Below are 57,671 nucleotides of genomic sequence, written 5' to 3'. Positions count from 1 at the left end.
CGTCATCGTCCTAAGCGTCGCCGTTTGCGTGGCCAGCTTCATTATCTTCAAACGTAAAAAATGGTTTTAGCCCACATCCCCGTTCAACGAATGGGGCTTTTTTTATTGGAAAATCAACCCAAAGGTTGACGACATATAGGAAAGCTTTGGATATAATTAAAAAAAATGATGGGAGGGTATATGCAGATATGACGCATCGATATAATGGACATAAAACCAAAGGACAATGGTCAGGACCAATCCTGGTCGCTGTGCTGTTGCTTTTTTTGCTGTTGGGAGCCGGTGGATTGACGGTCCATGCCCAGAGCGTGGAAAAGCAGAATTACATGACGGATGACCAATACGCAGCCCTGGGTTTCCAAACACTCAAAGATCCGGCTGCTTTTTCGGAAGAGGATACCAGTAATCCATTATCCGGATACACCGCCAATATCCTGTCCGAGCTTTTAGTGGGCCAGATGAATCGGGATGATAACGGGAAGGACTATGTGGGCAGCTTTCAGATTATGGAAAATGCAAAAACGGCCAGCCCGGATGCCCTGAACCTGAACAACATGGCAAAGACCATCATCGGTAAGATCCAGGGGTATATTGATGCCAATGACGATGATGACATGTACACCCAGTGTAAAAACACCATCGCCCTGCGCCCTGGAAAGCTTTCTGAAACCACCCCGGATACCAAGGATATCATCATCGAAAACACCCTGTACTGTAAAGAGGGGGGCGCTTTTTATGAAGATGACAGCTACCAGGGCATCATGACCTGGACCATGGGTGAGGATCATGACTACACTGCTGGCACCCGGATCACCAAAAAGCTGGACGATGGCCACTGGGTTGGCGAGATTGAGGTCCGCCAGGCCGATGGCCTCACCGCCATGGCTGTGGGGGATTTTGACGGTGATGACTTCAACGAGGTAGCCGTCCACTGTCCGGAAAACGGCGGCGGGATCATCCGTTTTTACCAGCCTGTGTCTGATGGTAAGGGCTATAAGCTTCAGGAGGAAAAGTATACGGTGTCCCTGGGGGACATTGGCAAGCGCTTTAAGGTCAGTGATGACCTCCTGCGTCCAATGGCCCAGCTGACCACCACCCGCATGGCAGGTCGGGATGATTTAGCCATCAGCCTCTCCCTGCCCTACTCCAATACGAATCAATACTGTGACAGCAGCGCCCTGGCCATTTACAGCTTTCAAAACGGGAAGGCGAGCCAGTGCTTCAATAACGACCTGGTGGTGAACAATAACGAATACCGTTTTAAATTCCCCGCCACGGCCAATGCCGACTTAAATGGTGACAGTGTGGACGAGCTGGTGGTGGCCGGGAATAAGAATTATAGTTATAAAAACAAAGATACCAGGGGCAATATCAGCACCACCGAAAACCTGGTCAACGTGGTGCTGTACAACGGCAGCGGTTACGAGCTGGCCTGGAGCACTCCCAAGAACCTCCACGCCAACGAGCTGGTTTATAGTGAGAACGAAATGAATGCCCCGGTCACCATCACCGGCGGCCGCTATAATCCCGAACAGAAGGAGGATACGCTCTTCTGCGAGGGCGTCTATTACACCTTTGCCGGTGGCGCCGGCGAAACCGCCAATGCCATCATCAAGAACGGTACCCTGGCCTGCAATGCTGATGCGGACTTCCAGTTTGCACCGGAAGTTCAGGACATCAAGAACGCCAATGGTGTGGAGTATATCCGAGCCTTTCAGCCCTTTATCGGTCAGGCCGTTACCGCCGGCTTCGTGGAGGACAGCCGGACGACAGAGCAGACCGTTTTCGTCTCCGGTACAGACAGCCGAAATACCTTTGGCAATGCCGACTGGGTGGATATGGATATCGCCTGGATTTACAATGGAGATGGCGGCATCGTCGATGATGTCACCAATGCCTTGTACGTGGACAGCCAAGATGAGGACGATAACGGGACCCTGCTGACCCTCTGCGCCATTAACGTGGACAAAGATACGGTATACACCCAGTACCAGGGGAAAAATGTGGGCTGGTCCAGTCCTTCGGTTCAGAGTATCATGCTGTCCACCCCCTATTGGAGTGAACTGGATTACGGCAATATCGCTTCGGCCCGGGGGAGTACCACCTACGGTCTGACGGTGAGTAACGGGGATAGCCGCAACGATGCTGGGAATATCGGCCTGGGCTTAAGCTACTCCCTGGGTGGTGGCGCCGAGTTCCTTGGCACCGGGGCCAGTATGGGTTTCAGTGTGGATGCTTCGGCGGCTTATACCCGTGCCTTCCAAAGTGGTCAGACCCACAGCGATACCCTGAGCTTTACGGGGTATGGCGGCTCAGATATGCTGGGCCTCACAGTAACACCCGTGGCGATTTATAATTATAAGGTATGGGTACCGGAGCATCCGGCCACCCAGGCCGATGTGGATGCCTACGCTAAAATCCATGAGGGGAGTACGGATGGGGCACCCGCCATGGGAGATACCATCCCCGGTCAGTTCGGAGAAATGGCGGTGTCCGTTCAAATGAATCCCGTGGAGGCCTCGGTACCGGTGGAGTCCTATAACCGCACCATCCGGGAATACAACCAGACGGCAAAGGAAGATGAGAAGATTGATGAGGTGGACATCCGCGGCAGCATCTATCCTGGGATCAAGACCGGAGATCCGACTACCTACGCGTCAGACACCAGTGGCATTACGGCATCAACCGCTAATTCCGATGTTACCGTGGCCCAGAGTACCGCCGGCATCGGCATGAACGGCACGGGCAGCACGACTCTTGGTATGAGCGATACCTATACCGAAAGTACCTCCAATGGCTATACGGTGAATATTAAAGCGGCCCTCACGGAGACCATCAAGGCGGGGCTGAACCTGGTTATTGTCAATATCGGTGAGGAAACCAAGCTGAGCCAGGCCATTTCCGGGGGTTGGTCCCAGACCTGGACCACGACCACCTCCAGATCAGCCAGCTTCAGTGGGACTCTCCCCTCCTTACCCGCCTCGGCGCAGACAGGAACCGGCCCCGACGGCAACCCCACCTCCGCCTATGCCTTCAGCACCACCCTGGCCGAATGGAACACCGTGCTGGGGAATGGGGAAACTTTAGATACAGAAGAAGGGGAAACCATCTATGGCAAGGCCCAGGTATTGGGCTACCTGGTGGATGGCACGGATGGGTCACCCAAGGCCCTGCCCACCGACCTTCATGTGCTGGCCACCACCACCGATTCCGCCGTGCTGGCATGGACACCGCCGGCGGATAATGGACGGCGGCCTGGATCCTATAAGGTCTACTACTCCAAAGATAATGCCAGCTATCAGCCTGTCAAACGCGGGGGCAGTGACCTCATCGTCAAGGGGGATTCGGTTGGCTGTGTGGTGGGTGGATTGCTCAGTGACACCCAGTATTATTTCAGACTGGAGGCCTATGGCGGTCCGGATGCCACCGGGGATAAGAGCGTCCTGGGGCCCTACGCCCAGGGCAAGACCAAGGCAGCCGACACCGCCTTCGCCCCCATCATCGACACCCCACCCGTGGATTTGTATAAAAACATTGGCGACTCGGCAGAATTCAGCATTACAGCCCATGCCCAGAATGAAGGAGACACCTTAAGCTATCAGTGGCAGAAGCTGACCCTCACGAATTACAGCGTGTCCTGGGACGATATCCAGGGGCAGACTGCGGCCACCTTTAACGCCGCGCATTACGCAGCAGAGGGTATCATCAATACGGCCAATGCGGATGAACTGGATGGCTCGGTCTACCGCTGCGTGGTTACTGAAACGGCGGCCAGCGGCAATCAATACGCCAGCCGGACGAGCCGGGCAGCCACCCTTCATATCGGAGAGGGACAGGCGGCAGCCCTGACCCTGGCAGTTCCCGCAGACCAGGCCGCCGTGCTGGATGAAAGCACGGATGGGCAGTCGGTCACGGCCCTTTCGCAGCGGACGCTTAACCTCACCGGCAGTCTGACGGGAATTCCGGCGGCCATACAAAATGGCGAAATGGCGGAGGACCGGGAAATCCTAGTACTTGAAAGCGTCAATCTGGGACAAGCGACGGTCCGGGTTCATCTGGTGAATGATGCCACGAAGGTTCAGACTGAAGTCTACACGGCAACCACGGATGCCCAGGGGAATTATACGGTCCCGATTCCCGATGGGTTGCAAACCGGCCATTACACCCTGGTGTCGACCAACCTCACCGATGGGGAAACGAAAACCACCTGGTCCAGCCCGATTTCTCTGGAAGTGCTGGATGTGAATACCCCCCACAGCATCACTTATGAATTAAACGGGGGGACCAACGCAGCCAGTAATCCCGCGGTGTTCACCCTGGACAGCGGTGTCATCACCCTGGCAGATGCCGGGAAGCTGGGGGCCACCTTCACCGGGTGGTATCGGGATGCGGACCTCACCCAGAAGGTTACGACAATCGACACAGCTGCAGAAACCGGGGACCTCACCCTGTACGCGGGGTGGCAGAACATCGACTACCCCATCACCTATGAGCTGGAGGGCGGTACCAACGCCGAAACGAACCCCAGCACCTACACGGTTGCAGACCGCATCACCTTGGATGCCCCTACCAAGGCGGAGGCCAGCTTCGCGGGCTGGTACAGCGACGCGGCCCGCACCCAGCCCACCACGGGCATCACCCCAGGCACTACGGGGGATATCACCTTCTATGCCAAATGGGAGTCCGTCACGCCGGCGGATCCTCCGGTGGATCCGGATATCAACGGGGCATACCCCATTTCGAATTATGAAGAGCTGGTAGCCGTGGCCCAGGCCATAAATGTTGATCCCATCCATTATGCCAATGCTGATTATTACCTCACCGGGAATATCAACGGCGACGGTAAGGCCTGGACCCTGCCCATAGGCAGTGAAGCGTATCCCTTTACCGGAAGCTTTGATGGTCGGGATTACTATATCCTGAGCCTGGAAATATCTGGACAAGCCGGCGAAAATCAAGGTCTCTTCGATACCATCGGTAGCGAAGGGTTAGTAAAAAACCTCTCCGTCGTCAATCTGGATTGGAATGGCACCGGGGGCATTACCGGTGGATTGGCAGCCGTTAACAAAGGCACTATCACCGGCTGCGGCAGCGGGGTGAACATCACCACCGGCGGCACCTATTTTGAAAATGGTGTGGCCGTCCCTGTATCAGAGCTGAACTCCGATGTCAAGGGAGAGCGCGCCGGGGGACTGGTGGGCATCAACCAAGGCGCCATCCTGGATTGCCGGAGCAATGCCGTGGTCCATGGCGAGACGGCCGGGGGCATCACTGCAGAGAATACGGGCATCATCCGGAATGTGTATAATACCGGTGCGGTCACTGGCAGCAGTATCGCCGGGGGGATCGTCGGCAGCAATAGAAACCTCGCTCAAAATGGCTACAGCAATCAGGATGTCCTGGGCGACGGCGCCATAGGGGCCATCGCCGGAAGCAATGCCGGCACCCTGGGTAAATTCTACTATGTCAATACCATGGCCCAGGCGGTGGGGAGCACTGACGGTGTGGCCACCCAAGGGATCGATGATGAACACATCGCCATGGCGGCAGAAGCCATGCGCAGCCAGACCTTTTGCGATATGTTAAATGCCGACATCCAAGGCCAGGATCAGAGGCAATGGACATCGAAGGCATCTGAAAACGGCGGCTATCCGCGGATCATGAAATCCGTGCTGGTGTCCACAACCCTTGTGGATCCCCTGACGGGTATCCAGGTCACCGGCAGCATCCATCCCGATGCCACTCTGCAAATCCGTCGGGTCGCTGAGGGGGATGCCAGCTATCAGGCCCTTGCAGATGCTGACCGGGATACGGTGGGCCGGAAGGCCTACGCCATGGAGCTTTTATATGCGGATGGGACCCGGGCCTCCTTCGAAGGGAAGCTCACCGTGACCTTCCCGGTGGATTGGCTGGGACAGCATGTTCGCATGCAGGTCGAGCATCTGCGGGATGGACGCTTTGCTAAATATGGGGCCGCCATTGAGGACGGCCGGGTTGCCGTCACTGTAGAAGAGTTGGGGACCTTTGGATTAACACCCCTCTCTGTGGCATCCCCTTCAGCTGGTGGAGCCGCTCCCAATGCGGCTACGGGCATTACGGGACAGCAGTCCTCAACCTCATGGGTCATCACTCTGGTCTTGGGGACCGCTCTCATCCTGGGGGGATACGGCATCCATTTGGAAAGGAAACGACGTGGGAAACGAGACAAATCGAATAACGAATAAGAAGAAAACCATCATCATCGGCTTAAGTCTCCTGGCGATTTTAATCGCCGGGGTGCTGGCCTGGCGGCTGTGGTTCGCCCCGGCAAAAAACGCAGGGGGCAGCTATGTCGACCCCAATGCTTCGGCCTGGGACGATCAGGTCGCCGCACCCACCGCGGTGTCCGGCAGCATTCAGATTCCCGGCTATACCACGGCCACCATGAACCGTGGTGATGGTGAGCTGGCTTTGCGCATCGGGAATCCCGAGGGCAACGCCTGCTACCTCCAGGCCACACTAAAGTTGGAGGATGGCACCGAGCTGTATGAAACCGGGCTGATGGCGCCGGGAACCGGCTATGAAACCGTGCCCATCAGCCAATCCCTGGCACCCGGTGAATACACCGCATTGGTCCATTACCAGGGCTACACCATGGACGATCAGCGAAGTCCCCTCAATGGGGCGGATTCCGCCTTGACGTTAATCGTCAGTGAATAACAGAGGATAAAAAAGAAAAGAGGTTAATACGATGAAGCTAAAAATTATGGTCATGGTGGGCTTGCTCTGCGCCCTGTGCGCCACCCCGGCCCTGGCCCAGGATTTGACGAATTTGACACCCAGTGGCTCAACCGAAGTCACCGGGGTGGTGTCCAATCAAAACCCCGGAGGCGTCAGCTACATCATCGCCATTCCGGATAAGGTGGATTTTGGAACCATCCAGCAGCCGGGGGATAATCAAACGACCCATCATAAGGATGTTACCTTTACCGTATCCGCTACAGAAATCACCAATCTGACACAGGGCCAGGTCGCGGTGCTGATGAAGGATGGCACCGGGGATGGGGTCACGGATTTTAGAATCCACGGGAAGGACACCGTCAACACGGGCAAAAGCCTAAAATACAGCGTGCTGGATAACGCGAAGAATGACATCCAAACCGGAACCGACTATCCCAACGGGAACCTCATCGCAACCTTTAAGGCAACAGGAAACACCGTTAACGGTACCCTGCGCCTGGATCAAAACCAGCTCTTTATGGAAGACCTGACCAAGTGGGCCGGAAACTTCTCAGGTACCATCAATTTTTATAGCACTGTCGTCACTGTGGATGATATCAACTAAAAAACCAATGCTTGGGGTGGTGATGGTGATCCTGCTCTTCTGTATGGGTCTGTGCGCCGTCCGAGTTGAAGCAGAAGGCCGCTCTGAAGGCACTACCCAGGTCCAGGGCCAGGTGATTGAGGTTCCAGCGCCCCCTCCCAGCCCTTCCCCGGCTCCGGGAGGTTCCTCCGCCGTGGATACCGGTCTTCAAGCAATCCCTTCCTTTTGGGCCCACGCCCTTTTGCTGATTAGTGCCCTCGTCCTCCTGCTGTGGTTGGTGCGTCCCGATAAATTGCGGTGAATCCCATTCATCCTCGCCCGGGCCGTCCGGAGCACCTGATTTACCCTTAAAGCCTGGCTTTCGTCAGGTTTTTTTGTATTTCACACCCCAAGCATGTCTTTCACACCATTTCCCTTGAAAACGAAGGCCCTCCATTGGATAATAAAGGTAAATCAGAAGAAACGGGGGAAAAAATGGCAGACCAAATGGAAAATATTTATTGGAAGCAGCCCCTTCATATATTATCCGAATCCACCCAAAAGGTGGTATATCTCTTTGCGAAAATGGGCTGGGGAAAAACGGAAATTGTCAAACAATGGCTGGAGGAGGAAAAACATCCCCACCACTGGATTGACTGTACCCAAAGAACCACATGGGGTAAGCTTAAGGAGTGGCTATCCCTTGAGCCTTCGGACAATTGTCACTTTATCATATTGGATAGCTTTCAGAATATCCGAAATACTGAGCGTCTGACAGAACTCATGGCAGATATCAAGGCATCACCAAAGGCCTATCGCTTCATCATTATGAGCCGGACCATGGTCCCTTCAGTACTGCGTCCGATGATGATCAGACGGGAACTGAAAGTCATGGGGGAATCGGAGCTTTCAATGGATAAGGCGGCAGTCAAGACCTATCTGGCCCAGGACAATATCCAGGCAACCGATGAAGAGGCCGCAGAAATTCGGGCGATTTCCGGTGGATGGCCCATGGCCCTCAATGCTATTATTTTAGAAATCAAGGAAAATGGCGGCACTCCCATCAGGGGATGTCGTTATGTCCAGTCCCGGCGTTATTTGTACGATTTGATTGCCGAGGAAATCTATTTGCCCCTGGGAGGGGATTTGCGCCGGAATCTGATGCTCCTTGGGATGTATGAAACCTTTGATGAAGAAATGGCAGCTGTTCTGATGGACGTGGACAATCCCCGGCCCATCCTCCAGGACATCCTGCAAATTGGAAGCTTTCTGACAGAGTTTGAGCCTGGGAAGTATCATTTCACGCCCTTTATGTATTACTTTTTTATGGATCGCCGGGAACGCTGTGACCAACAACAAATCTATATTGAGGCAAACCGTCGCCTGGGGCACTACTTTGAGGCGAAGGCTGAGTATGTGTCTGCTCTGGAGGCATTCTATACCTACGGATTATATGAAGAGGGGATCCGGGTCCTTAAAACTGTGCTGTCCCGACCACCCGATTCTGATGTCTATTACGAGATGGAGCCTTTTTTAGAGAAAACCCCGGCCCTGTGCGTAGAACGAGACCCTCTGTTGTGCTATAGTATGGCTATGATCCACAGCCTGAACTATCGGGTGGCAGAGTGTAAAGATTGGTATGACCGGCTCCTTGCCCTAGAGGCAGAAGGGGGATGGAGCGCTGAGGAACTTAAGGTCATTCGTATCGCCGTCATTCACGGAAAGATTGCCATTCCCTGTGTGTTAGGGGACCGGAAAGTCATCCGGCCTCTGCTGGAAGGGGCCGCTTTAATACGTAGCGGGGTGAACCTCTTTAACGGATTTACCGTAACGGGAAACCAACCCCGAATCATGGCCGGAAGCCGGGATTTTTGTAATTGGTGTCATCATGCGCGGCTTTTGGAAAAATTTTTAAAACGCCCACTCCAGCAGCTGTTAGGGAAAAAAGCGGTGGGTATTGTGGATATCGGCTTTGGCGAGAAAAGCTACCAGGAGGATGATTTGGATACTTGCCTGATCCATGCCGCCAAAGCCCTGGCAGATTGTGAGGGCGGTGGGACATTGGATACCCTTTTTGTGGCTAAGGCCCTCCTGGCCCAGGGGCTGGTGGCTCGGGGTAAGCTGGGAGAGGCAAAGAGTACCATGCTGGGCTTTCGGGATCGGCTGGTGGAAGAGGGCGGAGAGGCCCTTTTGCGCAATGTAATGGCCTTTCGCATTGGCCAATCCCTGCTGGAAGGTCCGAATCCAGGAGCGATTGAATGGCTGGAGGATGAAGGGATCGACGAAAGCATAGCCTTTCACACCACGGATCGATATGGCTATCTCATTAAAATTCGGGCGCTTTTATGCAGTGGGGGTGTGGAGCGGGCCCTGCCTTTGATCGAGCTGATCCATGCCTATGCCCTGGACTATCAACGGACTTATAATGTCATGGAAACGCTGGTACTAAAGGCCATCTGTCTCCATAAGATGGGGCGGATGACCAATGCCCTGGCAGCCCTGGAGAAGGCCCTGGCTATGGCTAGGAACTATCATTTTATAAGGGTCTTTGCCGATGAAGGTGGGGGAATTCTACCAGTGCTGGAGGCCTTGCCCAAGACCTCCCGGGAGGAAGACTTTGTCAAAAAAGTGACTGAGGCCACCCGGGCTTTTCAGGAGCAATACCCCAAATACTACGGGGTTCAGGGTAAGCTGGATAAGGGCCTGTTAACCAATGCAGAGCAGGTGGTTCTTAGCCAGATTGCCACTGGACGAAGTAATGTAGAAATTGCTGAATTCCTTTCCGTTTCCCTGGCCACCGTTAAAACCCATATCAACCGGATTTATCATAAGCTGGGGGTTAAAAACAGAACCCAGGCTCTCCTTAAGGCGGAACGTTTGGGTATTATTGAAAATGGATGAAAGGCACAAAAGTAATGATGACGATACGAAAAACAGCCCGAGCAGATTTGCCGGAACTGATGGACCTCTTTGCAGAGGCCCGGGTCTTTATGGCAAAGATGGGTAATGCCACCCAATGGGTCGATGGTTATCCCGGCAGGACCCAAATTGAGGAAGATATGGAAAGGGGGCATAGCTATGTCTGTGAAGAACAGGGAGAAATCCTGGGGACCTTCTATTTTCCACCAGGACCCGACCCGACGTATACCCGCATTGACGGCGGGACCTGGCTAAACGATGCGCCCTACCATGTCATTCATCGCATCGCCACCAGAGGAGGGACCACCGGGGTGGCCGGCTTCTGTCTGGAATATTGCAAATCCCTGGATGCGAATATCCGCATTGACACCCATCGGAACAATGTGCCCATGCAGAATTTCCTGAAAAAGCATGGTTTCTGCTATTGTGGGATCATCTATCTGGAAAATGGGGATGAGCGGCTGGCGTATCAGTTAATCTCCACTACCACAATTTCCGGTGCATTAAGAAAACGATAGGGGACCATGGTAACGCCGATGCCCTGGCTGACGTAGAGCTGGACGGTATCGGAGCGGCCTAAATCGGTACTGGTGTAGAGGCCTTTGGTGTATTTTTTACCCTCTTCGGGGTACATCAGACGGGTGAGAAAGGGCAGACTCACCTGACCGCCGTGGGAATGGCCGGAGAGAATTAAGCCCCCACCGGTGGCAGTGATGACATCGGCCATATCAGGCTCATGAATCAGAATCAAGTTGTAATCGCCGTTGTCTAAGCTGTAATCCCCGGCATCTGTATGGCCAAGGAGGGCGTCATCGTAACCCACAATGCGCAGGCCCCGATGGGACAGGAATTCGCTGGTGTTTTCAAGGAGGGTGAATCCTCCGGCGGTCATGATATCGGGGTAGATCCACTCTGCTCCGCCACCGTAATCGTGATTTCCCCATACGGCGTACTTTCCGTCGGTGGCCTGGATACGGGCCAGCTCAGCCGAGAGGGCATCGGTATCCAGGGCGTAGCCATCCCGGGTGTAGTTATCGATGAAGTCCCCTCCAAAGACCACCACATCTGGGTTTTGGGCGTTGATTTGATCTACAATCCGGGTAAGATTTTCCTGGGAATACAGGGTGCCGAAGTGGGTATCTGAGAAATAAACTACCCGGGTAGCGGCCACAGAATCCGGTGCAGTGATGGATTCCCGATGGACGGTGAGCAGGCTGGGCTCGATATAGCGGCTGTACGCCCATAGCGCACAGGGAATGCCAATAAGAATCAGTAATATAATCATCAGTTTTTTTAAGAATCGGAACACTCTTTTACCTCGCTTTGGGTTTATCCTAACATTTGAAGATAAGAATATCTTTAAGAATGGTGATAATTTAATTTTTAAATGGTAAAATATAGATATATTTTATGAAATAGTGAGGAGAACTTTTTATGAATGGATTAGACAACGGTAACGGCAAAAAGCTGTTGTGGTACAACCTCGCCTTCATGGCCTTTACGGCAGTGTGGGGCTTTGGGAATGTCATCAATGGCTTTGCCACCTACGGTGGCGTACGGGCTGTGGTTCCGTGGCTTATCATCTTTATCCTGTATTTTGTGCCCTATTCTCTGATGGTGGGGGAAATGGGATCAGTGTTCCCAGAGGCCGGAGGCGGCGTCAGCTCTTGGATTCTAAAGACGATCGGGCCAACGGCAGCCTTCTACGCAGGCTGGACCTACTGGATTGTCCATATGCCTTATATCTCACAGAAGCCCAATAGCATCCTCATTGCGGCCAGCTGGATTTTCTACCAGGATGCCCGTATCAGCCAGATGAGCACCCTTCTGATCCAGGGTCTTGGTCTGGTCATTTTTGCCATTGCCGTTTATCTGGCCAGCCGGGGAATGTCTTTTTTGAAAAAAATCTCCACGGTGGCCGGGATGGCTGTGTTTATCATGTCCCTTCTGTATATCCTGATGATGTGGACAGCACCAGCCATTACCGGAGCTGCGGTAAATAAAATCGATTGGTCCTTTAGCAATTTTATGCCAGAATTCAACCTGCAATTTTTTACAAGCTTTTCGATTTTAGTGTTCGCCGTAGGAGGATGCGAAAAGATTTCGCCTTATGTTAACCAGATGAAGAGTCCCTCTAAGGACTTTCCCCGGGGGATGATTGCCCTGGCCATTATGGTGGCGGGCTGTGCCATTCTGGGGACCATCGCTATGGGGATGATGTTTGACTCCAATAATATCCCCAAGGATTTGATGACCAACGGAGCCTACTACGCCTTCCAGAAGCTGGGTGGATATTATAACCTGGGCAATAGCCTGATGGTTATTTACGCGGTGGCTAACTTTATCCAGAACGTGGCCGTTATCATTATTTCCATTGACGCTCCCCTGCGGATGCTCTTAGATAATGCGGATGATAACTTTATTCCCAAGGCATTATTTAAACGCAATGAGAAGGGTGTTTACACCAATGGTCTCAAAATGATTTCGGTTATCGTTGGGTTCCTCATTATCATTCCGGCCTTTGGGATCGGCAGTGTGGATGAGCTGGTAAAATGGCTGATTAAGGTGAACTCGGTGTGTATGCCCCTGCGCTACCTCTGGGTGTTTGTCGCCTATATCGCCCTGAAGAAGGCCATGGATAAATTTGGCAAGGGGGATTACACCTTTATCAAAAGCAAGACCTTTGGCATCATCGTCGGGGGCTGGTGCTTTGCAGTTACCGCCGTGGCCTGCGTCATGGGGATGTACTCTGAGGATACCTTCCAGCTGATTATGAATATTGTCACCCCCATCGTTCTGGTCGCCTTGGGACTGATTATGCCTTATCTGGCCAAGCGGAGTAAAGCGAAGGAGGACCTTTAAATGAGACAAGAAGGGTCACGAACCATTTCCCAGGAAATGATGACCTTTATTAAGGACCATCCCACCAGCTTCCATGTGGTGGCGGGGATGGGAGAAATGCTGGAGGCGGCGGGGTATACCCGCCTCCTCGAAAGCGCCCCGTGGAGCCTTGTGGCTGGGGGTAAGTACTATGTCACCCGGAATGGATCGGCACTCATGGCCTTTCAGATTCCCCGGACAGATTATAATGGCTTTATGATTATGGCCAGCCACAGTGATGCTCCAACCTTTAAGCTGAAGGAAAACCCAGAAATTAAAACGGCTGGAGCCTATACGACGCTGAACGTGGAGCTTTATGGCGGGGCCATTTTATCCCCTTGGTTTGACCGGCCATTGTCCATTGCCGGGCGTTTGCTGGTTCGGGATGGTGAGACCATCCGCACCCAGCTCGTAAAAATTGATCGGGACCTGGTCCTCATTCCCAATTTGGCCATCCACATGAACCGGGAAGTCAACGCTGGGTATAAGTATAACGTCCAGCGGGATCTGCTGCCACTTTACGGCGGTGGGGATGCCCGCAGCATTCAAAGGGTCATGGCGGAAGCCGCTGGCGTCTCACCAGAGGCCATCATCGGAAGTGATTTGTACCTGTACAACCGCACCGCACCCAGCATTTGGGGAGAGGGAGAGGAATTTATGTCCAGTCCCCGCTTAGATGACACCCAGTGCGCCTATTCCTCCCTCCGGGGCTTCCTGGAATCGGCACCGATTCATAGTGTGGCGGTCCATGCCGTCTTTGATAATGAAGAGGTGGGATCCTCCACCAAACAGGGGGCCGCATCGACCTTTTTAAAGGATACCCTGATGCGCATTAACGCAGGCCTGGGCCGCAGCGAAACGGAATATCTCCGTGCACTGGCCCAAAGCTTTATGCTTTCAGCGGATAATGGACACGCCCTCCATCCCAATTATGCGGATAAGACGGACCCGGTGAATCAGCCAGTACTGGGAGGTGGGGTCATTATTAAATACAGCGCCAACCAGAAGTACACCACTGATGGGGTGTCGGCAGCCCTGTGTAAAACCCTGTGTGAGGCGGGGGATATCCCTCACCAGGTTTTCGTTAACCGTTCGGATATTTTAGGCGGATCCACCCTGGGGAATCTCTCGGGGAACCAGGTCGCCATAAATACGGTGGATGTGGGACTGGCCCAGCTGGCCATGCATTCCCCCTACGAAACCGGCGCCGTTAGTGATACGGCCTGTATGGTTGCCCTGGCCCGTCAGCTTTTTGACAGCAGCCTAGTGGAAACCGGGGCGGGGGAGTACACCTTTGTATAGATAAAAAACCGGCAGTACGCCGGTCTTAGTGTGATGACAAACCCAGGTCAGGGTGATGATAAAAATACGAGAACCCCGGCTGCCCCTGCGGGCTGTTCATCAAATTAAGAAAATAAACCTGTCTTAAACCCTATCAAAACCGAAGGTTTTGCGTACTGACGATTGGGGGCTTTCCTTTTGTTCATCAGCGCTTGGGGTCCGGGGTGAATCTTTTTTATCCTCTCCCTGACCGTGCTGCACCACTTTGTCAACAGCCTGAAACCGGCAGTACGCCGGTTTTTTTATGCGGATAATCCAGCCTTGGAAAAGGCAAGATAAGCGGCCCCTAAAAGGCCGCTGTCTTCATTTAAGGTAGAGGGCACGATTTTGAGGGTGGGGCGCAGCACCGGCAGTACCTTGGCCGCCACCCGCTTTTCCACATCGGATACAAAGCCCGGGGTTTTCATGGCGACGCTGCCCCCTAAAATGACGATTTCAGGATCCATCAGGGCGTAAATGATGCCAATAAAATTGGCCAGATAATTTTTAGCATCTTCCATGATACTATGGGCGATGGCATCGCCCCGGACATCCAGGGCCGCTACCTCACCGGCGTGGGCCACGGTCAAACCACAAGCCCGGGCCCGATGGGTAATGGCTGTGCCGCTGGCAATGGCTTCAATGGCACCTGGTGGGAGAATGCCCGCAGCGGGTCCATCCTGCCAGAGGCAGGCAGCCGCCACTTCACCGCCGAAGCCGTGGGCCCCCTGATAAATTTGCTTATCAATGACGAAGCCAGCGCCGATACCGGTGGAGATGGTGAGAAACTGGACATAGCAAAAATCTTTTCCCTCACCCACCACTGCTTCCGCCAGGCCTGCTAAATTAGCGTCGTTTTCCAGAAAGACAGGTAATCCTGTGGCCTGGGACAGGGCATCCACTAAGGGGAAGCCGAACCAGCTTTGGTCCAGATTCGGAGTGACGATGATGGTTCCAGCCCTAAGATCCAGGGGGCCGGGACAGGACATTCCAATTCCACAAATATCGAAGGAGGACAGTTCAGCCAAAACTCCTTCGATTTTTTTGATGGTCGCCTCGGGATCTGAGACTACCGTGGGAAATTGAACCCGTTTTACCATCTCCATCCCATGATTCACCAGGGCGACCCGGGTGTTGGTGCCGCCAATATCAATTCCTATTGCATAGTTCATTGCTTTCCTCCAGGGTGTTTCCTTTAGCATAACAATTTGCCTGGGGAGGTGCAATGCTTTCCCTTAATTTTATTGGAATTATGAATCACCATAGAGACTGTGGTATTCCACTGTTGCTTCCTGGGCCTGGGTATCGCCCTTTCCGCATCGGGGACTGATAAGGGGGCAGTGCTTACTGCATCCTGTGCAGAATAAGCCGCTGAGATAATCATTCAAGGTCACGGCCGGGGTTGCCTGCTCGACGGTGGGGGTGGGCGGTTCGGTAATTTCTTCCCTTTGGGATGTGGTGTTTTCGGGCAGGATAACGGTTGGATTTGGGGTTGTCGCCACTTCGGTGGTGGTGCTGGCCCCGGCAATGATGGGGCGGACCTGGTTATAAGCAAAGAATCCTAAAAGGACCAGGGCAAAGGTGGCGGTAACCACCTGGCGAACACCCTTGGTTTTCCAGTTTTTGCCAAGCTTGGAGAAAACCCCAACCAGGTATTTAGCGTGGAGAAGCAGGTGGAGACCGATAATCCCCAGGATGCCGTAGGTTGAAAATTTATGAATGGCAACCAGAAGAGGGCGGTTGCCCAGACCAGAGCCATTAAAGAGAATAATGGAAATAAAGATTCCGGTGATGATAATGACAAAGGTTAGGAAAACCAGGGAAGCATTGAGAAAAAACTTGAACTTTGTCGCTGTGGGCTTCTGACGGAAGCGGCGCAGAACGCCGGCAATCCACTTTCGGTTTAGCAGGACATGGAGCAGCACAAGTCCCCCAAGGACAAGGCCAAAGATCTCGTGGTAAATTAGCCCTGTTGCCTGGGCAAAAACCATGGAAACAAAGAAAATTAACATGAGAATGTCGATAATAATTTTGATGACGACTTGACGTTTCATGGATATAACCTCACTTTTTCATATTGTTGTCATTCTAAAATAAAAATGTGTCTAAAGTGTGGCTTGAGTTTGAAGAATCCATGAATTGCAGAAAGAACCGATTCTATTTTTCCTTTTGCATGGCCTCATATTTAAAATGAAGCAAAATATCATCCAATAGGCGCTCCAGGTATTCAGGTGTTTGGTCTGCCTTGGGGAGCTTACGGTGAATGATGGTGATGATGCTATCCATGGTACTGTAATAGGCGTCGTTTGGTGTGTTCATAAAGGCCTCCTTAATGGTATGTGGATTTATGGTACCATGTCACCCAGAAAATGGAAAGGAGTTTTTCGAAAATGACAGTCAGGGAGTCTTTATGTTAAAATGAATGGGAAATGAAATCGGAGGAAAGTAAATGATTTTTTTAGTGTTGGGAATTTTTGATTTTATCATCATGGGATTATCAGTGGTTCGAGAACCCCGGCGATTCCTCAATGTGATCCTGCTTTTAGTGGGGGCAATCCTAGTTTTTCTGGGAATCGTCACCTTGACGGAAAATAATGGTACCATCCAATTTGTGCTCATGGTTATGGTCTTTATCATGACGCCCATTATTTTGGGGCTGATGGCCCTGCTGCTTATCTTCAATGGCGTGGTGATGCTAAAGCGCGAGGGCAGGAGTCTGGCAAACCTTCTTTCTCTATTAATGGGGATTGCAGTGCTCATTGGGTTGGGAGTCAGCTTTTGGGCCCTGGAATCCCATTCCCATAATATTTATTTTGTGGACCTGTTGTGGCTTGGGGCGATCTTGATGGTGTATTTTACAACGGTTTTTATGGCCTATTTAGTGTATTCTACCTTATATATGTGTTTGCCCAAGAGGCTGGATTGTGATTATATCCTTATCCATGGCTGCGGACTCATCGATGGCGAAAAGATATCCCCCCTGCTTCGGGGACGGGCGGATAAGGCTCTGAAGGTATACCGTGCCATGGATGGCCGGGCCAAGCTGGTGCCCTCTGGTGGGAAGGGCCGTGATGAGAAGGTTTCTGAAGCCCAGGCCATTAAGACCTATCTCTTGACCCAGGGGGTGCCAGAGGAAGATATCATGATCGAGGAGGCTTCGACGACGACCGGTGAGAATTTAAAGAATGTCCAGGCGATGCTGGATGGGGAGGGATTACCCCATAGGTATATTTTTGTCACCAATAATTACCATGTGTTTCGCACTGGCCTGCTGGCCAAAGCTTTGGGGATGGATGCCCAGGGCGTAGGTTGCGCTACAGCAGCCTATTATTGGCCCAGCGCCTTTATCCGGGAGTACATTGCCATTATGGTTAAGTTTAAGTGGGTGACCATCGCTATTGTTCTGATGTGGCTGGTTTTTGCCATTATTACGCTGTTGCCCTTTTAAAATGAAGAAAAGGTCCCCCGATGGAGGACCTTTTTTCATCATATTATTCTAATCCTGCAAAAATACCAATGGCGTGGGCGGCATCTGCTTCCATGGCCAATCGGGCAACTTCGCTCATTTCGTCGTAGCGAATATTTTCCCGGTCAGCATTTTCAGCCAGATATCGGCGCACTGCATTTCCACCGGCAAGGCCCATATAGGTAAAGTAATTCACCTTGGTGATCCCCCCGGCAATGGCCTTGTGAAATTCGTCATCTGTCACGCCAGAACCGCCGTGCATGACCAGGGGCATATCAATGGCATCCCGAATCAGTGCTACACGGTCGACATCCAGCACGGGCTTTACATCGTATACGCCGTGGGCGGTGCCAAAGGCGATGGCCAGAGCATCGATGCCTGTCTTGGCAACAAAGGCGGCGGCTTCATCGGGCTTTGTATAGCAGGCCTCTGGGGTGAGCACCGCGTCGCTGGGATCCGGTTCCCCGCCACCTTCAGGGCGGAGGACCCGTCCCAGTTCAGCTTCCACGGAGACGCCATACATGGCCGCTGTTTCTGCCGTTGCTTTACTCAGTGATACATTTTCGTCGTAGGGTAGAGCAGAGCCATCAAACATGACAGAGGTAAAGCCCAATTGCATGGCCCTTAGAAGATAACCAATGTCTGAACCGTGATCCAGGTGAACACAGACGGGAATCGTTGCTTTTCTTGCCATCTCTACCATGATCGGTCCAATGATATCCAGGGGAGCAATGCTCTCGTGGAGTTGGGCATGTTGGAGGATAACCGGCTGGCCAAGGCTTTCTGCAGCGTCAAGTACTGCTCGAATACTGTCCAGGTTGACGGTGTTGAAGGCACCGACAGCATATTTTTCCGCCATGGCTTTTTTGGAAATTTCTTTTAAAGTAACTAGCATAAAAAAACCTATCGAACTGTTTTAGCAGCGACGATATCGACACCACAATCGGCAACGTTTGCCAGGATAACGTCACCCAGGTTAACCCCATGATTGATACGGGTACCGCGGATGATGGACATGGCATCCATCATTTTGCTGCGGAGCATGGGCGTTGCCGATTTAACGGGGACCTGTTTTTCAACACCGTCCACTGTGACAATCACCGTGCTGGTGAGCATTCGTTCCGGAGCGACCAGTTCTTTTTCGGCAAAGGGAATTCCCCGTTTACAGGTATTGCCCTCGACCTTTAAAACCTGATCCCCTTCCACGGTGACCATTAGGGCACAGCTATTGGGACAGGTGGTACAACACATTTTTATTTCCTTCATGACATTGCTCCTCTCTGACTATGAGACAACGGTGACCACCAGGGGATCACACAACCCAGATAATTGTTCCTGCTTCAACTTTACTTCTTCCATAATACTGGGGATGATATTCCGGTTGCGACGTTCCTCAAAGACGACGGTATCGCCGCTTTTAATCCGGACATGGCCGGATTCTACCGGGGCACCCACCCGGAACTTCACAACAACTTCGGAACAATCCTCAGGATACAAGGTGGAAGGAACGGTGTAGCGAACAGGCTTTTCAGCGGTCACAGCCAGGGAAGCGCCACTGTGGGTGGCTTTGGTTTTGGCATAGGCCGCCGCATTGGCACCGGCTTCCAGGGCTTCAGCGGTGACATTGTCGACCAAGTCATGAACGTGGAGAACATTGCCACAGGCAAAGATACCGGGAAGATTGGTGGAGAGGGTGTCATCCACCAGGGGGCCATTGGTCACAGGGTTCAGGGAAACACCTGCACGTTTGCTCAATTCATTTTCGGGAATGAGCCCGATGGAGAGGAGCAGGGTGTCGCAGGGAATGGTTCGTTCGGAGCCGGGGACAATGCGCATCTTATCGTCCACCTGGGCAACCTCTACGGATTCCACCCGATTTTTTCCATTGATCTTGGTAACTGTGGTGGAGAGATGGAGGGGAATCCCGAAATCATCCAGACAATTGATGATATTCCGGTACAGGCCATTGGGATAGGGCATGAGTTCGTAAACCCCTTCAACCTTGATGCCCTCCAGGGTTAGGCGGCGGGCCATAATGAGGCCGATATCTCCGGAGCCGAGGATAACCACCCGATTACCGGGTTTTAAGTTCTCCATATTAACATAGCGTTGGGCGATCCCAGCGGTAAAGACACCGGCAGGGCGGGTTCCCGGAATTTTGATGGCACCCCGGGTCCGTTCCCGACAGCCCATGGCCAGGATAACCGCACCACCCTTAACGATCATGGCACCGGATTCATTAATGGCCATGACCTGGTGGTCCGGGCTGATATCCAGTACCATGGTATTCATAAAGCAGTCGATGTCCGTGGCTTTGACCTTATCGATAAAGCGTTCGGCATATTCCGGACCGGTCAGCTCTTCCTTAAAATACTGCAGGCCAAAACCACTATGGATACATTGGTTTAAGATCCCACCCAGCTCATCGTTTCGTTCGATGATGGCGACAGATGCACCTTTTTCCACGGCGGATAGGGCAGCGCCGAGGCCGGCGGGGCCACCACCGACGACGATGACGTCATATTCGTAAGTTTGCATTTTTTCCTCCTACTGCTCTAATCTACTTGATTTTGCCAAAAAGAACAGGTGATCCCTGATCTTCAAAAAGGACAGCTTCTTCTGGAATACCCAACTCCCGGGCCAAAATCTGCATCACCTTGTATTGGCAGAATCCGCTTTGACAGCGTCCCATGCCTGCCCGGGTCCGACGTTTAACGCCTTCCACCGTCGTTGCACCAACGGTTTGATGGATGGCGGCGATGATTTCGCCCTCGGTGACGGTTTCGCAGCGGCAGACAATTCGCCCGTAGGCAGGGTTCTGGGCAATCACCTGATCCCGTTCTTCGGCGTTGAGTTCGCTGAAATCCACTGGTGCCTTGCGGTATTTGTTATAATCAGGGCGGTTTTTAATATCCAGACCGGCGTTAGCCAGTAAATCCCGGACATATTCAGCGATGGCCGGTGAGGTGGCAGCACCTGGGGATTGGATTCCCGCGGCGTGGATAAAGCCAGGGACCGTTTCAGATTCACAAATCCAGAAGTCGTTTCCGTTATCCAGAGCGACAGGGCGCTGGCCCGCAAAGGTTCGGATGACGGTACTGTTCACAAAATCCGGGAGGAGATGGTGGGCGCCTTCGATCAGTTCAGCAATCCCATGGGCATCACCTGTGGTGTCTTCTTTGTCTTCCCGCATGGTGGCAGTGGAGCCGATGAGGGTATTGCCACTAACGGTTGGGATCAGGGCAATTCCCTTGGTGTCTGGACCGGGACAGGGAAACATGACGGTGTTAATGGGTGTGGGCAGTTCCTTATCTAAAACACAGATGTTGCCATGGCGGCCCTGGACCTTATATTCCTGGATACCGACAAGGGCAGCCACATCATCGGCATGGACACCGGCGGCATCCACAATGTAGCGTGTTCTGAAGGTGTCTGTGGGGGTGGTGATGGTAAAGCAGCCATCTTCCGCTTTGGTAATTCCGGTGACCTCCTGACTGGTGAAGATTTCTACCCCGTTGTCAACGGCGTTTTCAGCAAAGGCAATGGCCACCTCGAAGGGATCGATCATGGTTGTGGTGTGGGCCAGTAAGGCACCCAGAGCCGCTTTGTTGATGTAGGGCTCCCGGTTTTGCAGCTGGGCGGCATTGATTTTTTCAATCTCGTGGACACCATTGGCCCGGCCGTTTTCCAGAAGCTCGTCCACCTTTTTCAAATCGGCATCGGAATAGGCGACCACCAGAGTACCGGTGTGACGAATGCCGAAATCCAGATCACGGGCAAGTCCAGGATACATCCGTGCCCCCAGGGGGTTTAGCTTAGCTTTTAAGGTTCCGGGATGGGGGTCGTAGCCCGGGTGGACTACGCCGCCGTTGCCCTTTGTGGCACCGACACCGATGTCGACACTGCGTTCAAGCAGTGCGACATCCAGATCGTATTTCGCCAATTCGTGGATGATCCCGGTTCCGGTAATCCCGCCACCAATGACGATGACATCATAGATTTTTTGATTCATACTGTTCTCCTTGTAAAGTGATAGTGGGTCAGGTTTTTTCCTGTTACACGCATTTTAGGATGTTGGGTTTGTAAAAAAGGATGAGTGAAATTTGATACTTTGTTTGTTTTACGGCGTTGTCACCGACGCCTGTATAACCTTGTTATCTGTGAATCTTGCCATGAAAAACTATCGAAAAAAATATTTTCCGATAGTCTTTCGCAGCAAGATTCTCGCTGAAATTCTATTCGCTTCGTGACGTGTTGCCATGTACCATATACGGCTGTTAGCTAGCGCATCAACATTCCCCCCGTGGCATCAATGGTGGTGCCGGTGAGGTAGGAGGCGGGGCCGGAGGCCATGAAGACAACGATGTTGGCAACCTCTTCGGGTTTGGCGACATGACCGATGGGGATACGGCTTTCATAATAACCGGGGCGTTTTTCAATGCCCTCCCGAATCATGTCGGTTTCTACCACACCCAGGGCAACGCCGTTAACGGTGATGCCTTTGGGGGAAAGCTCCCGGGCCATGGAAATGGTCATGGCTGTCATGGCGGCCTTACTGGCGGCGTAGTGCGCATGACCGGTGGTGGAGCCGTGGAAGGCAGCCTGGGAGTTGATGTTGATAATCTTACCCGGTCGTTTAGCCGACAAGTTGCCCTTTGCGAAAAATTGAGAAGTCAGGAAGGCTCCCGTGAGGTTGACGTCCAGGGTATGCTGCCAATCGGAAAGGGTAATATCCTGACACCAGCCCTGGGGGAAGATTCCCGCATTGTTGATCAAAATATCCATGCCACCAAGGGCGGCTTGGGCCTTTTCCATGAAAGCCAAGGTATCTTCGGCGTTACCTAAATCTACGGGAATGGGATGAGCCGCAACCCCCATTGCCCGGGCTTCTTGAGCAACTGCTTCAATACCCTCTGGCCGGGTGGCTCCCAGGGCCACATCAGCTCCCTCTGCGGCCAGGCCCAGGGCAATGGCCCGGCCGACTCCCCGGGAGGCCCCGGTGATAATCGCTTTTTTGCCCTTTAGTTGTAAATCCATAAGTGGTCCTTTCGGTGAATTCATAAACCCGAGGAGGGATGGACCTATCTTTTGCGTAAGTCTGCATCGGGGCGGACCGGTGGCTGTCCGAATCCGCAAGCAGACGGAGCAAAAGCATATGTCCAGCACTCCGGCGTCAGAGGAGCACAGATTCATCCGGTTTTCAGATTTTCCTTCGGAAAAAACCGGCTGAATCTGCGAACCGTGGAACGCGGGGCCTACTCGCTAACGCTCTGTCAAAGTCATTCCCACTGGTCCCACACCGGATCGAGGGCTTCGATGACTTTTTTGTAGCGGGCGTATTTTTTGTCGTAGATGGCAAATTTGTCAGGATTGGGTTTAGCGGTGTACATGATATCAACCATGGATTCCGAGGCGGCTTCGAAGGAATCGAAAACACCGGTGGCGATACCAGCACTGATGGCGGAGCCCAGGGCTCCCAATTCCTGGCTTCTGGCAACTTCGATGGGAACCTGGAGGATGTCGGCGAACATCTGAACCCAGATTTCCGATTTGGCTACCCCGCCGGCCATTCGGATGACGCTGGGGGCCTTGCGGTATTTCAATAATTTTTCGATATGGTATTTATGGCAGAAGACGATGCCTTCATACACAGCGCGGAGCATATTGCCCCGGGTGTGCCAGGATTGAAGGCCAATGAAGCTGCCCTTGGCGTTGATGTTGACGTTGCTGCCGAAAAGGAAGGGCAGGAATACCAAGCCGCAATCCTTGTCTCCGATTTTTTCCACGGAGCTGTTGGAGAAATCGTAAATATCCCGGTCCCCTAAATTAACGTCCTTAAGGATTTCGGTGAGGAACCATTCGAGATTGCTGGCCGAGGTTGGGCTGCCTTCGAGAATCATCCAGTAGCCCGGCATGGTGTAGATGGAGGTCATAAATAAGTCCTTATCCACCACAGGGGTTTTGCTGATGTACTCGTTAATGCTCCATGTTCCGGCGACCACGCACATGGTATCTTCGTCGGTAATTCCAACGGCCATGGCAGAGGCGTGGATGTCCATGCTGCCTCCGGCCACTGGGGTGCCGGCTTTTAACCCGGTGAGGGCGGCCACTTCTTCAGTGATGGTTCCGCAGATTTCACCGGAGTATTTCAGAGGTGGCAGCTTGTCATAAATAGATTCCAGCCCCATCACTGCCAGCAAATCCTTATCGTAACACACATCCCGGACATTCATCAGGCTGGAACCGGAGTAATCGGTGATTTCTCCATAGGCTTCTCCGGTGAGCTTAAAACGAATATAGTCCTTGCACATGAAAATCCACCGGGTATCCTCAATGATTTCAGGTTTGTATTTCATGAACCAGCGGAGGATGGTGGTTGGCTGGCCTTCCCAGCAGGACTGCATGGTCCGGGGCAGGATGCGCTCGAAGGTGCCGTCGCTATTCCAGGCGATGGCGAATTCCTTCCCCCGGGAATCCGTTGAAATGATGCCGTTGTAGGCCTGGGTGCCATCTTCCTTGACCAGGTAAATGCCATTGCCATGGCCAGTGGCAGCAATGCCGATGACCTCTTCGCCGGGAATACCGGACTGCTCCAGTACGGCTCGGATGGCGCCGACATTCGCCGCCCACATTTCTTCGCAATTGCGTTCGGTAAAGCCAGGTTCAGGCTGAAGCAACGCTGTTTTTCGGCTGCACACGGCAATCTCTTTACCGGACAAATCGTACAATGCTGCTTTGCTCATGGTGCCGCCATTGTCTAAACCAATCAGATACTGTGCCATAATCTTACCCCCGTTTTTATAATACAAAAAGCTAAAAGTCCTGTTTAACAAACCCAAGCTGCATTGCAGACTTGCGCTTATTAAACAGGACTCACCAAAAACCATCCGTGTTTCACCCGTCACACTTCGGGTGTGTATTTTGTTGTTCTTGCCCTTATCCTAGCACGGGATTTCGGGGATTGTCAAGTGTGAAAACACTGCAGAAAATTGTAAATAAGTGAAAATAAATTTTGGCTGGCCGCCTGCGATGCCTTTGAAGGGCGTTTCACTTGTTCAAAGTCAACCGCGCAAATGGAACACACGTTCAACTGGTTTTATGATTTTCCCATGGAAAAAACCAGTTTCACTTGCGAACCATCGGGTATCGCAGGCTATTCGCTAACGCTCATTGACAGCCTGCTATGCCTTTGAACGGCGTTTCACTTGTTCAAAGTCAACCGCGATGGCTCCAGTATTTCTTTTTGCTGATGGTTAGGCCTTCAAAACCGGATTTTTGGAGGGCATCGATTTCTTTGGCACTGTGGATAAAGCCACCGGCTAACAGGGGCATATCGGTAACCTTGCGCAGATCCGGCAGGATTTCCTGGGCGACGGCGGCGGGTAGAATTTCGGCGGCATCGGTTTTGACGGAACGCAGGAGGCGCAGGCTAGTGTCATAGGCTCTGGAATCGCCGATGAGAAAACGCTGGATCGTGGTTAAGCCGACCCGTTTGGCAATGCCAAGCTTGGCACTGTCGGTGGACATGACACCGTCGACCTTGAAATAATTTTTAAGCAGCTTAATGCCAGCCTGATCCCGGCCAAATCCGCCTAAAAGCTCCATGTTGATCCAGGCTTTTTTGCCAGCCTGATGAACTTTCTGGACAAGGGCTGGCAGATTGGCGATGTCAGCATCGGTGAGAAGGATAATATGCCGGTCGCTGGCCAGGGCATCGGCCAAATCCCCTAGACGCCGTATGGATGGTATGATCTGGAATGTATCGAAATCGTTCATGGTGTCCCTCCCTTTCGGTGTCATGATATCATGGGAGCGGGGTGGTGTCAAAGAGAGGGAGCGTGAGGGGAGTAATGGGCATGCGTTGTATTGCTTAGGGGGGGAGAGAGCAATGAGCACTCGTTGCATTGCTGAGGAGGGGGGACGGCGTGGGGGGCAATGAGCACTCGTTACACTCGTTGCATTGCTGAGGGGAGGACGCCATGCTGGCTCGTTCCGTTCGCTGCGTTCTCTTCACTCGCCGCGGGCTGCGCCCTATATAATTTTTCACAAAAAAACACCTGCATTCAAGCAAGCTTGATGCAGGCGCCTTTTTATAAAAAATTATGCATGGCTGTTAGTTTTCACGAGAGCCAGTCCTTGGATTTTTCAACGGCTTTGAGCCATTGACTGTATAGCGCTTCCCGGGTTTCGGCGTCCATTTGTGGGGTGAAGACGCGGTCAGCTTCCCAGAGATCCTTTAGTTCATCCTGGCTTTTCCAAACACCACAGCCCAGGCCAGCCAGGTAGCAGGCACCTAAAGCGGTGGTTTCGATGTCCTTGGGACGAATGACATTGCAGTTGAGAATATCGGCCTGGAATTGCATGAGCCAGTCATTTTGCGAGGCTCCGCCATCAACCTTGAGTTCTTTGAGTTCGACACCGGAGTTGGCGGCCATGTCTTCTAAGAGATCCCGGGTTTGATAGGCCATTGATTCCAATGCGGCCCGGGCCATCTGTTCTTTGGTGGTGGCGGCGGTAACGCCAATGATCATTCCCCGGGCATCCATGTTGTAGTGGGGGGCCCCTAAGCCAGTGAAGGCTGGGACGAAGAAGAGTCCGCCGTTGTCATCCAGGCTGGCGGCCATGGCTTCGGTGTCGGCAGCATTTTTGACGATGTTCATTTTGTCCCGCAGCCATTGGACAACCTGGCCGGCAATGAGGATGGAGGCACCCATGGAGTATTTGACATCGCCATCGATGCCCCAGGCTACGGTCATAAGGCCCGTTTTGGTCCGTGGCGCTTTGTCTCCAGTGAACATCAGTGGCACGGCGCTGGTTCCGTAGGTGTTTTTGGCCGTTCCTTCCTCGAAGCAAACCTGACCAAAGAGCGCGGCGGATTGATCCCCGGCAATCCCGGTAATTGGGATTTCAGCACCGAACCATTCCGGGTCGGTAACCCCGAAGGTTCCCACCGAATTTTGCACCTTGGGGAAGAGGGTGTGGGGGAGATCTAGAAGATCTAAGAGCACATCGTCCCATTCCAGGGTATAGGGATTATAGACCAGGGTCCGGGCGGCGTTGGAATAATCGGTGGCGTGGACCTTGCCCTTGGTGAGATTCCACAGCAGCCAGGTGTCGATGGTGCCAAAGAGTAAGTCCCCATTGCTGGCTTTTTCCATGGCGGCTGGAACATTTTCCAGAACCCAACGGATTTTAGTACCAGAGTAGGTGGGGTCCAAAACCAGACCGGTGCGTTCGTTGAAGATATCCGCACACCCTTCGGAGCGGAGTCGATTGACAATGTCTGTGGTTCGGCGACAGCCCCAAACGATGGAATTATGGACAGGGATACCGGTGTTTTTATCCCAGAGCGTTGTCGTTTCACGTTGGTTGGTAATCCCAATGGCTGTGATGTCTTTCCCCTCAAGACCAGCTTTGCGGATGGCGTTACGGGCGGTGCGCAGCGTCACATCCCATACGGTCATGCCGTTTTGTTCCCACCACCCAGATTGTGGAAAAAATTGTTCGTATTCCTCATAATCAATTGCGATGGACTTTCCTTGTTCGTTATAGACAATCCCCCTGGAACCGGTGGTTCCCTGGTCCATAACTAAAATATACTTTGCCATAATATGATCCTCCTCAAAAGAAATTGATGATTTGAGGCAAATTCTATATGCTTTTTGTGGAATTGTAAACAATTATTTTTCCGAGGTATTTTTAAAAAAACCTTAAACCGTTGATTTTACAGGTCTTTTGGGCACATTAATTTTTTTTTAAAAGAGAGAAGACAATGGTTTGTTATCCTGGTTTATTGATGGGGATAACCTCATATTTGAGTGGGGAAACCCCTAAAAAATTGTATTGAAATTCCTCGCTGTCAGTATCAATAAAATAGAAAAATAGATGTAAAATCGTCCGCGATAAACGGACAAGAAACACCAGGTCAATTGACCTGGTGTTTCTTGAAATTTTATAATTTTTCCGATGAAAGGGTGCTGTCAGAAATATCAATGGGGGATTTTAGTCCCTTTGGTAAACAATAGAAAAATACCGGGAGAAGAAGGCAGGTGGCTATGCTGTCCATGATCTTGACAATACAGGTTCCAAAGATACTGCTGAGAACCTCCGGCCACCCCCACGCAATGGCCTGATTATAAAAAATCATGGCCCAATGGCTACCGACCACCCCTTTGTTGACCCAGAGCATCAGGATGTTGACGATGATACAGTTACTCAGAATCATCAGTCCCATCACCATGGGAAGGCGTCTCCAAACAATACGACCATTGCGCCTGAGACCAATACCAGCAATAACGGCAACGGCAGCACTGACGGCATAAAAAAGCATATCCTGGTTATTGCCGCTTGTAATGGCTAAATAAAAGTTATTGATGAGACCGACAATCAGTCCAGCCGTGGGCTCCAGAACCACCGCAGCAAAAACGGTGCCGGAGGTATCCAGCCAGAGGGGAAGCTGAAAATAATGACAGAAGGCATACAGTGCTTCATTCATGACAACACCCAGGGCCATTACAATGAAATAACGACGTTTAGTCTTCATCATGGTCCGCCTCCTTTTCCTTCTGGTGGGCTTTTTCCCGATCTTCATTAAACACGTTCATAAATCCAGCAGTGACAATACCAGCGGGCATGGCAATGACGGCAATACCAAATAGAGATGAAACCATGCTGATGAATTTACCAACAATGCTTACAGGGTATATATCGCCATAGCCAACCGTTGTCAGGGCGGTGGTGGCCCAATATAAGGCGTCAAAGAAATGGTCGAAGGTATCCGGCTCATAATTAAACATCACCAGCGCCGATAAAAAAATATAGGCCAATGCGATGATGAGAACGTAGCCCAGGGTCTCTTTTTCGGCCTCAAAGACACGGGCAATATACTGGAAGGTCTTGGAGTACCGAAGAACCTTAAAAATTCGAAAGAGCCTTAGAATCATGAGGCTTTGGGGAAGCAGACTCAGGGATGGTAAAATCGAGATAATATCCAGAAGCGCAAAGATGGTGAAGGGATAGCGGACAAAGGCACGCCATTCTGGTTTCCCAGTGGTGTAGTCAGCGGTAATCCATCGGAATACATAATCGGCAAATAAAAGATAGACCGTTACTGTATCGATGAGGGATAAAACCGGAGTCATGGCCTTAAACATCATGGGGACAATGCTTAAAAAGGCCACAATCATGATGAAGATGTCATACAGTCGGCTGAGATAGTCATCTCCGGCTCCCCGGTGGATAATGGTAAAGATACGTTTTCGCATAAAGGATTGCGTTTCCATATTACCACCAAATATAAGCGAAGAAGGGAAGCAGAAAATTCCCAATGATGGTAAAGGCGGTTAGCGTAATGAGCATAGCCCGGCCATAATACCCCGCAAATTCATAGGTCTCATATTTATTGCGAACCCGGTTGATATTAATAATGGCGATGGCGCCGGCTAATAGAATGGCGATGCCAAAGAAATTGACGAACTCTAACAGTCCCGTATCAATGGCCTCAGGCAGTAGATTGGCGCCGACCATGATATTGGTTACGGTCCCAAAAAGAGCCGCTGGAATCATGGCCAGGGGATCGACGCGGTGGTAAGTACAAATAAAGAGGGTAATCAGAACCCAGATAATGGTTCCCACCAGGGCAATAAAACAACGGATATAGGTGCCAAAGCTGGCCCGGTTCACCATGACGGCAGTTAAAAACTCAGAGTTAATGATATCACCATCCTTGGAAGGGTCCCCATGGTCGCTTTCGTATTGGTAGGCCGTAACAGCCGTATCGTGGTCCATGACATTATAACCAGAAATATCAATATTATCGGAGATTGTGCTCTCGCCACCCTTGGACGTATCCATTACGTAAACCATTCGAGTCACCGGATAGCTGCTTTCAATGTAAGTGTACATCTGGTGGGACGAAAGAGGAAACCGTGTCGTATCAAAGGTTCGGTTGACGGTGACGGTGGTGCGAACCAGCTGGTAATGTTCTCCGTTAATAACCTCGTCTTTCACGACATCCAACTTATCGTAGCTGCCTTTATAAATCCGAAAGTGATTCATGGGGTCGAGCTCATCATCCCCATTCCAGCGGAACCAGATCCACAAATACATTTTGAAACTGCTGTCTTTAATAGAAAGTGACGGAATATTGCCGACAAAGGTACCGATGGAAACCGGGGTAGCATTCGAAGCTGCGGCGCGTTTTTCGACCTCAGCCATTAGGATTGGATCAGTTGAAAGATGCTTTTCCCAGGTGGTAATTTGGTTCGCGCGATTTTGATTCAAAAAGGTACACGTTACAACAAGGTACAGGGTGAAAATGGCAATAATTAAACCCAGAGAAACCCACAGGCGCTTTTTTTGATAAAGTTCTAAATCTTTATAATGAATTTTAATGGGAGATCTTTTTTCCCGGTTACTAAAGTGAAATTTTCTGACTTCCACTGGCTATTCCTCCTGTTCCCTTTTGTCATCCCTGGACGGATTGAACTTAATGATACCTTAATCCAGGGGGCGGGTCAATCGGAGGGGGATCACGGGGAAGGACGAGTTTTTCGCAAAAAAATGCAAAAATGACAGGATAGAATTATGGGGTTAAGTTGGCAAAAGAAGCTCTGGACAAATGGGCTAAATCCTGGGGTGAAAGCCCGACCTGGGTGCCGATTTTCCCGGCAGAAACATACATCGTGGACAGATTTTGGGCGGTGGTATCAATAAAGGTGGGAAAGGTTTTCTTCATTCCGATGGGGGAACAGCCACCGTGGATATAACCCGTGGTGGGCAACAAAATTTTCTGGGGGATCATGGCGATGGACTTTTCACCGGCGGCCTTGGCCCCTTTCTTTAAGGCAAGCTCGGCGCCAACAGGAATGACAAAGACACAGAAATTGCCGGAGTGACCCTGACAGACCAGCGTTTTATAAACAACAGCGGGGTCCTGACCGATTTTTTTTGCCACGGACAAACCATCTAAGGCACCGTCGTCCACTGTGTAAAAATTACTTTCATAGGCAACATGGGCCTGGTCCAATAGGCGCATGACATTGGTTTTATCATGGTGTGTTTTTTTCTTAGACATGGAAGACCTCCTTGGTAATCTTAAAATAGGATAGCACGTTTTTAAGACTTGATGCAAGGAATGAATGGTGGAGATACAAAGAATATGCTATACTATCCAAAATATCAGTAAGGAGGAAGATGGTAATGTTAATGGTAACCAAAAATGAAATTGCAGGTAAAAAGTGTCAGGAAATCGGCCTGGTCCTTGGAAACACGGTTCAAACCGTGCATTTGGGTAAGGACTTTATGGCTGGCTTGAAAACTTTGGTCGGGGGTGAGGTAAAGGGCTACAATGAAATGATGACCAATGCCCGGGAGCTGGCTACCCAGCGAATGATCACAGAAGCTGAGGCTCTGGGGGCAGATGCCATCGTGGGGGTACGGTACGCCTCCGATGCAGTCATGGAAAATGCCGCGGAAATTTTGGCCTATGGGACAGCGGTGAAATTTGTAGAGTAAGGGTTTTAAAAGATTTAAGAAAGGACGTCTCCCCAAAATGGAAGACGTCCTTTTTAAATGTGTGTGAATTAAAAACAAGGGCTTTATGCCAGCTCGCTCAGCTGATCCAGATAGGCCTGTTTGTCCCGGGTCCCCACGAAACGCTGGACCTCTTCGCCATTCTTTAAGAAAATGCAGGTCGGAATACTCATTACCCGGAACTGCTGGGCCAGCTGGGTATTTTCATCCACATTTAATTTACAAATCCGTACAGAAGCATCCACTTCTGTGGCAATTTCATCGATAATGGGGAGCAGTGCCTTACAGGGACCACACCATTCTGCCCAAAAGTCGATCATGACCGGACCGTCTGTGTAGCCCATGGCCTCTGTTTCAAAATTGTTCTGATTGAGTGTGATGATATTTGTCATTTCAAACTTCCTTTCGATTTGGATATCCCATAGTATACCATGATTTCAGAAATAAAAAAAGAGAGGGTCGGGCCAAATTCGGATGAGAAGGCTTTAGGACATTGGGAAAAGGAATCATCCTCTTTAGGAAGAAAAGGAAGTGTGCTATAATTGAAAAATGGATAAATTGACATTTTTAAACCAGATTGACACCATGACCGGACCGTCAATCCGGCGTTTTTATATGCCCGGCCACAAAGGCCGGGGGTTGTCTGGAATTGTACTTCCGAAGATGGATATTACAGAGGTAGCGGGGGCGGATAACCTCCATCATCCCCAGGGAGTGATTGCCGCCCTTCAGGAAAAAATGATGGCGGATTATAAAACCCGGGCCTCCTGGCCCCTGGTGGGGGGATCGACCCTTGGGATTCAGGCCGCGCTTTTGGCCCTGGCCCAGGAGGGGGATCAGATTCTGGTCCCCACCAATGCCCACCGGTCTGTTTACGGCGGGTTAGCCCTGGCCCGGGCGGAGGGCATCTATGTGCCGCCGGCCATGGATGTTTCCTGGGGTCTGGCCACCCATGTGTCCCTTGAGATTCTGGACCAGGCCCTGGCAGCCCATCCTGAAGCGGTGGGGATGGTTCTGACCAACCCCACTTACTACGGAACCACCAGTGACGTGGCGGCCATTGCCGAGCGCCTTCATCGGAAGGGGAAGTGGCTGCTGGTGGATGAGGCCCACGGTGCCCATCTGGCATATTGCCATGGCTTTCCCGGGGATGCCCTATCCGCCGGTGCGGATATGGTGGTGCAAAGTGCCCATAAAACCCTGGCGGCTTATACCCAAACGGGAATGCTCCACCTGGGGACGGATTGTGTGGACCCAGAACGGGTACAGCGGATTTTAGGGATACTCGAAACCTCCAGCCCCAGCTATCCCCTGATGTTAAGTATCGAAGGGGCATTGGCTCAGGCCCAGACATCCGGCAGAAGGATGATGGAAGAAATGGCTGCGGCCTGGGATCGGGGGGGCCTTACCTTTGGTGCGGATGATAATATTCGGCTGTACACCCCCTGCAATGGGTATCCCTACGACAAGAGTAAGTGGCTCTTTACGGTTGCTGATGGCAGTGGCCATGCCCTGGAAAAAGGCCTCCGGGAGGAACATGGCATCTGGCTGGAATTTGCCACGGCCCATACCCTGTTGGCCTACACAGGGATGGGGACCACCCTGGAGGATTTAGGCGCCCTGTTAGAAGCCATTGGGGCGATGAACCGGAAGGTGAGGATTCCCCAGGACCATGGCGTAAGGTCTTCACCCGGGGCAGCAGGGCTATGGGCAGCGGATCACCCCCTGGTGGTGCCCTTATGGCAGGCGATGCTGGGGCAGATGGAGTGGGTCTCCTTAGAACAGGGGGCTCACCGGATCTCCGGAGATTTTATTACCCCCTATCCACCAGGAATTCCCGCGGTTTTGCCCGGGGAAAGAATGACCCCGGAAATGGTGGGGAAAATTCAGAAAGCCCTAGACCAAGGGGAAGAGATTATGGGGATTGACCCGAAAGAGCGGGTCGCAGTATTACGTGAAAAGGAAATGGATTAGACCATGGATATAAAAGGAAAACTCATTGTAATTGAAGGTGTGGATGGCAGCGGGAAGGAGACCCAGACCGGGGAGCTGTATGCCCATCTGCGGTCCGATGGAAGGCGGCTGATGCAGGTTTCCTATCCACGGTATGACAGGGATTCCTCAGCCATGGTGCGAAAGTATCTGGCGGGGGAATTCGGGAGGGATCCCGGGGATATCAGCCCCTATGTAGCCTCCACCTTTTACGCGGCAGACCGCTATGCCTCTTATAAAGAGGATCTGGAAGATTTCCTCGGGGCCGGGGGAATTGTACTGGCGGATCGCTACACCACTTCCAACATGGTCCACCAGGCGGGGAAGCTATCCGACCCTAAAGAGCGCCGGGCCTTTTTAAAGTGGCTGACAGATTATGAATTTGGTCTCCTGGGACTGCCGGTGCCGGACGCCATTTTCTTCCTGGATATTCCACCGGAGGTTTCTACAGCGCTCATGGCTGGGCGGGCCAATAAAATAACCGGGGAGGCGAAGAAGGATATTCATGAAGCCCATCCGGAATACCTCAGACAGTCCTACGCCAATGCCCGGGAGCTGGCGGTGGATTACGGCTGGCAGATAATCAACTGTATTGAAGGGGATAAGCTGCGCAGCATTGAGGATATCCATCACGAAATCTACGGACAGGTAAAGGCTCTGTTGGCGGAGGATGACCGTGTTTGATCAAATGATTGGGGAAGGGCGCATTAAAGAAATTCTGGGAAATACCATTCGCAAAGATCAGGTCAGCCACGCCTACCTCTTTACCGGACCTAAGGGCATTGGCAAGCAAACTCTGGCCCTGGCCTTTGCCGCAGCTCTAAAATGTACGGCACCCCTGGAGAACAGGCCCTGTGGGACCTGTTTGGCTTGTCGGGAGATGGCCCACGGCAACATGGGTGATTTTATCCGCATTGCGCCAGAGGAGGGTCAGCGGAGCATTAAAATCAAGCAGGTCCGGGATCTCATTGCGGCGATTTCCGCGAAGACCTTTGACGGCAGTCTTCGAATCTGCCTCATTACCCATGCGGAAACCATGACCACCGAGGCCCAGAATGCCTTGCTTAAGTCTTTAGAAGAGCCGGAGCCTGGGAATGTGTTTCTCATCACTGCAGAAAACGGGGAGCGGATTCTGCCGACCCTGCGTTCCCGGTGCCAGGTTTTACCCCTGGAGCCCCTCAGTGACGGGGAAATTCAGACCCTCCTTAAATCCCAGGGATACCCCCTGGGCAATGGGGAAATGAGCCGGTTATTAGCGGTGTGTGGGGGCATTCCAGGGAAGGCCCTGGCCCACGTGGAAAATGCCGACGAAGAAGCCATAAAAAAAGAGGCGTTTTCTGTGATTTGTGATATACTAAAGGGAAATCCCATGCCCTTGTTCGGCTTTTCCGAAAAGCTGGGCAAAAGCAAGTCAGACAGCGCCATGGTGCTGGATGAGCTCATCGTCGCCTTTAGTACATCGCTCCGGGCGGAGATGGGCGGTATGGGGAGTGCCGGTGGGGGTCCATGGCTTAGCCAGGCCACCCCTTTGTTAAAACCAGGGGCAGCCCAAGGAATATTAGCGATTTTATTTGAACTGGCGAAGAATCTGCAGTATAATATCAACCTTCGCCTCCAATGGGAGAGCACCCTGCTGAAAATATATGAGTTACAGGAGAAAAGCAGATGACGAAAAAGGTTGTCGGAATCCGGTTTAAAAAGGCCGGAAAGATATACTATTTCGATCCCCTGGATTTGGAATTGTCCCAATACGACCATGTGGTGGTGGAGACGGTCCAGGGGGTGGAATATGGGGAGGTGGCCCTGCCTCCCAGAGAAATTGATGAGGCCATGTTCTCAAATCCAGTGAAACCCGTGGTCCGAAAAGCCACTCCCCGGGATGACGAGGATTATGCCACGTTAAAGGATAAAGAAAAACAGGCCAGGTCTGTTTTTGAGGAAAAGGTCAAATTCCATAAGCTGGATATGAAGCTGATTAACGTGGAATATACCTTTGATAAAAAGAAAGCGATTTTTTACTTTACCGCAGAAGGTCGGGTGGATTTCAGAAGCCTGGTTAAGGATTTGGCGGCGGTATTCCGGGTGCGTATTGAGCTGCGTCAAATCGGGGTACGGGATGAAGCGAAAATCTTCAATACCCTTGGCGTCTGTGGACGCAACACCTGCTGCTCCCAGTGGCTGGGGGATTTTACCCCGGTATCCATTAAGATGGCCAAGGAGCAGAATATGTCCCTGAATTCCACAAAGATTTCGGGAATCTGTGGCCGTCTGTTATGCTGTCTGACCTACGAGCATGATTTTTATAAAAATGTCACCAAGAAAATGCCCAAGGTAGGGCAGATGGTGGAGACCCCCGATGGTATTGGACAGGTCTTTCGCCTGGGGGTCCTCCAGGAGAGTGTCTTAGTCCGGATGCAGGTGGGGAATGATGACACAGAAATTCGAACCTACGCCATGGATGATGTGACAAAATCTGACGCTCCCCGGCCCACCTATCATCAGAATTCCCGTAAGGGGGATCGCTCACCCAAGCCGGATCGTTCCCGGGAAGAAAAACCCAGTGAGAATAAGGAAAAGAGCCCGGGTGAAGGAAGCCGCAAGGAATCCGGAAGTGGTAATGGGAATGCCGGTGGCGGCAATAACCGAAAGCCCAGATCCCAGGGGAACAAGCGGGGAAATAACGGAAATTCTGGAAATTCTGGAAAAAATAAAAATAACACCGGCGGGAAGAGCAACAATAATAATCGGCGGCGTAAAAATCGAAATAATAGCGAAAAGCCCGGCGGGAAACCCCCGGAAGGGTCAGACAAAAAAGAATAATTGTAAGGGCCATCGCAAAGAAAAAAATGTGATGGCCCTTTTCTGCATGCTATAATAGGTGGGTTCACATGAATTGAGAAGGAGAAGTATGAAGAATATCATTGCAATTTTCAAACGGGATTTGCGACGGCTCCTGGCCAGTCCCGTAGCCATGATCATCATGGTCGGACTCATTATTATCCCCTCCCTATATGCCTGGTTCAATATTGCGGCCAATTGGGATCCCTATTCCAACACGGGTCATATCGCCATTGCGGTATCCAATGAGGATGTGGGCACAACGGTTGCGGGAGCCACCATTAATGCCGGTGAAAAGGTCGTGGGAGAGCTTAAGGCTAACGACGCCATGGACTGGACCTTTGTGGATCGGGATGAGGCCCTGGAGGGGGTACGCAGCGGGAAGTTTTACGCCGCTGTCATCATCCCCAAAGCCTTCAGTAAGGATATGACCAGCATCTTAAGCGGCTCCATTGAAAAGCCAGTGTTGGAATACTACCTCAATGAGAAAACAAATGCCATAGCCAATAAAATGACGGATGTGGGGGTCGATACGGTACAGACCAAGGTTAACCAGGCTTTTGTGGAAACCGTCACCCTGGTGGCCGGTCAGCTGATGAATGTTTCGGCCAACGCTATCAACCAGTCGGATCCCATTGATACCCTGGTTAAAAATTTGGAGGAAGTCAGCACCTCCATTTCGGATTTCAAGGTCACCATCGCCGCCATTAAAAATGCCAGTGCATCGGCCCGGAGCATGCTAGGGGCAGCCCAAAATTTACTTCCCAGCGCCCAGCAGCTTCTTGCTGATGGACAGGTTCTTAGCAGCGATAGCCGAAGCCTGATCGATAGTGGCCGGACACTGTCAGCCCGGATGAATGCCTCTATGGTGTCGATTTTGGAAATGCTTCATCAAAGCAGTACTGCCACCACCAAGGCCCTGCGAAATTTGGCCTCCCAGACAGGGGCGGATAGCCAGACCGTGGCCACACAGCTGGAGGCACTGGCGGACAACAGCGGTAATATCATTGAAATTTGCAATAAAACCATTGGGGTCTTAACTAGCCTGGAAAACGTCATGCCCAGTCAGAAGGATACCATCGAGAGTGCCATTGCCACCCTCCGGGAAATCATTACGGACCAACAAAAGCTGGCCACGAATCTGAACACCGCAGCGGGACAGATCCGTCAAAGCGGACAGATCTCCCAGGAGACCCTCAATGAGCTGGCAGATGAAAACGCAGCAGTGGATACGAAGCTTTCGGAGCTGACCACCACCTATCAAACCCAAATTGCCCCAGCTCTGGACACTGCAGCCGGCGATGTGTACAATAGTCTGGGGGATTTATCCAGCTTTTTAAGCACCGCATCGGGAAGCATCTCCGGGATCAATGATGCCCTGGGAAGCATGGGCAGTGCCCTGGATTCCGGTAATTTGGCCATGGATAATGTCATCGTCATCCTGGACCGCACCCAGGGTAAGATTACCGATATTGTCAACAACTTAAAAAGTGTAAAAAGCGATTCCCGCTGGGGCCAGCTCATGAATATCATGCGCATTGATCCGGAAACCGGGGCCAGCTTCATCGCTTCACCGGTGAATTTGAAAACCACCAGCTTTTACCCAGTGGCTAATTATGGCGCCGCGATGACGCCCTTTTACACCACCTTGTGCCTTTGGGTTGGGGGGCTGGTGTTGGTGGCGCTCATTAAGACAGATGTGAAGCATCCCGAGGACTTTGAGAACCTTCAGCCCTGGCAGATTTTCTTTGGACGCTATCTGATTTTTCTGGTGGCGGCCCTACTCCAGGGGCTGGTGGCCTGCCTGGGGGATATCTTTATCCTTCGGGTGGAGATGGTTAGTCCGGCTCTGTTTATTGTCATTGGCCTTTGGACCTCGGTGGTGTACAGCTTCTTCATTTATACCCTGACGGCGGCCTTTGATGAAGTGGGGAAGGCCATTGCGGTGCTGATTATGGTCATCCAGGTAGCGGGGTCCGGAGGGACCTTCCCTATCCAGGTGCTGCCGGGATTTTTCCAGGCCCTCAATCCTTACATGGCCTTTACCTACAGCATCGGGGCCATGCGGGAGGCTGTGGCGGGCTTGTACGACCACTACTTCCTCCACGATATGCTGGCACTTTTAGGTTATGTGGGGGTATCGCTCCTTATTGGGCTGGTGCTCCACAAGCCACTTCTGAGGCTGAATGCCTTCTTTAAACGTAAATTAGAAGATACTGGATTATTTGGATAAAAAGTGAGGAGAACATTAATGAAACATACCTATCAAACCACGGGAACGTGTTCGAAGACTATCACCTTTGAAATGGAGGACGACATCGTCCACAATATTGAATTTACCGGGGGATGCAGCGGGAACCTCCAGGTCATTGCCAGCTTGGTGGATGGCTGCAGTGCCGAGGAAATCATTGGGAAATGCCAGGGCATCACCTGTGGCTCCCGGGCAACCAGCTGTGGGGATCAACTGGCCAGGGCTCTGCGAAAGGCCCAGGAAGCAGAGGTTGGTGGGCGGTAGGGACAGCTCTCAGTCAGAGCCGGGCATATGCCCCTGCGATCCCCCAGCCTACCGTGGGCTGGGCCCATCTGTCCCATAAATAGCGTTAATGGCATCGCTGTAGGAACCATCAGCATTGTAGACGATAAGGGGAGGCTCAACTTTAAGGTTGGGTTTCCCTTTTTTCATAGCTTCCACCAGGATCAGATTGGCCGGCCGGTGGGCGTAGGGATGGATGGTCATAAGGCGTTTGGCCTCGAGTCCATCGGCCCGGAGGGCACAGAGCACATCTCCCAGTCGGTCTGCCCGCTGGACCAGGAAGAGCTTTCCCCGATCCTTGAGCATTACCCGGGAAAAAGAGGTGACATCGCTCATGGTACAGCACAGCTCGTGGCGGGAGATGGCCATGGTCTCACTGGGGTTCTTCATCCCCCGATCCATGCGCATATAGGGTGGATTACAAACCACCACGTCGGTATTTGAAGAGTGGAAGGCCGGACCAGGATTTCGAAGGTCCCCATGGTGGATATGGATGATATCCGAGAGGCCATTGAGTTCCACATTTCGTCGGGCTAAATCCACCATGTTTTCCTGGATTTCCAGGGCATCGATCTGCTGTGTTCCCGTTCGTCCGTAGAGGAGTAGGGGGAGAATACCTGTTCCGGTTCCCAGATCGATGGTTTTGGTTTTACGGGTAATGGCACCAGAGGCAAACCAGGCCAGAAGGACCGCATCCATTCCAAAGCAAAAAAAATCAGGATTTTGTATGATTTTGAGCCCCTTGAGATCTAAATCCTCAAGCCGTTCTCCAATTTTGATAAGATGTTCCATGGTTTTCCTTTCAAATGCGTGTTATCAAAGATTTATCCACAATCTGTGGATAAGTAAAAATGGCTTATTCAGGGGATGGATGTGGGATCAAAAAGACGCAACCCCCATGGGAGGGGTCTTTAAGGGATTGTGCATAATATCCACTGAGTTATCCACATTTCAACAAAAAATGTGGATAAATTTAAAGATTGTTGAAAAAAAGCCACGTTGGAGTATTTAATATACCATAAGTTATCCACAATATGAGTACATTTTGGTTTTTTTCTTTTCTATTAAAGTTTTCTTTGCTATAATACAAATAATTATGCAACGATTACGGGGATTATCATGTTCAAAGAAAGATGGGTGAGACCATGGACAACGAAAACAATCTGAACAACCATCATGAGGTCGAAGAAATCCTCCAAAAAAAAGAGGACCTGATGGCGTTGCTCAAAAACAACGAAACAAAGTTAGAACAGCGGGTTGGTGCTTTGGAAGAACGCCTGGAGAAATCCCGGCGTAAAAGCCATTTGCCGCCCAAGCACCGTATGGTGGATAAAAACCAGATGGAGCGTATTGACGCTCTGTTTGAGCAGGCTGTGGGCCGGAGCAAGGGGGTTGTGGTACCATCGTCGGCGGAGATTGAGGCAGATACCGAAACCCTGGATTTAAGTGTTTTGGAAGCGGCCAAGGAACGCCTGGGCATTACAACGCAGTCCGAGGTGTCCGGGGAGGAATCCGCTGTTGTCTCCACAGAATCAGAGGAGCAACCGGAAATTCAGATTGAGGAAGCAGAATCTGCTGAAGCAGAAATGCCTTCCTTTATCGAGGAAGCCCCCATAACGCCTTCAGCATCTCCTGCAGAAGACTTTGCCATCACGGATCTGGAGCATCCATCGGAAATACAGGAACAAACCGTATTCGACGCGGTGGAAACCGAAGTTGAACCGGTAATAGAAAGAGAACCAGTCCCTGAGGAAAAATCACTCCCAGAGCTGGAACCCGAGGCCCCCCAGACGCTTTTCTGGGAGGAAGAAACCCTGATAGACTCCCCTGGGGAAGAGCTGTTACCGGCAGCCCCTCTTTTTGAAGAAGAGACATTCCCGGATCTGGAGGAAGAAGTATTGGAAGAACAGGCCGAACCAGAGCCTGATTTCCTCTGGGAAGAAGAAGCGGTTATTGAGGAAGAAGCTGCCATTGAAGAAGGGGATGGGGGGAGTGTGCCCTCTGGGGAAATCGATTGGGGCATTGAAACCCTGACCGAGGGGCCAGAATCGGCGCCTCTGGAAATAGCCCCTGCAGCAGTGGACATGCCAGCGGAAGCCGTCCTTCCAGTTCAGGAAACGGTCCCTGCTGAAATCCCTGTTTCCATGGACCCTGCCGCAGCCATGGATGAGTTCTTCCGGATTTCCCAGGAAGAGGAGGATATTCCCTCTATTTTGGATAAAAAGATGCCTCCGGTAACCCTTGCCGAAGAAAGTATTGAGACGGCGGCACCGGAGGAAGACGACCCTATTTTGTGGGAGGAAGAAGACCTCTTAGTCACCGAAGACCTGGCGGACTCCGTCGAGGAGCCAGTGGTCGGGGCACAGATGGAAAGTCTGGGGGTTGTCGAAACTGAGGAAGCCGTTGGGCTTCCCACGACCGAGACTTCTTTAGTTGAAGAAAAGCCAGAACCCCTGGAGGATGAAGTGCTTTTTGAAGAGGAACCCATCTTTGAAGAAGAGGCCCTCTTTGAAGAGGATGTCAATTTTGAGGAAGAAGTTCTTTTTGAGGAGGATCAATTTGAAGACGATGTGCTATTCGAAGAAGAGCCCCTCTTTGATGCGGTGGATGCCCCAACTGAAGCGATAGAGTCTGTGGATTCTCTCTTTGAAGAGGAAGTGATGGCAGACACAGAGGAAGATCTTTTTGAAACCGAGGATATATCGGCGGCGTCCGAGAAATCCGAGGATAGCCTTTTTGAAAGTGAAGAGATCCTGGAAGAAGAAAAAAACGAGGGTACCGGCTTGGGGGAGTCCCAACCCATCAATGGACAGAATGGCGCCATTGGAACCATGATGGGGGTAATGCCTGAGGCGGAGGAAGAAGGGGAGATACCCCGGGGGCGGATAATCCTGGCAGGTGCCATTGCCGGAATTGCAATCCTTGGGTTTATTATCTTTTGTTTCTTTTGTTATTCATTGTTTAATCGGGTGGACTACCTGACCATCGGGATTGTCGCCATCTTTATGATTCTGACCTTTGATATGTCCACCATTGCCACCATGGCCACGACCGTGGTGATTATGGCAGCCTATTTTCTAATGGAAATCTATTGGGCCGGGACCCAGGGTCTGGCCTTTAGCACCAGTAATATTTTTATGGTCATTTTTATTCCGGTGCTGTTGGTATCCTGCTCCTTCTTTGTGCAGATGCTGATGGCGGCCTATTTCCCCCAAAATCGTCGGGGATAGCAAAGGGGCATTTCTGAGAAAGATAAAGCTCCAATAAAAAAACTCCCTGGGGAGTTTTTTTATTGGCACTAATTGTTATGTGTAAGCGGGATATCTCCTACACCATCTAAAATAAATTGAGGCCGGTAGGGATAAAGATTGATATTATCCATATTAGTCACCCCGGAAAGGACTAAGATTGTATGCATCCCGGATTCGATACCAGAAATAATGTCCGTGTCCATGCGGTCTCCGATGATGGCCGCTTTTTCAGAGTGGGTGCCCAGAAGGCGAATGCCCGTTCGCACCATCAGAGGGTTGGGTTTGCCGACGAAATAAGCCTCTACTCCAGTGGCAATCTCGATGGGGGCGGTAAAGGCTTTACAGGCCGGCGCGATGCCATCCTCAATGGGACCGGTGAGATCGGGATTCGTCCCGATGAGCTTGGCCCCCTTCATCACCAGGTTTACCGCCTTTAAAATGGTTTCGTAATTGTAATTATGGCCTTCACCCACCACGACGTAATCCGGGTTAATATCATTCATGGTAATGCCCACATCGTATAGAGCATTAATGAGGCCAGGTTGGCCAATGACATAAGCAGAACATCCCGGGGCCTGGCTGGCTAAAAATTTGGCAGTGGCCAGGGCGCTGGTATAAAAATGGCTCTCATCGATATCCAGCCCTAAACGCGCCAATTTTTCCTTTAATTCAACGGGGGAACGGTCACTGGAATTGGTCAGGAAGAGGAAATTCTTATCTTCCCGATACAGCCAATCCACAAATTCGGGTACCCCTGGCAGCAGCCGGTTGCCATGGTAGATGACACCGTCCATATCACAGATGAAGCCCTCAATTTCATGCAGGGTCTCTTTTAGGTTTTCATTCATACTTGATTTTACCTCCATTAAGGAATATAAGTCCATTATACTCACAACCCTTTGAAAGAACAAGGGAAAACCCATCAAGTTTCTGTTAAAAAACACACGTCCAATGCGGTAACCTCGATCAACATTATCAATTTTTTCTTGAAATTGAATAAAAATGCAAGATATAATAGGATAAAACGAATGCTGGCATAAAAAACAGGAAAGATGAGGTAATGCCAATGTACCGCATCGCACTATGTGATGATAAACCCGCAGAATTGAATAAGGTGGGGGCACTGCTTGATGAATATAAAAAAAACCATCGTGACTGTGAGTTTACCATCCATTGCTTTACATCAGTGGCAGATTTAAAGGAAAATTTTGGTAAAGAGGAGCCTTTTGATGTGCTGCTTATGGACATTTATATGCCAAGGGAAAATGGTATTCAAGGGGCAAAGGCCCTTCGGGCTCAAGGCTTTTCAGGGAGCATTGTTTTTCTGACCACCTCCTTGGAGCATAGTCTACAGGCCTTTGATGTGGATGCGGAGCAGTACTTGGTAAAGCCCATTGACCAAAAGCGATTTTTTAAGGTTTTAGAAAAGGTCTTTGCCAGGCTGGATGATGAACCCCAGGGGACCCTGGTCCTTCAAACCAATGCGGGCATGCAGCGCATCGCCATCCGGGACATTCTTTATTGTGAGGTCCAGCGCCACTATGTACACATCAACCGATTCGAAGGGGACACCCTGAGTATCCGTAGGACCTTAACCGCCTTCCAGGAGGAGCTTAAGCCATTTCCGGACTTTGTGCGGGTGGGCCGCGCCTATTTAATTAACTTAGGCCATATTACCCGCCTTACCGCCAAGGCGGCGGTGCTGACGGGGGGCAAAACCATTTGGCTGCCTCGAGGGGCCTATGCCGGGCTTAAAAAACAATATTTTCAATTTTTTAGAGAAGGGTAGGTGGCGTGCTGTGTTGGATAATACCGTTTTGCTCTCCCTGCTTCGAAATGCCATTGAGCTTGTCGGCTTTTCGGTTTTGTTTCTAATGCTTGATCAGCCCAGGTTCTCCTGGAAAAAAACCATCCTGGGCTATAGCCTGTACACCCTTGTTTATTTGGTGGTGAGCACGGCTTGGGTCATTATTGATATATACAGCTTTGGCAAGTTCATTACCCTGTCCATCTTTGTCGGCGCACTCATCATTTTCCCCTTATTCAGCGCCAATAATCCCTTCCAGGTGTTTTATAACCTCTCCCTTCAAATCTTCATTCTCATTATGCAAATCGTGGTTTCCATTGGGGCAGCCCTGGCTTTTTTCGGGGGCAATCCCTGGGCTGATGTGGTCCTTCGGATAATCTACCTGGGGATTGTGGTTTTTTGTTATTTCCGCTGGTTGCGCAAGCCCTTCCAGGAGATTTCCGATATTGGGGTTAAGAACTGGCTGCCCATGAGCATTATCTCTGTTTTGGGGAATCTCTTTGTGATTTATTATTGGACAAGGCCGGACTTTTTAATGTATCGAGGCTTCCACGAGCAAATGATTTTCATCTGTATCTGGAGCCTTCTTTTTGTGACGCATCTCATTATGATTCAATCCCTAACCCGGATGAAACATGAAATAATGGCTAAGGGGGAGCGTGAAATGGCCGCCATCACCACCCGCCTTCTCACACGTCAGCTGGAGCTTTTGGATGAATCGGTCCAGGAGGCCCGTCGCATCCGCCACGATGTCCGCCACCATGATATGGTGATTGCGGAATATGTGGAAAAGGGAGAGTTTGATGCCCTTCTGCGTTATCTTGGCCAGTATGAAAAAGAGGCACAGCGCCATGCTGCTGTCATCCTATGTGATAACCTGGCGGCGAATAATATCCTGAGTGCCTATATAAGGAAGGCGAAGCAACAGGATATCGAGGTGCGTCTGGATGTTGCCCTGGACCAAGAAATAGCCGTCAGCGACCAGGATCTGGTGGTCATGCTTGCTAATATTATGGAAAATGCCATTCGCGGCTGCATTCACTCCGGTAAGGAAAACCCCTTTATTGCGCTGCACATCGGTAGAAAAGCCTCCAAACTGGTTATTTACGCCTGCAATACCGCAGGGGAGGATGTTCTGTTTGAAAACGGCCTGCCACGCGCCAAGGATGGCGAAGGCATCGGGGTGTCCAGTATCCTCCACAGCGCCGCAGGGTATGGGGGGGAGCATCACTTTGAACTTAAGGATGGTGTGTTTTCCTGCCAGCTGCTTTTAAACCTGGAAGCCTAAAGGGACACCATGGGGGTGCAAGGGATTTTTTAGGGTGAACAATACGAATGGTGCCAAAAAAATGCGTTATATGCCAAGCTGCCCCCTGGGCAGTTTTTTTGTTGTACTATGATGACGGGGCCCTTTAAACATCTGCCCCATAAAAACCAAACGCACCTAGGAGGATTTAATCATGTCATTACCAAAATTTATAGGCTTATCCCATGTTTGCATTATTGTTGATAATCTGGATGAAGCCGTGGCGTATTATCAGCGCATCCTTGGGGCTGTGCCGGACCAATGCATTCCCCATTGGCGTAATAAAGGCTTTTTCGAGGCGGCGGGATTCGTCCGGGAAGCCGAGGATTGTGATATTTCCATTGCCTTCCTTTCTGTACCCGGCACGGTATTCACCATTGAGCTCATGGAGTACCATGCACCCAAGGGCCGGAAGGAACCTGTGGTGTTTGCGGCCAATGATGTCAGCGGGGCAAGGCACGTTGCCCTGAAGGTCAGCAATATTGAAGAAGCCTTCGAACACATTAAGGCACAGCCCGACGCGCAGTTCATTAATCCCACCGAGGACTATGGCGTCTATCAAATCAGCAAAACCTTTCCAGATGATTTTTACTATTACGATGCAGAAAGGGAAGCTGATAAAGAGGCAAAGCAGGCAGCTGCCGATGTTTTAGGCACCATAAAATATTTCTATTTCATCGATAAATACGGCCTGCAATGGGAATTTGAACAGGGACACACTGACATCGGGGATTGATTTTCCCGGAATCATAAGGGCGAAGGAAATGCTGCGTTCAAATGACCGAATCCTGTCCGGGGACCAGTAGAAAAGGCATTGGCCGGTTCCTGGGGTTTCCATTCAAGACTCCAGGGAAGCCCGAAGGGCAATCAAGAAAGCGAGGTATTCTATGGAAAAACAAAGACGTACCACATCAATCGAATTACTGAGGTTTGTCGCTGCAATTGGCGTCATGATGGTCCACTTTGGTGGAATTTATTTAAGCAAAGGTAACTACGAACCGGTCACCTTTTTGTTCCAAACATTTGCAGACGTGCCTTTAGAAGCGAAAAGGTCCTATGCGCCATTTGCGTTTGTATTTGTAGAATTCTTCTTTATGCTTGGCGGATTTTTTATGGTTAAGTATTTAGATGGGAGAAAAGACCCTCTCAATCCAGGCGGATTTATATTGAAAAAAGTCAAATCATTTTACCCAATATTTATCGTTGCGTTTTCAGCGCAGATGATATTTTATGTAGTATTAAACGACTTTAAAGGTGTGTCGGGTTTTTTTGATGCATTGTTTCACTTTAAATGGGAAGCGTTACTCCTCCACTGCACCGGATTCCTAAAGGATCCGGCATTTAACTTAGACTATTTGCTGGGACAGGACTGGTATTTATCAGCTCTCATTCTTGGATTAATCGTCATTTATCCAATAGCACTTTACTATCGCAACTTTTTTGAGAAGATTTTCGTACCCTGGAGTACGATTATTCTCTATGCATTATTGATTCAGCAATACGGAACACTGGATGTAGGCAGTGAGTATCTGGGCATCGTATCAACAGCAATTATCCGCGGCGTTGCAGGAATTTCGGCAGGCTGCCTCGCATACGTTGTGTACAGAAGCATGAAGGAGAAAGCATTAACACCAACGCAGCTGAAGGTTTTAGCCGGTGTTGAAGTGATCCTATGGTTAGCGATTCCAGTACTCTTCACGTCCAATATTATAGCAACGGATGCAGATGCATTATTCTATGTGCCGATATTCATGGTAATCATCGTGCTGGCTTTTTTAGACAAAACACCATTGAGCGGGTTTTTCAATAGCCATTGCACGGGACTATTAGGGTACCTCGGCTCACTTTCCCTTTACCTCTATCTGTTCCACTGGACCGTTATGACAGCGATGAATTATTTTATGCCACAGCTTAGCCCATTGCTTGCAACTGGCATATATATGGGAACGACCATTGGGCTTTCTGCGATTATGTTTGAGGTTAATAAAAGGAGAAAAACCGCCCTGCCGATCATTATCATTGTTGTGGTGTTTCTTAGCACTGCACTGGTTACTGCCATGATGGCGTAACAAAAATATCGTTACGCCTTTATAGAGAAAAGGAGACTTAAAATGAAAAAGATAATTCAGGTTTTAATGATGATTTTTGTTTTAACGATGGTGTTTGTCGGCTGTTCGAATGGAACAGCAGATAAAGATTCAGAAGGGTTAGAACATATTGTTGGCCTCGATAAATATGAAGAGGTTACGGATTATAGCGATTCGAATAACTGGGTCAATTTACCGAAAGAAGAGAAGTATGCTGTGGATGTGATATTTTTCTATCCGACAACATACTCAAAAGAAAAGACTGGGGAGGATATCGCAGATATTGATGATATCGATATGCGTGAAGGTGCAGAAAGATGTTACAAATTGCAGGCCAGTGTTTTTAGTGAAACAGCAAATATTTATGCTCCAATTTACAGACAGACTGACGCTGTTACAATCAATGAATTACCTCTCGGTACGCAGAATAACTTATTAAATACAGTGGCTAAAGCCGATCCAACCACAGCACTGGATTATTATTTTAAAAACTATAATAAGGGTAAACCATTTTATATAGCAGGTCATTCCCAGGGGTCTGCAGTGACACTTCAGATTCTTGAAGACTACATGAAGGATCATCCAGACTACTATGAAAGAATGATTGCCGCATACCCAATCGGTTATTCAGTGACAAGGGACTATATGGAAGCAAACAAGCATCTTAAGTTTGCAGAAGGAGCCAGGGACACAGGCGTTATTGTTTCATATAACACTGAAGGCTCTGAAAATATTGGGAAACGTAATCTGGTTATTAATGAAAATACATTGGCAATTAATCCACTTAATTGGAAGACCGATGATACCTATGCTTCAATTGAGGAAAACAAAGGCTCATTGCAGCTAGATGGTACAATCGGTAAGGCATTAGCCGATGCCAAGATTGATGTCGAAAGAGGTTCTGTAATATGCTCGACTGCAGATGTAAAAACTTATGCATCTCAGGCGGTAGACCTATTTGGTCCAGCCAGCTTCCACTCACAAGACTACAGCTTCTACTATGTCAATCTAGTGGAAAACATAGCAGATAGAGCCAAAGCCTTTCAGGAGAAATAAATCATCGCATCCTATTTCAGGGGAGGTGTGCGATAAACTGTCATTAAAGGATTCACAGTGCCATTGATTATATAACTTACAGTTGCTTTTGTCCAAAGTATTGACATAGGTCCAGAGCCCTGAAATAGAACGTTGTGGATTAATTAGGAAAACTCAAAATGCAGAGTATTGACAGAGAGCACAGCGAGTGATATCCTTATCATTAAAGAAAAAGATGGTTTGTTCGATGCTTTCTTATTCGTTAATGAAGGAGAAGACAGATGCAAATAGAATTGACGCTGAAGGGTAAAAATACCCCGGGACTGTCTGTGCCCATTCACTACAATACCATGATTCAGGGCTTTATTTATCATAATATCCAAAGCCAATTGGCTGAATTTCTTCATAATCAGGGATTTACTTACGAAAAACGCGTTTTTAAACTTTTCACATTTTCAAAATTACAAGGAAAATATATTTTAGATCAACAAAGGGGACGGATTCTATTTAATGAACCGCCCCATCTTTTAATTACAACGGTTTTTGAGGCACTCTCCAGTGGCCTGATCAATGGTTTCTTGTTGGGCGAAAGATTCCAATTGGGGAATCAACCAGTGGAGGTTCTGGATGTAAAGGTCTGTGAAACACCGTTACCCAAGGGCCCTTGTGTAGTGGTTACAAAGTCCCCCATTGCCGTTTACAGCACTGAGGACAAACCAGATGGGCGTTCTTTTACGCACTTTTTTAAACCTGGAGATTCCAATTATAATCATCTCATCACCAATAATTTAATAAAGAAACATCAGGCCTTTTATGGGGTGCCCATGGAGGGGGAGGTTAAGGTGAAGCCCCTTAATCGGATGGTGATGCGTAAGGTGTTCTATAAAAATACACCGACGCAAGCCTATGAAGGGCGCCTGCTTTTGTCCGGAACCCCTGAGCTTCTTCGCATGGGGCTTGCCGCGGGATTGGGGAGCAGAAATAGTCAGGGCCTGGGGTGCATCCAAATGGAAAAGGAGTGTGATACCAAATGATTGAGAGCATGGCGGAACTCGGTGCGACCATCTTGAAAAGTAAAGATCTTCGTAGTGCGATGATTAAAATCATAGATACGAAAACTGCAAAGGGGGAACCCACTCATCTGGTAAAAATCAACTTCGATTTAGAAAACACTCAATTGACGGTGGATGTGGATGAGGAAATAGGTGTCAGTTCGTCAGAAAAATACTCATCCTATAGTCGGGCTGGAGGACCCAATGCAGCTCAATGGTATGCCACCTCTAGTAATAGTAGTTATCTATTAGGAGAGGTGGTGGACGAACTATCAAAGAAATTGCCCCAATGTGAACTTAAGGATAACCTAGAGTATATCTGCAAAACATTCTTTTTTGATTTTGGAGAGGGAGTATCTGTAAAAAAACGTCATTTACTGAAATTGAGCTTATGGGAGGCAATGAAAGATTCTGATATTTCAAATAAAATAAAAGCGAATGCGGCTTTTAAAAAGACGGTAAATGATCAGTTGGGGTGTACAGAAAAGCAGCAGGCGATTTATACGCTCTGTATCAATGGCAAGCCCATTGCGTTGGAGCAGGCATATGATGAACTAATTGAAAATTATTTTTCAAGAGACGAAAAAAAAGTGGCTCAAAAGAAAGAAATGGAACTTCAGTGCTCCCTCTGCGGCAATGAACATGCGATAGAATATGTGGTTGATAATATCGACTTTGATTTTAAATATTTCATAACCGGTCAAATTATTTTTGCTTCTAATATGGATAAAAAGAACTACAATCACAATATGGTTTTATGCCAAACCTGTTACGATCAAATTCGAGTTGCTGAAAATTTTTTGGAAGGTCATCGCTCTTTGAGGATTGCCGATTTTTCAGTATATCTGGTGCCCCATGTTATTTTTGGGAATCTGGAAGAAACGAACGTAGATGAGTGGTATGGTAAAATCAAGAAATCGGTGAATGCAGCCAAGGCCATCGAGAATTACGATGCCTACCGGGCAGAGTTAGATGATTTGGCTGATGAGAGTAATGTACATTATTTGATTAACATAATATTTTATCATTCGAGTCAGCAAAAGTGGAAAGTTCAGAAATTTATTAAAGACGTTTCCCCAGATTTTATGCGGCGAATGAATCGGGCAAAAAAGCAGGTGGATGAATGGTACAAAAATTATTATAAAAAGGATACCATCTCGAATTTTGGCTTAAACAGCATTTATTATCACGCACCCGTTAAGCGAGAAGATGGTAACCCGGTGAACTATCAGCATGTTCTGGATTTGTATGGTATTTTTTTAAGTGGCGGGCAGGTTTCCAGACAGCGCATGATTAAGGATTTATGTGGTTGTCTGCGGATTAAATGGTATGGCCAGGTGGGCTACAATGTATCCGAAACGGAGGGTGGCGGAGAGTACATCGCCTTTCGGATTATAGAAATGGTCGCTTATCTCCTCTTTATTGAATCGTATGGAATGCTCGAAAGGAGTCAAGAAATGATGATGTTGGACGAATTGGCCATCCCGGAAGGAATGAAGGATTATCTTCAATCCATGGGCTACACCGAGGAAATGGTTTGCCTGTTTCTTTTAGGGGTCCTTGTTGGGAAAATCGGAAGGGCCCAAAATAAAGCCTCCGATGGATCAGGAACCTATAAGCCCATTCTTAATAAACTCAACTTCCATGGAATGGATGGGGCAAAGGTGCGGCGCCTGTCTTCGGAGGTCTTTGAAAAACTGCGCCAGGTGAAAATCCTGGTTTACAATGAGAAACTCTTTGCCGCCCATAAAGAACTGTTGGATGCCGGGATGGGTGCGGGATGGACCTTAAATAAGGACGATAATCTATTCTATCTCTTATCAGGTTATGGTTATGAAAGTTTACAATGGAGTGGAAAAAAGACTGGGGAAAATACCCAGGAAATCACGGAGGAAACGAAATGAACAATAGTCAGATTTTATACCTATACGATGCGAAAATGTGTAATCCCAATGGGGATCCAGATGAAGAAAATCGTCCCAGAATGGACTATGAGCGGGAAATCAATCTGGTGTCCGACCTCCGTTTAAAACGCTATATCCGGGATTATCTCCTCCTCCAGGGAAAGGAACTCTATGTTCAAAAGGTGGATGGCGAACCGGTGACCTCAGCTAATCGGGTGAAGGAATTTGTGGCCAAGGATGGAAAACTTGACTTTGGTACTATCCTGGAAGCCTATGAAGATATCCGCCTCTTTGGCGCCACAGTCACCGCCAAAAAAGATAACCGATCCTTCACTGGTCCGGTTCAGTTCAACTGGGGGTATTCCCTAAATCGGGTTGAGGTTTTGGAAAGCAGCATCACCTCCCATTTTGCCTCTTCAGAAAGCAATAAACAAGGAGCCATCGGTAAGGATTACCGGGTTAAATATGCCTTGATTGCTTTTTCGGGAACCCTGAGCGGACATCGGAGTAGCTACACGAAAACCCAGGAGTCGGATATTCGGGATTTGGATGATGCCATGGTCAACGCCATTCCGCTGCTGAGTACCCGGAGTAAAATCGGCCAATATCCCCGTCTCTACCTGCGTTTTGAATTGGTGGATGAACAAAGTGTCCTGAGGGATCTTCGGAGCTATATTAAGCTGAGTGATGATTCCCCAACCCTCCGGGATATTACAGAATGTGAGCTGGATGTGAGCGCCTTATCCCGCTACCTGGAAGAACAACGCTCTAAAATTAAGCATGTTTATTATTACAATGATGAAACCCTGAAAATGGTTCGCGAGGGTGAGGCCATTACAATGGATGCCCTTTTGGCGGGATTAGAAACAGAAAGATTATCTTAGGTGTGACCATGAAAGGAGTGGTATTTGACATATCGGGCGAATTTGCCCATTTCAGAAAGTTTTACACCAACTCGTCATCCCTCTCCCACTCCGTTCCACCACGGACGACCATCATGGGACTCATAGCGGGGATGCTGGGGAAAGAGCGGGATACCTACTACCAGGAGCTCTCATCAAAAAACTTAATGATCGCTGTGAAAAAAAACGGGGGGACCCGTGCCTTGACCCAGACCCTTAATTATCTTTTGGCCACATCGGTGGGTGATTTGCGTAACCCTAAGGTACACACCCAAATCCCCCTTGAAATTTTAAGGGGACAGGATGGTCGGATTTCCTATCGGATCACTGCGGTGGCAGAGGATGGTGTGGTGGAGGAGCTGGCAAAGCGAATTGAAGAGAATCGTTTTGTCTTTCCGCCAACACTGGGTACTGCTTTCTTCCAGGCGGACGTGGATTTTGTGGCAGCGACAGAGGCGGTGGAAAGGGAGGCCCATGGCTCCGTTACCATTGACAGCGTGATCCCCGTTGAGTTCATTGAATCCTTGGCGCTGAAGGATAACCGGGTCATACGGGAAAAGATGGCCAGGGATTTCACCGAAGAACGGGGTGTTTTAATGGCGATACCTTATCTGGTGGAGGAAAGGGGCCGGCCTTTGGAGGTGACCTTTAAAGAGGGAAAGACCTACTGGGACGTGGCGGATCAACACATCGTGTTTATGTGAGGTGGGTATGGCCTTCTATTCCCACCCCGAGCGTCAATTAAAGACCCATCTCATGGAAGTAGCCCGTTACGCAGTAGAACACCGTGGCCCCGTGGATCATGACTTGGCTGCATTGACAGGACTGTGTCACGATTTTGGAAAATACACGACCTTTTTTCAAAGGCGTTTATTAGATAATGGCAGCTATGGTGATCCCCGGGGGAATCATAGCTACCTTTCCGCACTCTTTGGAGCCCATATGGTTAAAGAACGGGGAGGCGGCAGCGGGGAGGCATACCTTGTTTTTAGTGCCATCTTCTCCCATCACAGCAGGATTAAATCCATTGGGCCTCCCTATCTTCCCAAACGAAAACACTCTTTTTTAGAAGGGGATGAAGATTTAGAGTACGACTCTCTGAAACAGCTCGAAATCCTGGGGGATCAGATCCGGGATCTTCAAAAGCATTCCGAAGAGATTATAGAAGAATGGCAGGTGCTGGCAGAAGCCCTGGGATTAAAAAATCCCAAAGAAGGCATCCGCTCATTTTTAGAGGATGTGAATATCACTAAGGGACTTGTGCTGGAAATAAAAAAAACAGCGAACGATCTTAAAAAAGGGAAACTACCCGAACTTTTTTGGCAGCATCAGCTCTTGTATTCGCTTTTAATTACCGGGGATAAGCTCAGTGCCGCCGGGATTGCGCCATTGTGCCCCGGATATTTTGAATACAGTCTCCTGGACCAGGCCAGAAAAGCATACCTTGACGAAAAAGCGGGGAGTCCGTTATCCAGGGATGGGATGGGTACCCTACGCCAGGATATCTTTAGCGCGGTGCAAGGGGCACTGGAAACAACCGTTGAAGGGCCTGGTATTTATACCATCACGGCACCCACTGGATCAGGAAAAACACTCACTGGTTTTTATGCAGCACAGCGCCTGAAAGCCAGATTCCCACAGCTTGAAAAACTCGTTTATGTTTTACCCTATACCTCCATCATCGACCAAAACTACGAGGTTATTCGTGATTTGTATACCCGTTCCGGAATGGAAGGTGTGGGGATAGATCGCTATTTGATGAAACACCATCACCTTGCCCTTCGGGAAAAGAAGGATGAAGCCGGCGAGATTTATTCAGACCAGGCCTTTCAGATGCTCTTGGAAAATTGGACAGGAGGAACGGTGGTGACAACCTTCGTCCAATTTCTCCAAAGCATTATCGGTGGCCAAAATAAAATGCTGCGAAAGGTCCAAGGTTATCCCCAGGCGGTTGTGATTTTAGATGAAATCCAGGCTGTGGATGTCCATTATTATAGCTTGTTAAACCATGTTTTAGAAAAAATGTGTGAACACTATGGCATGATTATTCTAATGATGACGGCAACCCGACCCCTGTTTTTCCCCAATGCAACCGAACTTTTATGGGATTATCGAAAATATTTCAAGATGCAGAATCGTACTCAGATTCACTCGAGGCTCAATCCCCAGACCATTGATGATTTTTGTGAGGATTTCTGCTTAAAATGGCAGGGGGAATCCACCATGATTGTGGTCAATACCATTCAAAGCTCCCTTTCCATTTATGCACAACTCAAGGATAAGTTGGCAGGGGGATCGGTACGTTATCTATCCACAAATATTATCCCCAAGGCACGCAGAGAACGGATTGAGATGCTTCGTAAGCAGCTGAAAATTGAGAAACTCATACTGGTAACCACCCAGGTCATCGAGGCAGGCGTTGATATTAGCTTTGATCGGGTAATCAGGGACCTGGCGCCCCTAGATAGTATCATCCAGTGCGCGGGTCGGTGTAACCGTAATGGCGGGGAGGACATGGGTCTGGTGGAAGTGGTCAAGCTGGTTAATGATAATAAACGGGCCTTTGCACAGATGGTTTACGGTTCCACTTCCGTTAATATTACGGAAAAGCTATTGCAAAAAATCGGTGATATACAAGAATGTGACTATTTAGAACTTATTGATCAGTATTACAATCGTCTGAAAGACAATATTGGGGGTGAAAAATCCGAGCGCTATTTAAAGGCGTTGGCGACAATGGATTTTGATCCTGAAAGTGAAGGCGATCTGAATCATTTTTCTTTGATCCAGGAGCTGGACAATCAGATGGAAGTTTACGTCATGGTGGATGAGGCGGCAGAAAACGCTATTGATGTCCTAAAAGGTTGTTATGCAGTGCCGAAAAAGCAACGGGATTTCACAAAGCTGGCTGATTTAAAAAAGGCGATGCAGCAATACACCCTGTCACTGCCCATCAAATTGGCCATGCATCTTGAAGAAATTTGTATTGTTCCTGGATTTTCCATGTTTGTGGTTGGTCGGGATGACTTGAATCAATTCTACGATCCTGAAACCGGATTTATACGAGCCCATGAGGACACACCCACTTTTTTGTGAGGTTAGAGAGGTTGAAATGGAAGGTGAACGGCAAGTTAACGGAACCTTAGTCTGGTATTATATGATTTGCAAGCGGGAAGTCTGGTTAATGGCCCATTGCGTCACGGCAGACCAGGAGGACGACAATATGGCCATCGGTCGTTTTATTCATGAGCACCGGTACCAACGGGATAAGAAAGAAATTAGTATCGGGGATGGAAAAGTAGATTTTATTCGCCAGGGAAAAAACGGAATGGTAGTTTCTGAAGTGAAAAAAAGCAGTCGATTCCTGGACAGCGCCCGGATGCAGCTTCTGTATTATCTTCAGGAGCTGAAAAATGCCGGCGTTGCAGCGGCTGGAGAAATTCGAATCCCAGAAGAGAAAAAGGTCATCTCCATCGTGTTGGACGAAGGGGGAGAAATGGAAATTGCTGAAGTGGTGGCGGGGATAGAAGCAATTCTTAGTGAAAATTGTCCTCCACCCACCCAAATGTGTAAATATTGTAAAAATTGCGCCTATGGCGAATTATGCTGGAGTTGATGATGAAGAAGAATATTTATATCTTTTCCGATGGTGAGCTGAAACGCAAGGATAATACATTGCGTTTCTTATGCGAGGAACGGCAGCAGTATTTACCAGTGGAGGACATCTCTGATATTTATGCCTTTGGTGAAATTAATGTTACGAAAAAGCTTTTGGAGCTATTATCCCAGAAAGAGATTATCCTTCATTATTTTAATTATCATGGGTATTATATGGGGTCTTTTTATCCCAGAGAGCACTATAATTCGGGGTATCTGCTACTCAAGCAGGCTGAAGCCTACAATGATGAGGGGTATCGTTTGCGCTTGGCAAAGGGGTTTGTCAAGGGATCCCTTAAAAACATCCGGCAAGTTCTTAAATATTACGAAAATCGGGATAAGGACGTGGGAGATCCGCTTCTAAAAATAGAAGCCTGCATTGAGGCCATTGAGGAACAACCGGATATTCAGACATTGATGGCAGTGGAAGGCCATGCCCGGGAAATGTATTATCAGTGTTTTGATAATATTTTAGATCATCCTGATTTTGTATTTGATAAGCGAACGAGAAGACCGCCGCAAAATAATTTGAATACCTTGATTAGTTTTGGAAATTCAGTACTTTATACTATGGTGCTCAGTGAAATTTATCGCACCCATCTGGATCCAAGAATTGCCTATCTCCATACCAGTAACTTCAGGCGTTTTTCCCTCAATTTGGATGTTGCTGAAATTTTTAAACCAATTATTATTGACCGGGCCATTCTGAGCGTTATTGGAAAAAATCAAATAAAAAAGAGCGACTTTAAAGGAGATTATAATGGTATTTTACTCAAAGATGGGGGTAAACAGAATTTCTTGAATGAAATCGAGCGCCGTTTAAGCCAAACCCTTGAAATCAAAGCCCTGAAGCGAAAGGTTTCCTATCGCCGCCTGATCCGGATGGAGCTTTATAAAATTGAGAAGGACCTGATGGGTGAAACCCCTTATGTTCCTTACGTCAGTCGGTGGTAAACATGTTTGTTATTCTATTTTATGATGTAGGAGAAAAGCGCGTTGGAAAGGCCTTGAAGATTTGCAGAAAATATTTATCATGGGTCCAAAATTCCGTTTTTGAAGGTGAAATATCCAAGGCTAACTTAGTAAAACTGCAAAATGAACTGAAGACGTACATTGATGAGGACTACGATTCGATTATTTACTATGAATTTCGAACAAAGCAATATATGAACCGTCAATGCATTGGCCAAGACAAAGGTGGTTTTGTACAGTTTTTATAAATATACAAAACCGACATAAATATTTGTCGTCGATGTGTCATGTCGTAAAATGATGGTATCATCGACGACCTTTTTTAGAAAAATTTGTCTTTTTGACCATTTTTTGTCAATCTTATAAAGAACTTATTTTATTTTTAGTGTCAATCTGATATTATTATACATGTAATTGTTTGTTTATGCGGAAATTTGGGATTTGTAGAATACCTATGAGGAATTGAAACATGTAAGCAAAGTTTACGATGTCTGTTGTTCTGGCGATTTGTAGAATACCTATGAGGAATTGAAACAAATGAAACAACATAATTATACGGTAGATGATGTGATTATTTGTAGAATACCTATGAGGAATTGAAACCTCTATCTGTCACAATATTCGGATATTTTGGAATGATTTGTAGAATACCTATGAGGAATTGAAACCAAATTGCTTGATTTCAGGGTATTCCAGACCAGTATATTTGTAGAATACCTATGAGGAATTGAAACATAACATTTCGTTAAAGGCTTCCCAGTTGGATCCGTATTTGTAGAATACCTATGAGGAATTGAAACCTATTAAAAATAGTATTTAATTCAGCTTTACCCCCGCATTTGTAGAATACCTATGAGGAATTGAAACAGCGATACGGCGTACGCTTTGAGTTTTGTACTCCGGCCATTTGTAGAATACCTATGAGGAATTGAAAC

General features: G+C 49.5%; 50 protein-coding genes and 1 CRISPR repeat array (1 of these 51 running past the window's edge). Of the genes, 30 read left to right on the top strand and 20 right to left on the bottom strand.

Annotated elements, in window-relative coordinates; genetic code table 11:
• From BLU30_RS09500 to BLU30_RS09485, 4 genes are all read left to right on the top strand, one after another.
• Window positions 1-70 carry the 3' portion of a CorA family divalent cation transporter gene (locus tag BLU30_RS09500; protein ID WP_090245831.1) on the top strand. 773 nt of this gene lie to the left of the window's left edge, so the window shows 70 of its 843 coding nt (coding positions 774-843); its start codon lies off the left edge, out of view; its stop codon occupies window positions 68-70.
• A gap of 118 nt (window positions 71-188) precedes the next feature.
• A complete protein-coding gene (locus tag BLU30_RS09495) occupies window positions 189-6,224 on the top strand; it encodes an InlB B-repeat-containing protein (RefSeq protein ID WP_143024227.1) in 6,036 nt (2,011 codons plus the stop codon).
• Window positions 6,193-6,699, top strand: a complete 507-nt coding sequence (locus BLU30_RS09490; protein WP_090245827.1) for a hypothetical protein — start codon at window positions 6,193-6,195, stop codon at window positions 6,697-6,699. The genes BLU30_RS09495 and BLU30_RS09490 overlap by 32 nt, the downstream gene beginning before the upstream one ends.
• Before the next feature lie 31 nt (window positions 6,700-6,730).
• On the top strand, window positions 6,731-7,324 hold the full coding sequence (locus tag BLU30_RS09485) for a hypothetical protein (protein WP_090245825.1): 594 nt from the start codon (window positions 6,731-6,733) through the stop codon (window positions 7,322-7,324).
• Here the strand turns inward: BLU30_RS09485 and BLU30_RS14100 are convergent.
• Window positions 7,317-7,514 (bottom strand): hypothetical protein, encoded by a 198-nt coding sequence (locus tag BLU30_RS14100; protein ID WP_143024226.1) that lies wholly within the window; start codon window positions 7,512-7,514, stop codon window positions 7,317-7,319. The genes BLU30_RS09485 and BLU30_RS14100 overlap by 8 nt on opposite strands.
• Before the next feature lie 263 nt (window positions 7,515-7,777).
• Here BLU30_RS14100 and BLU30_RS09475 point away from each other — a divergent pair, with 263 nt between their 5' ends.
• A complete protein-coding gene (locus BLU30_RS09475; protein WP_143024225.1) occupies window positions 7,778-10,183 on the top strand; it encodes a LuxR C-terminal-related transcriptional regulator in 2,406 nt (801 codons plus the stop codon).
• A 14-nt stretch (window positions 10,184-10,197) separates the two neighbouring features.
• Entirely contained in the window at window positions 10,198-10,719 is a 522-nt protein-coding gene (locus tag BLU30_RS09470; RefSeq protein WP_090245869.1) for a GNAT family N-acetyltransferase, read from the top strand.
• Here the strand turns inward: BLU30_RS09470 and BLU30_RS09465 are convergent.
• Window positions 10,671-11,372 (bottom strand): metallophosphoesterase, encoded by a 702-nt coding sequence (locus BLU30_RS09465; RefSeq protein ID WP_422717899.1) that lies wholly within the window; start codon window positions 11,370-11,372, stop codon window positions 10,671-10,673. The two genes, BLU30_RS09470 and BLU30_RS09465, sit on opposite strands and share 49 nt — an antisense overlap.
• 263 nt (window positions 11,373-11,635) lie before the next feature.
• Here BLU30_RS09465 and BLU30_RS09460 point away from each other — a divergent pair, with 263 nt between their 5' ends.
• Both BLU30_RS09460 and BLU30_RS09455 read left to right on the top strand, forming a co-directional pair.
• Window positions 11,636-13,063: an APC family permease gene (locus BLU30_RS09460; RefSeq protein WP_090245818.1), complete on the top strand. Its 1,428-nt coding sequence runs from the start codon at window positions 11,636-11,638 to the stop codon at window positions 13,061-13,063.
• The gene (locus BLU30_RS09455) at window positions 13,064-14,383 is read left to right on the top strand and encodes a M18 family aminopeptidase (RefSeq protein ID WP_090245817.1); all 1,320 of its coding nucleotides are present in this window, start codon (window positions 13,064-13,066) and stop codon (window positions 14,381-14,383) included.
• A 281-nt stretch (window positions 14,384-14,664) separates the two neighbouring features.
• Here BLU30_RS09455 and BLU30_RS09450 read toward each other — a convergent pair whose 3' ends face one another.
• The 3 genes from BLU30_RS09450 to BLU30_RS14240 all read right to left on the bottom strand — a co-directional run bounded on the left by BLU30_RS09450 (window position 14,665) and on the right by BLU30_RS14240 (window position 16,720).
• Entirely contained in the window at window positions 14,665-15,573 is a 909-nt protein-coding gene (locus BLU30_RS09450; protein ID WP_090245816.1) for an ROK family protein, read from the bottom strand.
• A 78-nt stretch (window positions 15,574-15,651) separates the two neighbouring features.
• Window positions 15,652-16,455 carry a hypothetical protein gene (locus BLU30_RS09445; protein WP_090245814.1) on the bottom strand — a complete coding sequence of 268 codons (804 nt, stop codon included), beginning with the start codon at window positions 16,453-16,455 and terminating at the stop codon, window positions 15,652-15,654.
• A 103-nt stretch (window positions 16,456-16,558) separates the two neighbouring features.
• Window positions 16,559-16,720 (bottom strand): hypothetical protein, encoded by a 162-nt coding sequence (locus BLU30_RS14240; protein WP_176770892.1) that lies wholly within the window; start codon window positions 16,718-16,720, stop codon window positions 16,559-16,561.
• A gap of 130 nt (window positions 16,721-16,850) precedes the next feature.
• On the opposite strand from BLU30_RS14240, the gene BLU30_RS09440 reads away from it, so the two are divergent.
• Entirely contained in the window at window positions 16,851-17,849 is a 999-nt protein-coding gene (locus BLU30_RS09440; RefSeq protein ID WP_090245812.1) for a YdcF family protein, read from the top strand.
• Between the two features lie 43 nt (window positions 17,850-17,892).
• Here the strand turns inward: BLU30_RS09440 and BLU30_RS09435 are convergent, their stop codons facing one another.
• The 12 genes from BLU30_RS09435 to ybaK all read right to left on the bottom strand — a co-directional run bounded on the left by BLU30_RS09435 (window position 17,893) and on the right by ybaK (window position 30,942).
• Window positions 17,893-18,762, bottom strand: coding sequence for a class II fructose-bisphosphate aldolase (locus BLU30_RS09435; RefSeq protein ID WP_090245810.1), 870 nt, complete (start codon window positions 18,760-18,762; stop codon window positions 17,893-17,895).
• 8 nt (window positions 18,763-18,770) lie between these two features.
• Window positions 18,771-19,133: a DUF1667 domain-containing protein gene (locus BLU30_RS09430; RefSeq protein WP_090245808.1), complete on the bottom strand. Its 363-nt coding sequence runs from the start codon at window positions 19,131-19,133 to the stop codon at window positions 18,771-18,773.
• Between the two features lie 18 nt (window positions 19,134-19,151).
• Entirely contained in the window at window positions 19,152-20,405 is a 1,254-nt protein-coding gene (locus BLU30_RS09425; RefSeq protein ID WP_090245806.1) for an NAD(P)/FAD-dependent oxidoreductase, read from the bottom strand.
• Window positions 20,406-20,427: 22 nt separating this feature from the next.
• Window positions 20,428-21,879: an NAD(P)/FAD-dependent oxidoreductase gene (locus BLU30_RS09420; RefSeq protein WP_090245804.1), complete on the bottom strand. Its 1,452-nt coding sequence runs from the start codon at window positions 21,877-21,879 to the stop codon at window positions 20,428-20,430.
• A 269-nt stretch (window positions 21,880-22,148) separates the two neighbouring features.
• The gene (locus tag BLU30_RS09415) at window positions 22,149-22,904 is read right to left on the bottom strand and encodes an SDR family NAD(P)-dependent oxidoreductase (RefSeq protein ID WP_090245802.1); all 756 of its coding nucleotides are present in this window, start codon (window positions 22,902-22,904) and stop codon (window positions 22,149-22,151) included.
• A gap of 242 nt (window positions 22,905-23,146) precedes the next feature.
• Window positions 23,147-24,649 (bottom strand): FGGY-family carbohydrate kinase, encoded by a 1,503-nt coding sequence (locus BLU30_RS09410; RefSeq protein WP_090245801.1) that lies wholly within the window; start codon window positions 24,647-24,649, stop codon window positions 23,147-23,149.
• 433 nt (window positions 24,650-25,082) lie between these two features.
• Entirely contained in the window at window positions 25,083-25,643 is a 561-nt protein-coding gene (locus tag BLU30_RS09405) for a glycerol-3-phosphate responsive antiterminator (protein WP_090245800.1), read from the bottom strand.
• Between the two features lie 344 nt (window positions 25,644-25,987).
• A complete protein-coding gene (gene glpK, locus BLU30_RS09400; protein ID WP_090245798.1) occupies window positions 25,988-27,475 on the bottom strand; it encodes a glycerol kinase GlpK in 1,488 nt (495 codons plus the stop codon).
• 344 nt (window positions 27,476-27,819) lie between these two features.
• Entirely contained in the window at window positions 27,820-28,413 is a 594-nt protein-coding gene (locus tag BLU30_RS09395) for a hypothetical protein (protein WP_090245796.1), read from the bottom strand.
• Window positions 28,400-29,149: an ion transporter gene (locus BLU30_RS09390; protein ID WP_242873559.1), complete on the bottom strand. Its 750-nt coding sequence runs from the start codon at window positions 29,147-29,149 to the stop codon at window positions 28,400-28,402. Before BLU30_RS09390 ends, BLU30_RS09395 begins: the two co-directional genes overlap by 14 nt.
• Before the next feature lies 1 nt (window position 29,150).
• Window positions 29,151-30,308, bottom strand: coding sequence for a hypothetical protein (locus BLU30_RS09385; RefSeq protein WP_242873558.1), 1,158 nt, complete (start codon window positions 30,306-30,308; stop codon window positions 29,151-29,153).
• A 142-nt stretch (window positions 30,309-30,450) separates the two neighbouring features.
• Window positions 30,451-30,942: a Cys-tRNA(Pro) deacylase gene (gene ybaK, locus BLU30_RS09380; RefSeq protein ID WP_090245794.1), complete on the bottom strand. Its 492-nt coding sequence runs from the start codon at window positions 30,940-30,942 to the stop codon at window positions 30,451-30,453.
• 125 nt (window positions 30,943-31,067) lie between these two features.
• On the opposite strand from ybaK, the gene BLU30_RS09375 reads away from it, so the two are divergent.
• Window positions 31,068-31,382 carry a YbjQ family protein gene (locus BLU30_RS09375; RefSeq protein WP_090245792.1) on the top strand — a complete coding sequence of 105 codons (315 nt, stop codon included), beginning with the start codon at window positions 31,068-31,070 and terminating at the stop codon, window positions 31,380-31,382.
• 83 nt (window positions 31,383-31,465) lie between these two features.
• Here the strand turns inward: BLU30_RS09375 and trxA are convergent, their stop codons facing one another.
• Window positions 31,466-31,792 (bottom strand): thioredoxin, encoded by a 327-nt coding sequence (gene trxA / locus BLU30_RS09370; protein ID WP_090245790.1) that lies wholly within the window; start codon window positions 31,790-31,792, stop codon window positions 31,466-31,468.
• A 157-nt stretch (window positions 31,793-31,949) separates the two neighbouring features.
• Between trxA and BLU30_RS09365 the strand changes: the two genes are divergently transcribed.
• The 6 genes from BLU30_RS09365 (at window position 31,950) to BLU30_RS09340 (ending at window position 38,745) form a co-directional block, all read left to right on the top strand.
• A complete protein-coding gene (locus tag BLU30_RS09365; protein ID WP_090245788.1) occupies window positions 31,950-33,374 on the top strand; it encodes an aminotransferase class I/II-fold pyridoxal phosphate-dependent enzyme in 1,425 nt (474 codons plus the stop codon).
• A gap of 3 nt (window positions 33,375-33,377) precedes the next feature.
• The gene (locus tag BLU30_RS09360) at window positions 33,378-34,076 is read left to right on the top strand and encodes a dTMP kinase (protein ID WP_090245786.1); all 699 of its coding nucleotides are present in this window, start codon (window positions 33,378-33,380) and stop codon (window positions 34,074-34,076) included.
• Entirely contained in the window at window positions 34,069-35,061 is a 993-nt protein-coding gene (gene holB, locus BLU30_RS09355; RefSeq protein WP_176770891.1) for a DNA polymerase III subunit delta', read from the top strand. The genes BLU30_RS09360 and holB overlap by 8 nt, the downstream gene beginning before the upstream one ends.
• A complete protein-coding gene (locus BLU30_RS09350) occupies window positions 35,058-36,212 on the top strand; it encodes a PSP1 domain-containing protein (RefSeq protein WP_090245782.1) in 1,155 nt (384 codons plus the stop codon). The genes holB and BLU30_RS09350 overlap by 4 nt, the downstream gene beginning before the upstream one ends.
• 88 nt (window positions 36,213-36,300) lie before the next feature.
• The gene (locus BLU30_RS09345) at window positions 36,301-38,463 is read left to right on the top strand and encodes a YhgE/Pip domain-containing protein (RefSeq protein ID WP_090245781.1); all 2,163 of its coding nucleotides are present in this window, start codon (window positions 36,301-36,303) and stop codon (window positions 38,461-38,463) included.
• 18 nt (window positions 38,464-38,481) lie between these two features.
• Window positions 38,482-38,745 carry a TIGR03905 family TSCPD domain-containing protein gene (locus BLU30_RS09340; protein ID WP_090245780.1) on the top strand — a complete coding sequence of 88 codons (264 nt, stop codon included), beginning with the start codon at window positions 38,482-38,484 and terminating at the stop codon, window positions 38,743-38,745.
• Between the two features lie 48 nt (window positions 38,746-38,793).
• On the opposite strand, the gene BLU30_RS09335 is transcribed toward BLU30_RS09340, so the two are convergent.
• A complete protein-coding gene (locus BLU30_RS09335) occupies window positions 38,794-39,555 on the bottom strand; it encodes a tRNA1(Val) (adenine(37)-N6)-methyltransferase (protein WP_090245778.1) in 762 nt (253 codons plus the stop codon).
• Window positions 39,556-39,908: 353 nt separating this feature from the next.
• On the opposite strand from BLU30_RS09335, the gene BLU30_RS09325 reads away from it, so the two are divergent.
• A complete protein-coding gene (locus BLU30_RS09325; RefSeq protein ID WP_143024224.1) occupies window positions 39,909-41,993 on the top strand; it encodes an MFS transporter in 2,085 nt (694 codons plus the stop codon).
• 68 nt (window positions 41,994-42,061) lie between these two features.
• Here BLU30_RS09325 and BLU30_RS09320 read toward each other — a convergent pair whose 3' ends face one another.
• Window positions 42,062-42,862 carry an HAD-IIA family hydrolase gene (locus BLU30_RS09320; RefSeq protein WP_090245772.1) on the bottom strand — a complete coding sequence of 267 codons (801 nt, stop codon included), beginning with the start codon at window positions 42,860-42,862 and terminating at the stop codon, window positions 42,062-42,064.
• A gap of 218 nt (window positions 42,863-43,080) precedes the next feature.
• Between BLU30_RS09320 and BLU30_RS09315 the strand changes: the two genes are divergently transcribed.
• From BLU30_RS09315 to cas2, 13 genes are all read left to right on the top strand, one after another.
• The gene (locus BLU30_RS09315; RefSeq protein WP_176770890.1) at window positions 43,081-43,803 is read left to right on the top strand and encodes a LytR/AlgR family response regulator transcription factor; all 723 of its coding nucleotides are present in this window, start codon (window positions 43,081-43,083) and stop codon (window positions 43,801-43,803) included.
• A 13-nt stretch (window positions 43,804-43,816) separates the two neighbouring features.
• Window positions 43,817-45,109 carry a GHKL domain-containing protein gene (locus tag BLU30_RS09310; RefSeq protein WP_176770889.1) on the top strand — a complete coding sequence of 431 codons (1,293 nt, stop codon included), beginning with the start codon at window positions 43,817-43,819 and terminating at the stop codon, window positions 45,107-45,109.
• Between the two features lie 172 nt (window positions 45,110-45,281).
• The gene (locus BLU30_RS09305) at window positions 45,282-45,863 is read left to right on the top strand and encodes a VOC family protein (protein WP_090245768.1); all 582 of its coding nucleotides are present in this window, start codon (window positions 45,282-45,284) and stop codon (window positions 45,861-45,863) included.
• A gap of 151 nt (window positions 45,864-46,014) precedes the next feature.
• On the top strand, window positions 46,015-47,196 hold the full coding sequence (locus BLU30_RS09300) for an acyltransferase family protein (protein ID WP_090245766.1): 1,182 nt from the start codon (window positions 46,015-46,017) through the stop codon (window positions 47,194-47,196).
• A gap of 42 nt (window positions 47,197-47,238) precedes the next feature.
• The gene (locus tag BLU30_RS09295) at window positions 47,239-48,270 is read left to right on the top strand and encodes a DUF3089 domain-containing protein (RefSeq protein WP_090245764.1); all 1,032 of its coding nucleotides are present in this window, start codon (window positions 47,239-47,241) and stop codon (window positions 48,268-48,270) included.
• Between the two features lie 260 nt (window positions 48,271-48,530).
• Window positions 48,531-49,283, top strand: coding sequence for a CRISPR-associated endoribonuclease Cas6 (gene cas6 / locus BLU30_RS09290; protein ID WP_090245762.1), 753 nt, complete (start codon window positions 48,531-48,533; stop codon window positions 49,281-49,283).
• On the top strand, window positions 49,280-51,205 hold the full coding sequence (gene cas8b / locus BLU30_RS09285; RefSeq protein ID WP_090245760.1) for a type I-B CRISPR-associated protein Cas8b/Csh1: 1,926 nt from the start codon (window positions 49,280-49,282) through the stop codon (window positions 51,203-51,205). Before cas6 ends, cas8b begins: the two co-directional genes overlap by 4 nt.
• On the top strand, window positions 51,202-52,089 hold the full coding sequence (cas7b, locus tag BLU30_RS09280; protein WP_090245758.1) for a type I-B CRISPR-associated protein Cas7/Csh2: 888 nt from the start codon (window positions 51,202-51,204) through the stop codon (window positions 52,087-52,089). Before cas8b ends, cas7b begins: the two co-directional genes overlap by 4 nt.
• Window positions 52,090-52,097: 8 nt before the next feature.
• A complete protein-coding gene (cas5b, locus tag BLU30_RS09275; protein ID WP_090245756.1) occupies window positions 52,098-52,811 on the top strand; it encodes a type I-B CRISPR-associated protein Cas5b in 714 nt (237 codons plus the stop codon).
• A gap of 7 nt (window positions 52,812-52,818) precedes the next feature.
• Window positions 52,819-55,203, top strand: a complete 2,385-nt coding sequence (locus tag BLU30_RS09270) for a CRISPR-associated helicase/endonuclease Cas3 (protein ID WP_090245752.1) — start codon at window positions 52,819-52,821, stop codon at window positions 55,201-55,203.
• Between the two features lie 16 nt (window positions 55,204-55,219).
• A complete protein-coding gene (cas4, locus tag BLU30_RS09265; RefSeq protein WP_090245750.1) occupies window positions 55,220-55,723 on the top strand; it encodes a CRISPR-associated protein Cas4 in 504 nt (167 codons plus the stop codon).
• A gap of 2 nt (window positions 55,724-55,725) precedes the next feature.
• A complete protein-coding gene (cas1b, locus tag BLU30_RS09260; RefSeq protein ID WP_090245748.1) occupies window positions 55,726-56,718 on the top strand; it encodes a type I-B CRISPR-associated endonuclease Cas1b in 993 nt (330 codons plus the stop codon).
• Window positions 56,719-56,720: 2 nt separating this feature from the next.
• Window positions 56,721-56,984 carry a CRISPR-associated endonuclease Cas2 gene (gene cas2, locus BLU30_RS09255; RefSeq protein ID WP_090245746.1) on the top strand — a complete coding sequence of 88 codons (264 nt, stop codon included), beginning with the start codon at window positions 56,721-56,723 and terminating at the stop codon, window positions 56,982-56,984.
• 191 nt (window positions 56,985-57,175) lie between these two features.
• A CRISPR array of direct repeats spans window positions 57,176-57,671; the repeat unit is 30 nt; unit sequence ATTTGTAGAATACCTATGAGGAATTGAAAC.

Source organism: Eubacterium barkeri (assembly GCF_900107125.1).
In the GTDB taxonomy this organism is placed as follows: Bacteria; Bacillota; Clostridia; order Eubacteriales; family Eubacteriaceae; genus Eubacterium_O; species Eubacterium_O barkeri.
Note: the sequence above shows the minus strand (reverse complement) of the source record. Positions and strands in the feature narration are given on the sequence as shown.

Excerpts from the sequence above, each read along its gene's own strand:
- BLU30_RS09345 (WP_090245781.1), top strand. The coding sequence starts at position 36,301 with ATGAAGAATATCATTGCAATTTTCAAACGGGATTTGCGACGGCTCCTG.
- BLU30_RS09365 (WP_090245788.1), top strand. The coding sequence starts at position 31,950 with ATGGATAAATTGACATTTTTAAACCAGATTGACACCATGACCGGACCG.
- BLU30_RS09430 (WP_090245808.1), bottom strand. The coding sequence starts at position 19,133 with ATGAAGGAAATAAAAATGTGTTGTACCACCTGTCCCAATAGCTGTGCC.
- BLU30_RS09360 (WP_090245786.1), top strand. The coding sequence starts at position 33,378 with ATGGATATAAAAGGAAAACTCATTGTAATTGAAGGTGTGGATGGCAGC.
- BLU30_RS09460 (WP_090245818.1), top strand. The coding sequence starts at position 11,636 with ATGAATGGATTAGACAACGGTAACGGCAAAAAGCTGTTGTGGTACAAC.
- BLU30_RS09495 (WP_143024227.1), top strand. The coding sequence starts at position 189 with ATGACGCATCGATATAATGGACATAAAACCAAAGGACAATGGTCAGGA.
- BLU30_RS09415 (WP_090245802.1), bottom strand. The coding sequence starts at position 22,904 with ATGGATTTACAACTAAAGGGCAAAAAAGCGATTATCACCGGGGCCTCC.
- BLU30_RS09300 (WP_090245766.1), top strand. The coding sequence starts at position 46,015 with ATGGAAAAACAAAGACGTACCACATCAATCGAATTACTGAGGTTTGTC.
- BLU30_RS09350 (WP_090245782.1), top strand. The coding sequence starts at position 35,058 with ATGACGAAAAAGGTTGTCGGAATCCGGTTTAAAAAGGCCGGAAAGATA.
- cas8b (WP_090245760.1), top strand. The coding sequence starts at position 49,280 with ATGATTGAGAGCATGGCGGAACTCGGTGCGACCATCTTGAAAAGTAAA.
- cas7b (WP_090245758.1), top strand. The coding sequence starts at position 51,202 with ATGAACAATAGTCAGATTTTATACCTATACGATGCGAAAATGTGTAAT.
- BLU30_RS09455 (WP_090245817.1), top strand. The coding sequence starts at position 13,064 with ATGAGACAAGAAGGGTCACGAACCATTTCCCAGGAAATGATGACCTTT.
- BLU30_RS09475 (WP_143024225.1), top strand. The coding sequence starts at position 7,778 with ATGGCAGACCAAATGGAAAATATTTATTGGAAGCAGCCCCTTCATATA.
- BLU30_RS09470 (WP_090245869.1), top strand. The coding sequence starts at position 10,198 with ATGATGACGATACGAAAAACAGCCCGAGCAGATTTGCCGGAACTGATG.
- BLU30_RS09375 (WP_090245792.1), top strand. The coding sequence starts at position 31,068 with ATGTTAATGGTAACCAAAAATGAAATTGCAGGTAAAAAGTGTCAGGAA.
- BLU30_RS09390 (WP_242873559.1), bottom strand. The coding sequence starts at position 29,149 with ATGGAAACGCAATCCTTTATGCGAAAACGTATCTTTACCATTATCCAC.
- BLU30_RS09295 (WP_090245764.1), top strand. The coding sequence starts at position 47,239 with ATGAAAAAGATAATTCAGGTTTTAATGATGATTTTTGTTTTAACGATG.
- cas5b (WP_090245756.1), top strand. The coding sequence starts at position 52,098 with ATGAAAGGAGTGGTATTTGACATATCGGGCGAATTTGCCCATTTCAGA.
- BLU30_RS09315 (WP_176770890.1), top strand. The coding sequence starts at position 43,081 with ATGTACCGCATCGCACTATGTGATGATAAACCCGCAGAATTGAATAAG.
- cas6 (WP_090245762.1), top strand. The coding sequence starts at position 48,531 with ATGCAAATAGAATTGACGCTGAAGGGTAAAAATACCCCGGGACTGTCT.
- BLU30_RS09440 (WP_090245812.1), top strand. The coding sequence starts at position 16,851 with ATGATTTTTTTAGTGTTGGGAATTTTTGATTTTATCATCATGGGATTA.
- BLU30_RS09340 (WP_090245780.1), top strand. The coding sequence starts at position 38,482 with ATGAAACATACCTATCAAACCACGGGAACGTGTTCGAAGACTATCACC.
- BLU30_RS09450 (WP_090245816.1), bottom strand. The coding sequence starts at position 15,573 with ATGAACTATGCAATAGGAATTGATATTGGCGGCACCAACACCCGGGTC.
- BLU30_RS09445 (WP_090245814.1), bottom strand. The coding sequence starts at position 16,455 with ATGAAACGTCAAGTCGTCATCAAAATTATTATCGACATTCTCATGTTA.
- BLU30_RS09425 (WP_090245806.1), bottom strand. The coding sequence starts at position 20,405 with ATGCAAACTTACGAATATGACGTCATCGTCGTCGGTGGTGGCCCCGCC.
- BLU30_RS09270 (WP_090245752.1), top strand. The coding sequence starts at position 52,819 with ATGGCCTTCTATTCCCACCCCGAGCGTCAATTAAAGACCCATCTCATG.
- BLU30_RS09335 (WP_090245778.1), bottom strand. The coding sequence starts at position 39,555 with ATGGAACATCTTATCAAAATTGGAGAACGGCTTGAGGATTTAGATCTC.
- trxA (WP_090245790.1), bottom strand. The coding sequence starts at position 31,792 with ATGACAAATATCATCACACTCAATCAGAACAATTTTGAAACAGAGGCC.
- BLU30_RS09420 (WP_090245804.1), bottom strand. The coding sequence starts at position 21,879 with ATGAATCAAAAAATCTATGATGTCATCGTCATTGGTGGCGGGATTACC.
- cas1b (WP_090245748.1), top strand. The coding sequence starts at position 55,726 with ATGAAGAAGAATATTTATATCTTTTCCGATGGTGAGCTGAAACGCAAG.
- BLU30_RS09405 (WP_090245800.1), bottom strand. The coding sequence starts at position 25,643 with ATGAACGATTTCGATACATTCCAGATCATACCATCCATACGGCGTCTA.
- BLU30_RS09305 (WP_090245768.1), top strand. The coding sequence starts at position 45,282 with ATGTCATTACCAAAATTTATAGGCTTATCCCATGTTTGCATTATTGTT.
- BLU30_RS14240 (WP_176770892.1), bottom strand. The coding sequence starts at position 16,720 with ATGAACACACCAAACGACGCCTATTACAGTACCATGGATAGCATCATC.
- BLU30_RS09410 (WP_090245801.1), bottom strand. The coding sequence starts at position 24,649 with ATGGCACAGTATCTGATTGGTTTAGACAATGGCGGCACCATGAGCAAA.
- ybaK (WP_090245794.1), bottom strand. The coding sequence starts at position 30,942 with ATGTCTAAGAAAAAAACACACCATGATAAAACCAATGTCATGCGCCTA.
- BLU30_RS09325 (WP_143024224.1), top strand. The coding sequence starts at position 39,909 with ATGGACAACGAAAACAATCTGAACAACCATCATGAGGTCGAAGAAATC.
- BLU30_RS09395 (WP_090245796.1), bottom strand. The coding sequence starts at position 28,413 with ATGATGAAGACTAAACGTCGTTATTTCATTGTAATGGCCCTGGGTGTT.
- cas2 (WP_090245746.1), top strand. The coding sequence starts at position 56,721 with ATGTTTGTTATTCTATTTTATGATGTAGGAGAAAAGCGCGTTGGAAAG.
- cas4 (WP_090245750.1), top strand. The coding sequence starts at position 55,220 with ATGGAAGGTGAACGGCAAGTTAACGGAACCTTAGTCTGGTATTATATG.
- BLU30_RS09320 (WP_090245772.1), bottom strand. The coding sequence starts at position 42,862 with ATGAATGAAAACCTAAAAGAGACCCTGCATGAAATTGAGGGCTTCATC.
- BLU30_RS09485 (WP_090245825.1), top strand. The coding sequence starts at position 6,731 with ATGAAGCTAAAAATTATGGTCATGGTGGGCTTGCTCTGCGCCCTGTGC.
- BLU30_RS09435 (WP_090245810.1), bottom strand. The coding sequence starts at position 18,762 with ATGCTAGTTACTTTAAAAGAAATTTCCAAAAAAGCCATGGCGGAAAAA.
- glpK (WP_090245798.1), bottom strand. The coding sequence starts at position 27,475 with ATGGCAAAGTATATTTTAGTTATGGACCAGGGAACCACCGGTTCCAGG.